The sequence below is a fragment of the Novosphingobium sp. genome (assembly GCF_041905565.1).
In the GTDB taxonomy this organism is placed as follows: Bacteria; Pseudomonadota; Alphaproteobacteria; order Sphingomonadales; family Sphingomonadaceae; genus Novosphingobium.
Genome location: NZ_JAYRKX010000018.1, coordinates 1 through 54,607 on the forward strand (window position 1 = coordinate 1; position 54,607 = coordinate 54,607).

The following is a 54,607-nucleotide window of genomic DNA, read 5'->3' on the forward strand; positions in this document are numbered from 1 at the left end:
CACCCGTTCAAGGTACCCTGTGGGTGGTCGGGCCGGGGGAGCGGGCCGGCCAGGCCAAGCTGATCGCGGAGGCGATCAGCGCACCCGACAAGGACTCCTGCCGCGCTTACAGGATATCCAGCACCTTTTCCTGGGGGCGGCACAGGCGCACGCCCTTGTCGGTTTCGACCAGCGGGCGCTCGATCAGCTTGCCTTCGGCGGCCATGGCGGCCAGCACGGTGGCGTCGTCAGCCTGGGGCAGGCCGCGTTCCTCGGCGTCGGTGCCGCGCAGGCGCAGGCCCTGCTGCGGGGTAAGGCCCGCATCGCGGTAGAGCTGCGCCAGCTTGTCCGCGCTGGGCGGGTTCACCAGGTATTCGACCACGGTCAGTTCCACGCCGGGCGTTTCCTGGAGGATCGCCAGCGTCTTGCGCGAAGTGCCGCAGGCCGGGTTGTGCCAGATGGTCGCTTTCATGGTCGCTCCTTTGCCGTTTTCGTCGGCTGCCTAGAACGAAAAGTGACACCGGGCAAATTTGATCCTTGTCAATGAGAACAATTCGCATTAGCGGCATTCTCGTAAATGAGAATCGTTCTCAACAAGGAATCGCGATGACCCGAACCAGCACCCTCGTCCTCCTCTGCAGTTCTGCCATGGCGCTGGCGGCCCAGGCCGCTCCCGCGCTCGCTGCGGACGCGGCGGCGGACGATGCCCCGGCGATCATCGTCTATGGCCGCCCCGATGGCTATGACCTCGACAAGACCCCGACCGCAACCAAGACCGACACCCCGCTGATTGACGTGCCGCAGGCGGTCACCGTGCTCAGCCGCGAACAGCTCGACGATCAGGGCATCCTCTCGCTGAATGACGCGCTGCGCTATGTTCCTGGGGTGGTGCTGGGCCAGGGGGAAGGGCACCGCGATCAGGTGACGCTACGCGGGCAATCCAGCACGGCGGACTTCTTTGTCGATGGCCTGCGCGACGATGCGCAGTACTACCGACCGCTTTACAACGCCGAACGGGTCGAAGTGCTGAAGGGCGCCAATGCGCTGATCTTCGGCCGGGGCGGCGGCGGCGGGGTGATCAACCGCGTGTCGAAGGCACCGGAATACGACCGCAGCCGGATTGGCCTTGCCGCCGGGGTGGACAGCTTCGGCGCGTGGAACCTGGCTGCCGATATCGGCGCGCCGCTGGCCGAAACGATCGGCGCGCGGCTCAACGCTACGTACGAGGAAATGGGCAATCACCGCCAGGTCTATGGCGGACACTTCGTCGGGATCACCCCCACGCTGGGCTTCCACCTGGGTGAAGCGACCACGCTGACCGCGACCTATGAATATGCCGAGGATCGCCGGGTGACCGATCGCGGCGTGCCATCGCGCGGCGGTGCGCCGCTGTCCGGCTATGACCAGACCTTCTTCGGCCGGGCGGACATCAACCGCAGCGAAGTGACCGCGCACCTTGCCCACGTTCGGCTCGACCACCAGTTCAGCGACAGTGTCTCGGCCAACCTGACCGGGCAATATGCCAGTTACGACAAGTATTATGGCAACATCTACGCCAATGCCGCCGCCACCGCCGCGAACACCGTGGTGCTGACCGGCTATAACAGCGGGACCAAGCGCGAAAACTGGATCGCCCAGGGCAACCTGGTGTGGAAGGGCGAAACCGGCCCGCTGCGCCACACCCTGCTGGTGGGCTGGGAAGCAGCCGATCAGGATACCGCCGCGACCCGCGCCAACGCGCTGTTTGGCACCGCCGGAACCACCACGGTGACGCTGGGCGAAACCATTGCCGTGCCCGCCGCCACTTTCGGCCCGCTGGTCAGCAATAGCGATTCGACGGTCCGCGCGCTGTCGGGTTATGTCCAGGACCAGATCGACCTAGGCGATCATGTGAAGCTGGTCGGCGGGCTGCGCTATGACCACTTCCGCATCCGTTCGGTCAACCGCATCTCCGGCTTTGGCGCGACCCGCAGCGATGGCAAGTGGTCCCCGCGCCTGGGGCTGATCCTCAAGCCGCGCGAGAACGTGTCGGTCTATGCCAGCTATGCGAAAAGCTTCCTGCCGCAGTCGGGCGACCAGTTCGCGGTGCTTGACGCCAGCACCGCCACGCTCGCGCCCGAAGAATTCCGCAATGTCGAAGCCGGGGTGAAGTGGGATGCCAGCGATGCGCTCGCCTTCACGCTCGCCGCCTACCGGCTCGAACGGTTCAACACTCGCGCCAGCGATCCCGTGACCGGCAATGTGGTGCTGACCGGCAAGACCCGCGCCAAGGGGATCGAAGCCTCGCTGGTCGGCCAGCTGGCGCCGCACCTGCAGGTTTCGCTGGGCTATGCGCTGCAGGATGGCGAAGTGCTGTCGGCCACCGCCGCGGCTCCGGCCGGGCGCCGCCTGGCACAGCTGCCGCGCCACCAGCTCTCGGCTTGGGCGCGCTACAACTTGTCGCGCAAGCTGGGCCTGGGGCTGGGCATGCTGCACCAGTCGAGCCAGTTCGCCACGATCAGCAACGCGGTGCGCCTGCCGGCCTTCACCCGGCTCGATGCGGCCCTGTTCTATGACGTGACGCCGCGCTTCACCGTCCAGCTCAACGTCGAGAACCTGACCGACGCCGACTATTTCCCGGCCGCTCACACCGACAACAACATCTCCACCGGCAAGCCGCTCAACGCCAAGCTTTCGGTGCGGATGAAGTTCTGACCCTAGATCGCGTTGACGGGTAGGCGCAGATAGACCTGCCCGTTGGCGTCCGGCGGGGGCATGGCCCCGGCGCGGATGTTGACCTGCAAGGACGGCAAGATCAGCAGCGGGGCGTCCAGCCCGGCGTCGCGGGCCTGGCGCATGGCGACGAAGTCCGCCTCGCTCACCCCTTCGTGGATGTGGATATTGTGGGCGCGCTGTTCGGCCACACTGGTTTCCCAGCGGTATTCGCTGCGCCCTTCCGGCAGGTAATCGTGGCCGACGAACATCCGCGTCCCTTCCGGCAGGGCCAGGATGCGGCGGATCGAGGCGAAGAGCGCCGGGGCGCTGCCGCCCGGAAAGTCGCAGCGGGCCGTGCCATAGTCGGGCATGAACAGTGTATCGCCGACGAACACCGCATCGCCGATCACATAGGACACGCAGCCCGGGGTGTGGCCCGGGGTGTGCATCACGCGGATGTCCAGCTCGCCCAGTGGCAGCACGTCGCCTTCGCCGACCAGCCGGTCGAACTGGCTGCCATCGGGCACGATGTCGTCCGCGCCGAACAGCGGGGCAAAGCGCGCCTGCACCTGGGTGATGGCCGCGCCGATCACCACCGGGGCACCGGTCTTGCCCTTGAGGTAGTGCCCGGCCGACAGGTGATCGGCATGGGCATGGGTTTCAAGCAGCCAGTCCACCGTCAGCCCCTGCCGGGCGACATGGTCCAGCACTGCATCGGCCGAGCGGGTGGCGGTGCGGGCGTTGCGGGGGGCGAAGTCCAGCACCGGATCGATCACTGCCGCGCGGCGTGTGGCGGGATCGTGCACCACGTAAGTCACGGTGAAAGTGGCGGGATCGAAGAACGCGGTCACTTCTGGGCGAGCGGTCATGGCAGGCTCCTTTGCGGACTATATTATGTATTGCTAATTTATATGCAAGGGCTATGTTTGCATTCATGGCTATCGAACCCCTGTTGCTGGCCGCGCTGGGCGGCGCGCTGATCGGACTGCTGCTGACGCTGTTCGGCGGGGGCGGATCGGTACTGGCCACGCCCTGGCTGATCTATGTCGTCGGCGTGACCGATACCCACGCGGCAATCGGCACTTCAGCGGCGGCGGTGGCAGTCAATGCCGCGACCGGGCTGGCTGCCCAGGCCCGCGCCGGGCGGGTCAAATGGCCCTGTGCCAGCATTTTCGCCGCCGCCGGCCTCATCGGCGCCCTGGCCGGGGCGCAGCTGGCCAAGCAGGTCGATGGCGCGGCGCTGCTGCGCTGGTTCGCCGTGATGATGATCGCCATCGCCCTGTCGATGCTGCTGCCCAAACGCAGCGCGGGCGATCCCGATGTCCACTTCACCCCGCCGATGATGGCGAAGCTGGCGCCGCTGGGTCTGCTCGTGGGCCTTGCTGCCGGTTTTTTCGGGATCGGCGGCGGCTTCCTGATCGCGCCGGGGCTGATGGCCTCAACCGGCATGACCCTGGCCAATGCCGGGGCCAGCTCGCTCGTCTCGGTCACCTTGTTCGGCGGGGCGACCAGTGCGAGCTATGCCCTGGCGGGGCAACTGCTGTGGCCCTTGTTTGGCGCGCTGGTAGCGGGCGGGGCGGTTGGCACCGCGCTTGCCCTGCCGCTGGCCCGGCGGCTGGAGAGCCGCGCCGCCCTGGCCCGCGCGCTGTTCGCCATGCTCGTCATTGCGGTGGCGATCTACATCCTGGTGAAGTGAGCCTTGCCCCGGCGCGCGCCGGGCCCTATCTTGGTGTCATCCCCGGGGAGCCTGTGCTGGCTGAGAGGGGCCGGTCACGCGGCCCGACCCGTTGAACCTGAACCCGTTAGCACGGGCGGAGGGAAGGGTCGCCGTGGCGCTCTTTGCTTTCGTCCCCGAAGGAACTGCGCATGGCCGATATCAACAGCAAGCTCGAAATTGGCGTCACCACCGGCCCGATCCGCGGATCGAGCAAGATCCACGTCGGCCCGTTGAAAGTCGCGATGCGCGAGATCAGCCTTGAACCGTCGAGCGGCGAACCGCCGGTGCGCGTCTATGACACCTCCGGCCCCTACACCGATCCCGCCGCGCAGATTGACATTGCCAAGGGCCTGCCCGAGCTGCGCCGCGACTGGATTCGCGGCCGTGGCGACGTCGAGGAAGTGACCCAGCGCGAAGTGCGCCCCGAGGACAACGGCCAGCTTGGGCCGGACCGTTCGGGCGGCGTCCCGCCGTTCCCCAACGTCCGCCGCCAGGTGCTGCGCGCCAAGCCGGGCGCGAACGTCAGCCAGATGCACTATGCCCGGCGCGGCATCATCACGCCCGAAATGGAATATGTCGCCACGCGCGAAAACCTGGGCCGCGAGATGTTGCGCGCGCACATCCGTGACGGGCAGGATTTCGGCGCCGCCATTCCCGATTACGTCACGCCTGAATTCGTCCGTGAGGAAGTGGCCCGCGGCCGGGCGATCATTCCCAGCAACATCAACCACCCGGAAAGCGAGCCGATGGCAATCGGCCGCAACTTCCTGGTCAAGATCAACGCCAACATCGGCAACTCCGCCGTCGCCTCGGACGTGGCCAGTGAAGTCGAAAAGATGGTCTGGTCGATCCGCTGGGGCGCCGACACGGTGATGGACCTGTCGACCGGGCGCAACATCCACGACACCCGCGAATGGATCCTGCGCAACAGCCCGGTGCCGATTGGCACGGTGCCGATCTACCAGGCGCTAGAAAAGGTCGGCGGCATTGCCGAGGACCTGACCTGGGAAGTGTTCCGCGATACCCTGATCGAACAGGCCGAACAGGGAGTGGATTATTTCACCATCCACGCCGGCGTGCGCTTGCCCTACATCCCGATGACCGCCAAGCGCGTTACCGGCATCGTCAGCCGCGGCGGCTCGATCATGGCCAAGTGGTGCCTGGCGCACCACAAGGAATCGTTCCTCTATGAACGGTTTGACGAAATCACCGAGATCATGAAGGCCTATGACATCGCCTACAGCCTTGGCGATGGCCTGCGCCCCGGCAGCATTGCCGATGCGAACGACGAAGCCCAGTTTGCCGAACTCTATACCCTGGGCGAACTGACCAAACGCGCCTGGGAACAGGACGTCCAGGTGATGATCGAAGGCCCCGGCCACGTGCCGATGCACAAGATCAAGGAGAACATGGACAAGCAGCTTGAGGCCTGCGGTGAGGCCCCGTTCTATACCCTCGGGCCGCTCGTCACCGACATTGCCCCCGGCTACGATCACATCACCAGCGGCATCGGCGCGGCGATGATCGGGTGGTACGGCACGGCGATGCTCTGCTACGTCACGCCCAAGGAACACCTGGGCCTGCCGGACCGCGATGACGTGAAGGTTGGCGTGGTCACCTACAAGCTGGCCGCCCATGCGGCGGACCTCGCCAAGGGACACCCTGCGGCCAAGGTGCGCGACGACGCCTTGTCCCGCGCCCGCTTCGAATTCCGCTGGCGCGACCAGTTCAACCTGAGCCTCGATCCCGACACGGCCGAGCAGTACCACGACCAGACGCTCCCCGCCGAAGGCGCCAAGAGCGCGCACTTCTGCTCGATGTGCGGGCCCAAGTTCTGCTCGATGAAGATCACGCAGGAAGTGCGCGATTTCGCCGCCAGGCAGAACCAGCCGGTCGAAACCTTCGTCGCCGCCGACGAGGCGGAGAAGGGGATGCAGGAAATGAGCCGCGTCTACAACGAAGGCGGACGGGAACTGTATATCGGGGCGGGTGACCGCCAGCACGACTGAGCGGGCGGGCCGTGCTCGACCACCAGCGCGGCCAGCCGGGCACGGGGCAGCAACTGACCAAGTTCGCCTGCCTTGATTGCCGCAGCGTATTCAAGCGGGCGGTGACCGACGTGGGCAAGCGCAACGTGCCGCGTCCGATCGAGGTGCGGCGCTGCCCCGCCTGTGGCTGCGACATGTACCTGATGAGCAGCGACTTTCGCGCACCGCGCAAGCAGGACGCCAAGGCCTGGGCCGTGGTTGCCGCGCTGACCCGCGCCGGCCTGCCCTATTTCCGCTTCCACGAAGCGCTGCCGCTGTCCGTGCTGGGCCATCCCGCCCGGCGGCCCAAGGGCGTGCTGGGGATTACCAGCACAGTCGGACGCTGGCCTGAAACCCTTGCCGAAGCCGAGGAATTCATCGCCCGCTATCGCCACCAGGCCATGCCGTTCGTGCGGGTAGAAGAGTAGCGGCGGATCAGGTCGCGATCTGGTCCGAGCGTCTCTGCCTACCCTTTCAATCCTGCTGACAAGCCCGCACTCATCGCTAAAGTCCGGGGCGAGAGGAGTTTGCCGATGTCTGATGGTTCTGAAGCCCCGGTCGCTTCCCCCTGGCGGTGGATGCTGGGCGGTGCGGCCTTGTACAATTGGGTGGTGGCGCCGCCCGTGCTGCTGACCCCCGGCACCGGGCCGACCGACCGGGTGGTGGCGGTGCTGGTGGCGGGGTTCGGGCTGCTTTACGCGCTCGTCGCGCGCCAGCCGGCGCGACTTGCGCCGGCCTTGTGGGCCGGGGTGCTGGGCAAGCTGGGGGTGCTGTGGGTGATGGTGCCCGGCGTGCTGGCGGGCCGGACCGTGGCGGGAACCGGAGCGGTGCTGGCCGGGGACCTGCTGTTCACCCTGGCCTTCCTGGCGTTCCTGCTGTCGCGGCGGCGCGCGGGCTGAACCTGCTCCTGCGGGACGTGCGGGGGCGCCTTTGCCGCTGCTTGACCCGAAGCCGAGCGGAGCGCAGTCTGCCCGCCACACGACAAGGGAGCACGCGATGAGCGAGGGGATGACCGGCGGGTGCCTGTGCGGCAAGGTCCGCTACAAGATCGAGGGCCAGCTGCTGATGCAGGCAGTCTGCCATTGCCGCAATTGCCAGAAACAGGCCGGCAGCGCTTGGTCGATGATCACCGGCGTGCCGGAGACGGCGCTGGAAGTGACCGGGACAGTCAAGACTTACGAGGACCACGGCGACAGCGGCGGCACGGTGCTGCGCCAGTTCTGCCCGGACTGCGGCTCGCCGCTGTTCTCACGGGTGGGATCGGCCCCGGGGCTGGTCTTCGTCAAGGCGGGGACGCTGGACGATACCACATCCTTCAAGCCGCAGGTCCAGGTCTGGACCCGCAGCAAGCAGCACTGGGTCGAGCTGGGCGATCTGCCCGGCTTCGAGACGAACCCGGGATGAGCGTGCGGCGGCTGGGCGTAGCACTTGCGCTGGCGCTGGCGGCAGGACCGGCGCTGGCCGGGACGGCGCAGCCGGGGCCGGTGTTCCATCCGCGCGGCGATGACCGCCCGTTCTCGGAAAGCGTTCAGGCCGGGCCGGTGCTCTACCTGTCGGGCCAGATCGGCGAGGCGGCGGACGGATCGGGCGTGGTGCCCGGCGGGCTTGAGCCGGAAACGCGCCGGATCATGGAACGGATGGGCGCGGCGCTGAAGGCGCGCGGGCTGGGCTATGGCGACCTGTTCAAGTGCACCGTGATGCTGGCCGACATGCGCGAATGGCCGCGCTTCAACGCGATCTATGCCGAATATTTCAAGCCCGGCCGCTATCCCGCCCGCTCGGCCATGGGGGTCAACGGGCTGGCGCTGGGGGCGCGGGTGGAGCTGGAATGCATGGCCTGGGCCGGGGGGCGGCACAAGCGGGGACGACGGTGATGGCGCGCAGGCTGGTGACATTGGGCGCGGTGCTGGTGATGCTGGGGCTGCTGACGGGGTTCGTCTCGGGCAGCCTGGCCAATCCGCGCATGGGGCTGTCGGCCCATCTCGAAGGGCTGATGAACGGCACGCTGCTGATCGCGCTGGGGGCGGCCTGGGGCCATGTGCGCCTGCCTGCTGGGGCGGAGCGGTGGTGCTGGTGGCTGCTGGCCTATGGCACGCTGGCCAACTGGCTCGCGGTGTTGCTGGGCGCGGTCTGGGGTGCGGGGCGCACCACCATGCCGCTGGTCGGCGCGCAGGCCAGCGTGCAGGCGGCGGCATGGCAGGAACAGCTGGTCACCGCGCTGCTGGTCAGCCTGAGCGTGGCGATGGTTGCTGCCTTTGCCCTGGTCCTGCGCGGGCTGCTTGCGCCGCGCGGGCAAGCTCAGGGATAGGCGGCCAGCAGTCGTTCGACATCTTCCGGGTGGCACAGGTCGGTCCCGGGGCTGAGCACGGCAGCGCTGCCGGCGGCCATGCCCCGGGCAAAGGCACGGGGCGCGTCGTCGCCCAGAACGAAGCCATGGACCATGCCGGCAACAAAGCTGTCGCCCGCCCCGGTTGCGCTGCGAACCTCGACCGGGGCGCTGGGGCGATAGGCATGGCCGGTGGCATCGGCCAGCACTGCGCCCCGGTGGCCCATGGTCACCGCGATGTACCGCGCGGCCCCGCGCGCGGCGAGCGCCGTGGCCGCCTCGCCCACTTCGTCCGGAGTGGCGAAGCTGCGGCCGCACAGCGCCTCGAATTCACCCTGGCTGGGCTTGACGAGGAACAGCCCGCCCGCCTCGATCGCGGCGGTCAGGGCCGGGCCGGACGTGTCGAGCACCAGGCGAGTGGCGGCGGGCAGGCGGGCAGCCAGCTCGGCATAGGTCCCCTCAGGCGCGCCGCGGGGAAGGGAGCCGCTGGCCACCAGCCAGTCGGGCGCGGCGGCCAGGCAATGGTCGATCGCGCCGTGCCACTCGCCCTCGCTGACCAGCGGGCCTTCGGGGACAAAGCGGTATTCCTGCCCGGTGGCGCGTTCGAACACGGCCAGGCTCATCCGGGTGTGGTCGTGGATCGGCACGCGGTGGCGGGCCAGGCTGGACTGGTCGAGCAATTCGTCGAGCAGCGCTCCGGTCACTCCGCCGCCGAGGTAAGCGGCCTCGATCGGCACGCCGAAGCGCGCCAGCACCCGCGCGACGTTGATGCCGCCGCCGCCCGGATCATAGCGCTGGCCGTGGGTGCGGACCTTGTGGGTGGGAAACACCCGCTCCGCCTCGCAGGCGCTGTCGATCGTGGGGTTGAGCGTCAGGGTCAGGACGGCGGGCATGGCGCGAGGGTATCCCCCGCCAGCCAGCCGGGCAAGGCCGCTTGCGCGCGGCCGGATCAACGCTTGCGAACGAACTCCGCGCGCAGCACCAGGCCCTTGATGCCGGGGTACCTGCAGTCGATCTCCTGGGCATCGCCGGTCAGGCGGATCGAGGGGATGACCGTGCCGCGCTTGAGCGTCTGACCCGCGCCCTTGACCTCAAGGTCCTTGATCAGGGTCACCGAATCGCCATCGGCCAGCGGGTTGCCCACCGCATCGCGCACTTCGATCGCGCCTTCGGCGGCACGCTTGGCGGCCAGCTCGGAAGCGGGCAGCCATTCGCCGCTGTCCTCGTCGTACACATAGTCTTCATCGTCGGCAGACATGGCGGGTCCTTCCAGGAGAGGGGATCGCCATGGCAGCCGGCAGGGCGCTTGGCGAGAGGGAATTGCGCCCTCGCTCAGCCAAATTGCATGGTGCGCGGTGCAGCAGTGCCCTTGCGCGCCGCCTTGTCGGCATAGAGCCGTTCGTCGGCCCGGCGCAGCAGTTGCTGGGGGTCGGTCCCGTCCGCCACGCTCAGCGCCAGGCCGAGCGACATGCCGATCTGCAAGGCATGGCCCTCGCACTGATAGGGCCGGGCAACCGCCGCGCGGGCCTGCGCGAGCTGCTCCTCGGCCCGGGGCAGGTTGCCGCCGGCGGGCAGCAGCAGGGCAAACTCGTCCCCGCCCAGCCGCGCGATCGACAGCGCGCCGGGCGCCTGGGCGCGCAGGCGGCGTGCCACTTCGGCCAGGATCGCATCGCCGGCATGATGGCCATAGTCGTCATTCGCAGCCTTGAAGCCGTCGAGGTCGGACACGGCGACGAGAACCTCTGCGCCGCGGTCCAGCTCCTTGCGCAGGGCCACATCGAACGCCAGCCGGTTGTCCAGCCCCGTCAGGGGATCAGAGGCTGCAAGGCGGTTGAGCCTCAGCTGGAGCGTGAGCATGGTCACCGTTTCCTCGAACTTGTCCAGAACCACTTTGGCCTGCATCACCGTGATCAGCACGATCATTGCTGCCATCGCCCGTACGCCGAGGTTGTGATAGAGCGACATCTTCACGACGATCGGCAAGGTCGTGGCCATCATGCCGCCGATGGCCGCGCGCGGCACGGCCAGCAGGCAGGTGGAACTGACCAGCGCGGCAATGCCGATGAACACCGGCGCTGTCATGCAGTAGTACTTCTCGGTCTCGCTGAAGGCGTTGACGCACCACAGCCCGGCGACCAGCCCGAGCGGGACGGTGACCAGCGGCGCACAGCGCAGATGCCGCAGCGCGGCGGCGCTGTCGTGCGCCTGCGGGCGCATCCGAAATCGGGCCAGGATGATGAGGCATGAGGTGATGATGATCGTCGGCGGGGCCAGCTGCTGCCAGACCGGCAAGTCTCCCACCACGGCGATGGCCATGGCGACCGCGTTGGCGGCAATCAGCAGGCACAGGAGCGGCAGCGACGCGAGCAGTCGTTCATGCTGGAGGGCGACCAGCGGCCCCCGCACGCCCGGCGGTACGGGCGCGGTAAAAGGTGAGCACCAGCCCGCCACCTTGCGTCGCAACCATGTCCGGCGCTTGCCCATCGCGTGCCGCTATCCCACCAACGTGCGCCGAAAGTTGACGGAACGTACCTAAGATCACGTTAACGGCATGGCGATGCATCGCGCCGGGCCGCGGGACTGCTTCCCCGCCGCACTTGCCTGGGGCGACCATCACTGGCACCACGTTGTCATGGCGCAGGAGATCATCGAACTGGGCGAGGCACACCGCGCGGCTGCGGTTGCCACCCTCGCGGCGGCCTTTGCCGATGATCCGGCCCTGACCTGGATCATCCCCTACCGCGCCGCGCGCGTGCGGCGCCTGCCCTTGATGTTCGACTGGCTGTTCGACGATCACCTGGAACGCGGCCTGATCCTGGGCACTGCCGATTGCGGCGTGGTCACGATGTGGCGCCCGCCGGGCCAGGTGCACTTTCGCAGCCCGCTCTACCCGCGGCATCTGTTGCATCTGGTGCAGATCTTCGGGGCGAACCTGCTGCGTGCGGCCAAGGTTGGCGATGCGATTGATGCGCATGTCCCCGGGGGCGAGCGCCTGCTGTACCTGCGCTATGCCGGTGTGCGGCCGGATCGGCAGGGCAAGGGGCTGGGCGGCACGGCAATCCGCGCCGGGCTGGCGCGGGCGGGCGAACTGGGCGTGCCATCCTGCCTCGAGACGGCGACGGCCAGCAACGTGGGCCTGTACCAGCGGCTGGGGTACGGCATCGTGCGGGAATGGGATGTCGGTGGGCGTGGCAGCCCCCATTTCTGGACCATGGCCACCACCGATTGAACGCTGTCCTTTCCTGGCCTAGGCGATGCCCTCCCAGGTCAGCTTGAGGCCGAGCAGCACCATCAGCGCATAGATGATCGTGTAGAAGCTGTGCGCGTTCATCCGCCGGATCAGGCGGACCGCGATCAGGGTGGCGACGATCGCCAGCGGCAGCAGCAGCGCCCCGGCGTGCAGGGTTTCGCGGGTCATCGTGCCCAGCGCCAGGTAACTGGGCACCTTCATCCAGTTGACCATCGCGAACAGGACCGAACTGGTGCCGACATAGGTCTGGTGTTCCAACCGGCGCGGGGTGACCCACATCTGGAACGGCGGACCGCCCGCGTGGGCGACCTGGCTGGTAAAGCCGGTGGCCACCCCGAACAGCGCGCCGACCCAGCCCGGCGAGGTGGAGGCGGCGACGATCCGTCCGCCGCGCTCGATCCACAGGCGGTACAGTCCGAAGCCCAGCGTGATCAGCCCCAGCACCAGCAGCAAGCGTTCCTCGGGCACCAGTGCGGCCAGAGCTGATGCCAGTACGACCCCGGCCAGCGCCCCGGGCGCCATCCAGGCCACGATCCAGCGATCCCAGCTGTGGCGGAACGACCAGACACTGACCACGTCCTGGACCAGCAGCACCGGCATCAGCAGGGCGGCGGCCTGACTGGGCGGCAGGGCCAGGGCAAGCAGCGGCGTAGCCAGGGCGCCGAACCCGGAAAAGCCGCCCTTGGCCATGCCCAGGATCACCACGGCAAGCACCGCCAGGATCAGGGTCTCGGGATCGGACAGCAATTCCATCCGCCCAGTCAGCATGGCCGCAAGCTGTGCGCAAGTGGCCCGGGCAGGCTTGTCCGCAGCTGCGCGGCGGCTAGTTTCGGCTGCGTAAACCGCTGTGCAATCAAGGGGAGCACTTACCGATGACCGATCCGCGCGCCATGGTTCAGACCATGATTTCGCTTGCTTCCGCCTCGCTGGGCCTGGTGGCGGCGCTGGCCTGGAACGAAGCGATCAAGGCCACCCTGGCCAAGCTGGGCCTGGGCGAGGATCTGGCCGGCCTCTACAGCTATGCGATCCTGGCCACGGTGATCGCGGTGGTTGTGCTGGCGCTGCTCGGCCGCCTGGCTGCCAAGCTGGGCGGACAGGCCGCGTTCGAGCGTGAAGCCGAAGGCTGACCCTATCCGCTTGTTTCGCATGGGGGGAAGCGGCTAGGCTGGCGTTTCACATCAGCCAGGGATCGCTTCCACCATGCGTCACGCCTTCATCGCCGCCTCCACGCTTAGCCTGCTGCTGGCGGGGCCAGTCTGCGCCAAGACGCCAGAGCAGGTCGCGGCGGCCGCGCTGGCCGCATCGCCGGTGTTCGATGGCCACAACGACGTGCCCGAACAGCTGCGCGACCGCCGCAAGAACATGCTGGCCGGGTTCGATTTCAACGACACCACCGGCACCGCCGATCCGGCCAAGGGCGCGGCGGCGATGCACACCGACCTCAAGCGGCTGAAAGCGGGCAAGGTCGGCGCGCAGTTCTGGTCGGTCTATGTCTCGGCCAACCTGCCGGAACCGCAGGCAGTCCAGGCCACGCTGGAACAGATCGACGTGATGAAGCGCCTGATCGCGCGCCATCCGGGGCAGTTGCAGTTCTGCACCGACAGCGCCTGCGTGGAAGGCGCATGGAAGCAGGGGCGGATCGCCTCGCTGCTAGGCATGGAAGGCGGCCATTCGATCGGCGGATCGCTGGCGGTGCTGCGCCAGATGCACGCGCTGGGCGCGCGCTACATGACGCTGACCCACTTCAAGAACCTGGCCTGGGCCGAAAGCGCCACCGATGCGCCGATGGCCCAGGGGCTGACCCCGTTCGGCAAGGACGTGGTGCGCGAGATGCAGCGGCTCGGCATGCTGGTCGACCTTGCCCACGTCAGCGAGAAGACCATGCTGGATGTCGTGGCAGTGGCCAAGGCCCCGGTGATTGTCAGCCATTCGAACGCGCGGGTGGTGAACCATCATCCCCGCAACGTGCCGGACAGCGCGCTTGATGCGATCAAGGCCAATGGCGGGATCGTCATGGTCAACTTCTACCCGGCCTACGTGGTCGAGGACACGCGGCAGTGGGGTTCCCGCCGCGCTGGCGAGGAGGCCCGGCTCAAGTCGCTCAACGCCGGCAATCCCGATGCGGTCAAGGCCGGCATGGCGGCCTGGGACAAGGCCAACCCGCTGCCCATCGGCAGCATTGCCGATGTGGCCGCGCACATCGATCATATCGCCAGGCGGATCGGGGTCGATCACGTCGGCCTGGGCGGCGACATGGACGGGATCGAGAACACCGTGCAGGGGATGGAGGACGTCTCGAAATATCCCGCGCTGTTCGTCGAACTGGCGCGGCGCGGCTACAGCCAGGCCGACCTCGAAAAGATCGCCAGCCGCAACCTGCTGCGGGTGATGAAAGGCGCCGAAGCCTATGCCAAGGCCCACGCGGGCGACGCCCCGATCGAGAACCCGACGACGTTCTGACCCTAGGTGCTCGGCCCGCCTCAGTGCGGGTCGATCCGCCCGATCATGCGGAACAGGAAAGCCGTCGACCAGCCCAGCAGGATCATCCCCAGCAGGCTTTCGAAGGCGCCCAGCAGCCGCCAGTCCGGCAGCACGTGGGTGTCGTTGTAGCCGACCGTCGAATAGCTGATGGTCGAGAAGTAGAGCGAAGCCTCGAGCGTCGGGATCGCGCCGATTGCCAGATAGGTCAGCGCGAACAGCCAGATCTCGATCCCGTGCAGCGCCAGCATGGCCACGACCACGCCCAGCGTGAACAGCACCCCGCGTGGGCTGAGCGCGTTGACCCGCGTCAGCCGCTCGATCGCCGCTTCGGTGCGCAGGGCGCGGTTCAGGCTGAACAGGCCGAAGCCGTGGACGAAGACGCACAGCACGACCAGCGCCGACGACACCAGGAACTGGGCCAGCAAGGCGGTCATCGCGGGCGCTCCGCGCTCAGTCGCGCAGCAGCTCGTTGATCGCGGTCTTCGAGCGGGTCTGCGCATCGACCGTCTTGACGATCACCGCGCAGTAGAGCGACGGTCCCGGCGTGCCATCGGGCAGGGGCTTGCCCGGCATCGATCCGGGCACGACCACGCTGTAGGGCGGCACGCGGCCGATGTGGACCTCGCCGGTGTTGCGATCGACGATCTTGGTCGAAGCGCCGATGAACACGCCCATCGACAGCACCGCGCCTTCGCACACCCGCACGCCTTCAACCACTTCGCTGCGCGCGCCGATGAAGCAGTTGTCCTCGATCACCACCGGGCCGGCCTGCAGCGGTTCAAGCACGCCACCGATCCCGACCCCGCCCGAAAGGTGGACGTTCTTGCCGATCTGCGCACACGAGCCGACCGTGACCCAGGTGTCGACCATGGTGCCATCGCCGACATAGGCGCCGATGTTGACGAAGCTGGGCATGACCACCACGCCCTTGCCGATGTGCGAGCCGCGCCGCACCACCGCGCCGGGGACAATGCGGAAGCCGGCTTCGCGGAAGCGGTTTTCGCCCCAGCCGTCGAACTTGCTGGGCACCTTGTCGAAGGCGGGGGCGCCGGCCGCGCCATTCGGCACCACGGCGTTGTCGTTCAGCCGGAAGCTCAGCAGAACGGCCTTCTTGAGCCACTGGTTCACCTGCCAGCCGCCCTGGCCATCGGGCTGCGCCACGCGGGCCTGGCCATTGTCGAGCAGGGCCAGCGCCGCTTCCACCACTTCGCGCACGTCGGCGCTGGCGGGGGTCACGCTGTCGCGGGCTTCCCAGGCGGCTTCGATGGCGGCGGCGAGATCGGCGGACATAGGAAATTCCTCTGGCTGGACTGGAGCGCGGATTAGCGCCTATCCCCGCATGCCGGGCGGGGCAAGGGCAGTCCTGCTATCGGGAAATAAATTCACGGTTCACACCTCGGCTGGCATTATGGCGGCCGCATTCGCATTTCGGGGTTGGGCAGATGGCTGAACCGTTCTTCCTGCAGGTACGCTGGGGCATGGGCGCGGCGCTGTGTTCGCTGGCGCTGGTCGCCGGCTGCGGTGGGGGCGGGGGCGGCTCGGTGGGGAGCACGCCAGTGCCCCAGCCGATCCCGACCCCGACGCCCAGTCCCACGCCGAGCCCGACGCCGACCCCAACCGCCACGCCAACGCCGATCGCCTCGTTCCAGACCAGCGAATACAACCGTTCGAACGGTCCGGTGCAGCACGGCGCGCTAACGGCCTGGGCCGCTGGCTACAGCGGCAGCGGGATCACGCTGGGGATCGTCGATACCGGGATCGATACCGGTAGCGCCGAATTCGCCGGGCGGATTGCCGCGGCTTCGGCCGATGTCGCGGCTGATCGCGGCCTTAACCCCGAGGATGACCACGGCACCAATGTGGCCCTGGTCGCGGCGGCTGCGCGCGACAATACCGGGGTGGTGGGGACCGCCTTCAACGCGACAATTGCCATGTTTCGCGCCGACAAGCCGGGCAGCTGCGCCACCTATGACGCGAGTGTCAAGGACAGTGGCTGCAAGTTCAACGACAGCGACATCGCGATCGGGCTGGATCGCGCCGTCGCCGCCGGGGCGCGGGTGATCAACCTGTCGCTGGGCGGATCGAGCCCGACCGCCGGGCTGCGCGCCGCCGTATCGCGCGCGGTGGCGGCCGGGGCGGTGATCGTGGTCTCGGCCGGGAATGATGGGGAATCGACCGATCCCGCCGACGATCCGGCCAATCCCGATCCGTTTGCAACCGGGCTGCAGGCGGCGGGCAGCGGCGCGGTGATCATCGCCGGGTCGGTCGATGGAAACGAGGCGTTCTCGGCCTTCAGCAACCGGGCGGGTACGTGGCAGGACTGGTTCCTGTCGGCGAGGGGCGAGCGGGTGTGCTGCGTTTACGAAAACGGCGTGATGAAGGTGGTGAACAACGCCGATGGCACGCGCTCGGTCTATGTCTTTTCCGGGACCAGCTTTGCCGCGCCGCAGATCGCCGGAGCAGCCGCGCTGCTGCGCCAGGCCTTTCCCAACCTGACCGCGCAGCAAGTGGTCGAGATCCTGCTCAAGACGGCCAAGGACGCGGGTACGGCGGGCACAGACAGTACTTATGGCCGCGGCATTCTCGATATTGCGGCGGCCTTTTCCGCCCAGGGCGTAACCAGCCTGGCGGGGACCGGCCAGGTGCTGCCGAGCAGCGATACCACGCTGGTCGGTTCGGCGCCGATGGGCGATGCCGGTTCGCAGATCGGTGGGCTTCAGGCGGTGGTGCTCGACGCCTATGGCCGCGCCTATGGTTATGACCTGGCTTTGGGGATGCGCTCGGCCGGGCTGGCGCCCCGGCTGGATAGCGCGCTGCGCGCCGACCGCCGCAACCTGACCATGGGCGCGGGGCGGCTGGCCTTGGCCTTTTCCATCGATGCCAGCGGGCGCACCGCGCGGCTGCCGTGGCAGGGCGCGCTGCATCTGGCGGCCCGCGATGCCCAGCAGGCGCGCGTGCTGGCGGCGCGGGCGGCGCTGCAATTGGCGCCGGACCGGCAACTGGGCTTCGTCTTCCGGCAGGGCGCGGACGGCCTGGTGGCGCAATTGCAGGGGCGCAGCGATCCGGCCTTCCTGATCGCGCAAGGCCCGGCGGATACGCTGGGGCTGGGAAGTGCCGACCAGTTGGGGCTGGCGCTGCGCCAGCGGCTTGGCCCCTGGGGCCTGACGCTGAGCGGTGAGCGCGGGCGCAGCGCGGCCGCAGCTACCGCCCGGCGCGAGGCGAGCAGCACGACGCGGCTGGCCGATGTTCCGGCCATGCGGCTGGGCGCGGCGCTGGACCGGCGCTGGGACGCGGTTGACGGCGCGCTGGGGGTCAGCTGGCTGGGCGAAAGCCGCTCGATCCTGGGGGCGCGGCTGCACGGCGCGCTCGGACCGGGTGGAGCGGACAGCCTGTTCGCCGATGCCGCGCTGGGCTGGCAGGTGGATCCGCGCTGGCGTATCTCAGCGGCCTGGCGCGGCGGGCTGACCTGGGCCCATGCCAACGGCCTGGTCGCCGGCAATTCGCGCCTGCTGACTTCGGCCTGGGCGCTGGATGCCAGCCGCACCGGGCTGTTCCAGCAGGATGACAGCATGGCGCTGCGCCTCGCCCAGCCGCTGCGGGTGGAGCGCGGCGGACTGAACCTGCGCCTGCCGGTGGACTATTCCTATGCCACGCTCAGCCCGGTGACAGGGCTGCGCCGCCTGTCGCTCAGCCCGCATGGGCGCGAGCTGGACGCGGAGCTGATGTGGCGCGGCGCGCTGTGGAACGGGGCGGCCAGCGCCAGCCTGTTCTGGCGCAAGGACCCGGGGCACTATGCCAGTCTGCCCGATGACCGGGGCGTGGCAATCAGTTGGAACCGCCAGTTCTGACCGCCGCCTTCTTCGCATCGGTGAAACAATGGCTGGACGAAAGTTACCCAGGGTACCGGGGGCAACTTTCGCCAGCATTGACCATACGCGGGGGCGCTACTTCGCCCCGGCCTTCACCGCGAATTCCCACGCCCGGTCAACCAGCGGCTGGACCCGGTCCGACATCGCCTTGGCATGGGCGCTGCTGGCGGTGCCGTCGATTACCCGCTTCTTGATCCCCTGCATGATGCCCGCCAGACGGAAGAAGTTGTAGGCGAAGTACCAGTTCATGTCCGGCACAGAGCTGCGCCCGGTCTGCTGGCAATAACGCTCGACCACTTCGTCGAGCTCGGGAATGCCCAGCGCCTTGCGGTCAAGGTCCTGCACCCCGCTGCGCCCGCCGTTGTCGGTGACCCAGGCCATGGCGACATAGGAAAAGTCGCCCAGCGGATCGCCCAGGGTGGACAGTTCCCAGTCCAGCACGGCCAGCACGCGCGGCTCGTCCTTGGCCCAGATCATGTTGTCGATGCGGTAATCGCCGTGGACCACGCCGGTGCTGGTCTGTTCCGGCAGGGTGGCCGGCAGCCATTCGATCAGCTTTTCCATCTCCGGCATCAGCTCGGTCTCGGACAGGCGGTACTGCTTGGTCCAGCGATCGACCTGGCGGCCGAAGTAATTGCCCGGCTTGCCGAAGTCCGACAGGCCGACCGCTTCGACATCCACCTTGTGCAGCGCGGCCAGGGTGTCGATCATCGCCATGTAGGTCGCGCGGCGGTATTCCGGCGTCGCATCGGGCATGGCGCCGTTCCAGATGGTCCGGCCATCGACCATGCCCATCACATAGAACCACGAACCGACCACGCTGTCATCGGTGCACAGGCCGTATTGCGGGGCCACCGTCCACCCGGCCTTGGCGAGGGCCGCCTGGACCTTGTATTCGCGGTCCACCGCGTGGGCGCTGGGCAGCAGCGGCCCGAACGGCTTGCGCCGCAGCACGTAATTGCCGCTCGGCGCCTCGATCTTGTAGGTCGGGTTCGATTGCCCGCCCTTGAACTTGGTCAGCTTGAGCGGGCCCTGGAAGCCGGCGACATTGGCTTCCATCCATTCGGTCAGCTTTACCGTGTCGAGCCGGTCGGCGCCTTCCGGCTCGACCGTGCCGACAAAGGCTTCTTCGGCGTTGAGTGCGTCAGTCATGCGGCCCTCACTGATCGAACACGATGACCGAGCGCGCCGAGGCGCCCGACTTCATCTTTTCGAAGCCTTCGTTGATCTGCGACAGCGGAATCCGCTCGGCAATGATCGTGTCGAGATCGAGCAGCCCGCGCATGTAGAAATCAACCAGGCGCGGCATGTCGACCGGGAAGTGGTTCATCCCCATGATCGCGCCCTGCAGCTTCTTGCCCGAAAGCAGGTCCATGGCGGACAGGCCGACCGAGTGGTTCAGCGGCATCATCCCCAGGATGGTCGCGGTGCCGCCGCGGCGCAGCGACTTGACCGCCAGTTCGCCGGAGGCGGGACGGCCCACGGCTTCGACCGCGTGGTCGACCCCGCCCTTGGTCAGCTCGACGATCTGCGCGGCGGCATCAGCATCCATGGCATCAACCGTGTGGGTCGCGCCCAGCTTCATCGCCAATTCGCGCTTCTCCGCAATCGGATCGGCGGCGATGATCTTGCCTGCGCCGGCAATCTTGGCGGCGTTGATCGCGGCCAGGCCGACCCCGCCGCAGCCGACCACGGCCACGGTTTCACCCGGCGTGACCTTGCAGGCGTTGAAGATCGTGCCCGCGCCAGTGGTCACCGCGCAGCCGATAATCGAGGCGCGATCCAGCGGCATTTCCGGATCGATCCGGGTGCAGGCGTGTTCGTGGATCAGCATCATTTCGGCAAAGGCCGAAAGGTTCAGCATCTGGTTGACCGCGCTGCCGTCCGCGCGGCTGAGGCGGGATTCGCTGCCCGGCGCGCGGCGCGTATCGCCGCCCAGGCACAGCGCCATGCGGCCGGTGACGCAGAATTCGCAGTGGCCGCAGAAGGCCGACAGGCAGGTCACCACCGCATCGCCGACCTTCACCGTGCGCACTTCGCTGCCCACCGCTTCGACGATGCCGGCGGCTTCGTGGCCGGGCACGGCGGGCAGCGCGTGGGGATAGGTGCCTTCGATGAAGTGCAGGTCGGAATGGCACAGGCCGCAGGCGGCGGTGCGGATCAGCACTTCGTGCGGACCCGGCTTGCTGATCTGCAGCTCCTCGATCTCGAGCGGCTTGTGGGGTTCGATCAGGACTGCGGCCTTCATGTCATTCTCTCCATTGCATTCATTGTCCCGGCCGGGCCGGGCAGTGCGGCCCCGGGGTGTCCCGGGGCCGTGTGCGGCTTAGCGCGTGACGCCCAGATCGCCCGAGCTGAAGCCGCGGTCGCCCTGCGGGGCATACTTGCCAAGCTCCAGCCGCGCGATCGAGCGGGCATGGACTTCGTCCGGACCGTCGGCGATGCGCAGGGTGCGCTGGCCGGCGTACATCTTGGCCAGGCCGAAGTCTTCCGACACGCCGCCGCCGCCATGGGCCTGGATGGCATCGTCGATGATTTTCAGCGCCATGTTCGGCGCCTTGACCTTGATCATCGCGATTTCGGCCTGGGCGGCCTTGTTGCCAACCTTGTCCATCATGTCCGCCGCCTTGAGGCAGAGCAGGCGCGAACATTCGATCTCGATCCGGGCTTCGGCGATGCGCTGTTCCCAGATCGAGTGCGTGCTGATCGGCTTGCCGAAGGCGACGCGGCTCGACAGGCGGCGGACCATCCGTTCCAGCGCTTCCTCGGCCACGCCGATGGTGCGCATGCAGTGGTGGATGCGGCCCGGCCCGAGGCGGCCTTGCGCGATCTCGAACCCGCGCCCTTCGCCCAGCAGCATGTTGCTGGCCGGAATGCGGACGTTGTTGAGCTTCACTTCCATGTGACCGTGCGGGGCATCGTCATAGCCGAACACCGGCAGGTGGCGGACAATTTCGACGCCGGGGCTGTCGAGTTCCATCAGCACCATCGACTGCTGGGCGTGCTTCTTCGCCTCGAAGTCGGTCTTGCCCATGACGATCGCGATCTTGCAGCGCGGATCGCCCGCGCCCGACGACCACCACTTGGTGCCGTTGAGCACGTATTCATCGCCTTCGCGGCGGATCGAGCATTCGATGTTGGTCGCGTCCGAGCTGGCGACCTGCGGTTCGGTCATCAGGAAGGCCGAACGGATTTCGCCGTTCATCAGCGGCTTCAGCCAGCGGTCCTTCTGTTCGCGCGTGCCGTAGCGGTGCAGCACTTCCATGTTGCCGGTGTCGGGCGCGGAGCAGTTGAACACTTCGGAAGCAAAGCCGACGCGGCCCATTTCCTCGGCGCAAAGCGCGTATTCAAGGTTGGTCAGCCCCGGGCCTTCGAATTCGAAGGTGTCGTCCACGTGCGAGCGGCCCGACTGCGGGGGCATGAACAGGTTCCAGATGCCCTGCGCCTTGGCGCGGGCCTTTTCCTCTTCCACCACCTGCAGGACCTTCCAGCGTTCGCCCCGGGCGTCTTCCTTCTTGTAGTCGCCTACGCGGGGACGGACGTGGTTTTCGATGAACTGGCGCACGCGGTCGCGCCAATAGCTTTGCCGTTCGGTCAGGTCGAAATCCATGGGTCAGTCCTCCTTATGCTGTCGAGTCTCGGGCACATCAGTGCCACGCGGCGCAATCCGCGCCAAGGGTGTTTAAGCGATCGGTTAAGGGTGTAGTCCCTCGCTGTCGGGGTTGATCCGCGCGGCGGACAGCGCGGCCAGCCGCGCCTCGTGATCGGCGCGGGTGATCGGGAAGCGCCGCAGCACCGCCGCCATCGCGAAAGCGAACAGGATCACCGCCGCGCAGTAAGCGAGGCTCAGGCGGTTGATTACGTCCGGGGTGACGTCCGCCGGCTTCACCTTGTCCGACAGCCCGGCAAAGGCGAGCAGGAAGCTGGTGACGAAAATGCCAAGGCCGGTGGAGCATTTCTGCATGAAGAAATTGCCCGAAAAGAACACGCCCTCGTTGCGCCGCCCGGTCTGCTCCTCGCTCGCCTCGACCACGTCGGCCATCATCGAACTGGCGGAAACCATCGCCGAGACCGAGAACACGTTGCACACGAAGAACGCGGCGTAGAGCGGCAGGGTCGAAGCCCAGGTGCCGCGCTGCGGCCACAGCCCGGCGCTGTTCAGCAGGAACGGGGCAACCCAGAACACCATGCCGAGCAGCGCCGTCACCACCGCCGTGTCACGCTTGCCCCAGCGCGCGTGCCATTTCGGCAGGACCACGAAGCAGGTTACCACGCTGGCCAGCAGCACTCCGGTATAGATCTGGAACTGCAGCGGGTTGAACAGCCAGACATAGGCATAGAGGTAGTTGGCGATCGAAAAGGTGATCCCCTGGCTGGTATAGGCCAGCGCCCCGCCCAGCAGCAGCACCAGGAAGGCGCGGTGGGAAAAGCATTCGATCAGCTCGGCAAAGGCCTGGCGCAGGCTGAACGGCGTGGCGGGCGGGGGCGGGCGCACTGCCGCCCAGCGCCGCTGCCCGAGCGCTGAAAACAGCACCGATCCGGTGATCAGGGCCGCGCCGAACAGCCCGTAGGCGCGGTATCCTTCCGCCGCCAGCGGTCCGTCCTTGAGGAACAGGCCATAGGCAAGGAACGAGATCAGCATGCTCGCGCTCCACGAAAACAGGAAGCGGTAGCGCAGCAGGGTGGTGCGCTGGTCATAGTCGCGGGTCAGTTCGGGGACCAGCGCGATCGAGGGCACTTCGCAGCACGAAACCAGCAGCCGCACCGCCACGGCGATGCCGACCAGTTCCCAGAACCCCGGCGCGCTTTCCAGCGACCACAATTGCGCCCAGACCAGCCCGAGCGGGATCGGGGCGAGGATCAGCCACGGCAGGCGGCGGCCCCAGTTGGTCACCGTGCGGTCCGACAGGTAGCCGATCAGCGGATCGGCCACCCCGTCGATCAGCAGCGCGATCAGCAACGCCAGGCCGACCAGCGGCGGGTCCATCCCCAGCACCTGGTTGCAGTACAGCAGCAGGAAGGTGGAAAACCCGTTTTCCTTGATGCCATAGGCCGCCGCGCCCAGCCCGTGGGTCAGCGCCAGGCGGCGCGGCAACGGGCCATGAACAGCGGGGGCGGCGGCTGCGCTCACTGCGCGGCGGCCGCCGCTCCATCGGCCATGGCCTGAAGTGCGTCGAACAGGCCGGGCGCTTCGGGATCCCAGCTGTGGCGCGGCCCCACCGTGATCCCGCCGTCGACGATCAGCGAAGTGCCGGTGACGAAGCCCGCCGCGTCACTGGCCAGGAAGGCCACCGCATTGGCGATGTCATCAGGCATGCCCGGGCGGCCGACCGGCTGGGCCTGGCTCGACATCTGGAGGATCACCTGCTTGGCCTGGGTGACCAGCTGCTCCGGCATGTCCATGCTGGCGGTGAAGATGTTGGTGTTGATGAAGCCCGGCTGCACCGCGTTCACGCGGATGCCGTATTGCGCCAGGTCCGTCGCGGCGCACTTGGTCAGGTGCAGCACGCCGGCCTTGGCCACGGCATAGGCCGTGGGGCTATAGCCCGGCCCGACCGCCGCAACGCTGGAGGTGTTGACGATCGCCGCGCCCTTGCGCTGCTTCATGTGCGGCGCGGCATAGCGGATGCCCATGGCGACCGAACGCATCAGCAGGTTGAACGTGAAGTCCCAGCCCTCGGGCTCGATCTCGTCGATCGGGGCGCGGTCACCGCCGGCGCCGGCATTGTTGAACACCACGTCGATCCCGCCGCACTGGGCAGCGGCCTGGTCCATCAGCGCCTTGATCTGGGCCGGATCGCACACGTCGCAGGCCACCGGCACGATGTTCTCGCCCTCTGCCGCAACGGCCTTGGCGCCTTCCAGGTTGAGGTCGGCGGCGAACACCGTGGCCCCTTCGCGCGCGAACAGCAGGGTTGCCGCCCGGCCGATACCTGATGCTGCCCCGGTGATGACAACGCACTTGCCCGAGAATCGCATGACCATTCCTCTCCGTTTTGATTTGCCACCAGCCTAGCCTTGAAAGTGGTTCGGTCAACGCCTCTGCGCTTGACGCTACGGCAAGCGTGGCAGGCTGAAATGGCGCGAATTCGGCGCTTGCACCGGGGCGCGGAGTCACTTTAACCTGTCGGTTAAGAGAGGAGTCCCGACCATGTCAGACCTTGACGCCTTCCGCGCGGAAATCCGCGCCTGGCTCGAAGAAAACTGCCCGCCTGAAATGCGCGAACCCGCCCGCGACGAGGACGACGTCTGCTGGGGCGGCCGCAATTTCAAGTTCAAGAACGAGGCGCAGAAGCTGTGGCTCGAACGCTGCGTCGCCAAGGGCTACACCGTGCCCGACTGGCCCAAGGCCTATGGCGGCGCGGGGATGACCCCGGCCGAAGCCAAGATCTGGCGCGAGGAAATGAACCGCATCAACGCGCGCCCGCCGCTATCCAGCTTCGGCATCTGGATGCTTGGCCCCGCGCTGCTCAAGTTCGGGACCGAGGAACAGAAGGTCCACTACCTGGGCCAGGTCGCGCGCGGCGAAATCCGCTGGTGCCAGGGCTATTCGGAACCCGGCTCGGGTTCGGACCTGGTCAGCTTGCAGACCTACGGCGAGGACAAGGGCGATCACTGGGTCGTCAACGGCCAGAAGATCTGGACCAGCTACGCCAACAAGGCCGACTGGATCTTCTGCCTGGTCCGCACCGACAAGGGCAACAAGTACCAGGGCATCAGCTTCCTGCTGTTCGACATGACCAGCCCTGGCGTGTCGACCAAGCCGATCCTGCTGATTTCCGGCAGCTCGCCGTTCTGCGAAACCTTCTTCGACAACGTCAAGGTGCCCAAGCACCAGATCGTCGGCGAACTGAACCGCGGCTGGGACGTGGCCAAGTATCTGCTGGGGCATGAGCGCGAAATGATTTCGGGCGCGGGCGGCAACGACCGGCTCAACACCATCGGTGCGGTGCTGAACCGGGCTGGCCTCGAAGATCCGGTGCTGCGCGCCGAGATCGCCCAGTTCGATGTCGATGCCCTGGCGTTCAGCGCGATGGGCGAAAAGTTCCTCGACGAGATCAAGGTCGGCAAGGCGCACCCCGCCCAGCCGAACATGATGAAGTACGCCGGGACCGAGCTGAACAAGCGGCGCTACGAGCTGCTGATGGCCGGCGGCGGCAGCGCCAGCCTGGAATGGGAAAGCGAAGCCAGCGATGGCGGCGCCCGCGCCCGCTCGTGGCTGCGTACCAAGGCCAACTCGATCGAGGGCGGCACCAGCGAGGTGATGCTCAACGTCATTTCCAAACGCATTCTCGACCTGCCGGGAGCCTGATCGATGCCGCTCTATCACACCGAAGACCAGGCGATGCTCGCCGATACCGCGCGCCAGTTCATGGCCGACGAAGGCAACATCGCCAAGCAGCTGCGCCACTGGCGCGACATCAATTGCCAGGACGGGTTCGGCCACGGCCTGTGGAAGCAGTTCGCCGAACTCGGCTTCACCGGGATCCTCGTCAGCGAAGCCGATGGCGGCCTGGGCATGGGCCATGTCGAAGCGGGGATCGTGCTCGAAGAAATCGGCCGCAACCTCACCCCTTCGCCGTTCCTGACCAGCTCGGTCATGGCCGCGACCGCGCTGGGCGCGGCCAGCGCCGACCTCAAGGGCCGCTGGCTGCCAGGGCTGCTTTCGGGCGACAGCGTGTTTGCCGTGGCGGTGGACGAAGGGGCCAAGCATCGCCCCGAACGGATCAAGACGCGCGCCGAACGCGCCGGTAACGGCTTCAAGCTGAACGGCAGCAAGGCCTTCGTGGTCCACGGCGGCAGCGCCGACATGCTGGTGGTCGCCGCGCGCACGGCAGGTGGCGACGACGACGACGCCGGGATCACCTTGTTCGCGGTGCCCAAGGATGCGGCAGGCCTCAGCCAGGACAAGGTCCGGCTGGTCGACAGTTCGATGGCGACCCATGTCAAGCTCGACAACGTCATGCTCGATGCCGACGCCGTGATCGGCGAGGTTGATGGCGGGCGCGAAGTGCTGAACCGCATGCTGCAGGCCGGCCGCGTCGGCGCGGCGGCGGAAAGCGTTGGCGTGGCCGTCGGCGCCTTCGACATGACCGCCACCTACCTCAAGCAGCGCAAGCAGTTTGGGCGTCTGATCGGGGAATTCCAGGCGCTGCAGCACCGCGCCGCGCACCTCTATTCCGAAGTCGAAATCGCCCGCGCCGCGACGATCAAGGCGCAGCAGCTGCTCGACGCGGGTAGCGACAAGGCCGACCTGATGGTCTCGGTCGCCAAGGCCAAGGCCGGCAAGACGGCCAGCCTGGCGGTCAAGGAAGGCGTGCAGATGCACGGCGGGATCGGCATGACCGACGAATACGATATCGGCCTCTACATGAAGCGCGACCGGGCCCTGTCGGAATTCATGGGCGACCAGTACTACCACGCCGACCGCGTGGCGCGGCTGTCGGGCTACTGACGGGCAGCGGGTGAACAACAAGCGGGCCCCCGGATCAGATCCGGGGTGACGAAGAAGGGACCGGGAGATGGATTTTTCGAAGCTGTTCAGCCTTGAAGGCAAGATCGCGCTGATCACCGGCGGTAGCCGCGGGATCGGCAAGATGCTGCTCGAAGGCTACCTCGCCGCCGGATGCGAGAAGGTCTACATCACCGCCCGCAAGCGCGAGCAGTTGGCCGAGACCGAAGCCGAGTTCAATGCCAAGTATCCCGGCAAGGTGATCGGCCTGCCCGGTGACCTGACGCAGATGGACGAGATCAAGCGCCTGGCCGAAGAACTCGCCAGCCGCGAAAGTCGGCTCGACATCCTGGTCAACAACGCCGGGGCGGCCTGGGGTGCGGATTTTGACCAGTTTCCCGAAGCGGGCTGGGACAAGGTGATGGACCTCAACGTCAAGAGCCTGTTCTTCCTGACCCAGAAGCTGCACGGCCTGCTGAACGCGGCGGCCAGCTTTGACCGTCCGGCCAAGGTGATCAACATCGCCTCGATCGACGGGCTGCGTCCGAACCCTTGGGAAACCTACAGCTACCAGGCGTCGAAGGCGGCGGTGATCCACCTGACCAAGCGCATGGCCGCGCGGCTGATCAAGGACAACATCGTTGTCACCTGCATTGCGCCGGGCGCCTATCCCAGCGAGATGAACAAGGCGGCGGCGAAGAACCCCGAAGCTTCCGCGCGCGGCATTCCCTATGCCCGCGTCGGCGTGGCCGAGGATATCGCGGGCGGCGCAATCTACCTTGCCAGCCGCGCCGGGGACTATGTGGTCGGGACCACGATCCCGATCGACGGCGGGATCGTCAACGGCTGGGTGCCGACCGACGCGGTCGATCCTTCGGGGCACTAGGCCGGGCATTCGCTGCGCTGCCGCGGCGTGCCGGGCTTGTCCGGCGCGCCGGGGTCGGGCATGCGGCGTCTATCGATTGGGCGAAGGCGCAGCATGACCGACACTCCTGATGCCCGGATGACGCAATGATCGGCGCATTCGTCTGCGGTGGCCTGGGCAACCAGATGTTCCAGTATGCCGCTGCGCGGGCACTGGCCTTGCGGCGGGGCACCGGCCTGAAGCTTGATCTGGCCGCCTTTGGCAAGCCGGGGGCGTTCGAGGTTGACCGGCCCTACGAGCTGGACAAGCTGGCCATCGCGGTCGAACCGGCCCGCCGGACCGACGCGCTCTCGTTCCTGCTGGCCCGGCGCGAGCAAGCCGCGCTGCGCAGGTTCAGCGGCTGGGCCACCGTGCGCGAGCAGGCGGTGGGGTTCGATCCCGCCGTGAAGCAATGCGGCGATGGCACCTATCTGTTCGGCTACTGGCAGAGCTGGCGCTATTTCGATGATTGCGCGGCCCAGCTGCGCGCCGAACTGCAACCGCGCGTACCGCTATCGGACCAGAGCGGCCGCCTGCGTGATGCGATGCAGTCGGCCAATTCGCTGGCGCTGCACGTTCGCCGGGGCGATTATGTGACTTCGGCCGAAACCGCCTCGTTTCATGGCGCGCTATCGACCGATTTCTATGCCGCAGCCGTGCAATTCATCCGCGAACGTGCGCCCGGCCTGCATTGCTACGTGTTTTCCGATGACCTTGATTGGTGCCGTGAGGCGCTGCAGCACCTGGGCCTGCCGCTGACCTTTGTCGATGTGAACAGAGGGGCGGATTCGTGGCAGGACCTCTACCTGATGGCCGCCTGCCGCCACAGCATCATCGCCAACAGTTCGTTCAGCTGGTGGGCGGCCTGGCTGGGCGACGGGCAGCAGCACGCCGAGCGCATGGTGGTAGCGCCGCAGCGCTGGTTCGCCGGGGCCGATACCGTAGTGGCGGATCGCTGCCCGCCCGGCTGGACGGTGCTGTGAGCCGTCCGCGCGCTCAGCCCCAATAACGCTCCTTGATCAGCCGCTTGTAAAGCTTGCCGTTGTCGAGCCGGGGCAGCGCCGGATCGAAATCGACCGAGCGCGGACACTTGATGTGGCTGAGGTGGGCCTTGCAGAATTCGATCAGTTCGGCGGCGAACGCGTCCGTCGCGTCAGCCGGGTCAAGCGGCTGGACCACCGCCTTCACTTCCTCGCCGAAGTCGGGATTGGGCACGCCGATCACCGCCGCATCGGCCACGCGCGGGTGGGTGATCAGCAGGTTTTCGACCTCCTGCGGGTAGATGTTCACCCCGCCCGAAATGATCATGTAGCTCTTGCGGTCGGTCAGGAACAGGTAGCCGTCCGCGTCGACATAGCCGACATCGCCCAGCGTCGACCAGGCGGGGTGCAGCGGGTTGCGGCTGTCGCGGGTCTTGTCGTCATCGCCCAGGTACTGGAAGTCCCAGCCGCCTTCGAAATAGACCCCGCCCTGCTCGCCGGGGGGCAGTTCGTGGCCCTGATCGTCGCAGATGTGCAGCGTGCCCCAGGTTGCCTTGCCGACCGAGCCGGGCTTGTTCAGCCATTCTTCCGACGTGATCCCGGTCGACCCGTTGCCCTCGCTGCCGCCGTAGTATTCGTAGATGATCGGGCCCAGCCATTCGATCATCGCGTGCTTGATCGGCACCGGGCAGGGCGCGGCGGCGTGGATCACCTGGCGCAGGCTGGACAGGTCATACCGCGCCCGCACGTCCTCCGGCAGCTTGAGCAGGCGGACAAACATGGTCGGCACCATTTGCGTCAGGCTGACCCGGTAGCGCTCGATCGCCGCCAGCGCGGCCTCGGGCTCGAATTTCGGCATGACCACCACGCTGGCCCCCAGGCGGTGGCAGGCGGTGGTATAGGCGAGCGGCGCGGTGTGATAGAGCGGGGCGGGCGAAAGATAGGTGTCCGCCGGGCCAATCGCATAGCGTCCCTCCAGCATTGCGGCGAGCTGGTGCAGCGCGGTCACCTCGCCTTCGGGCAGGGGCAGGCGCACGCCCTTGGGCCGGCCGGTGGTGCCGCTCGAATAGACCATGTGGAAGCCGGGGCTTTCATCCGCAATCGGCCCTGCAGGTTGGGCGGCGAGCGCTCTGGCCCATTCCTCCAGCGTCAGCACGGTCACGCCCGGGCGGCGGGGCAGTTCGGCCAGCCCTTCGATCTCGGGCGAGACGACCAGCAGCTTCGCGCCGGAATTCTCGACGATGTAGTCCGCCTCGCCCCCGGTCAGCGCGGTGGCGATGGGGGTGATGTAGCAGCCGCTGCGCTGCCCGGCCCAATAGACTTCGAACACCTGCGGGCAGTTGTGCAGCCAGTAGGCGACGGTATCCCCGCGCCTGATCCCCAGCGAGCGGATCAGCTGCGCGCCCCGATTGGCCTGGCTTTCCAGCTGGCCATAGGTCAGCCCGGGCGAGCCATCGGTCATGATCACCGCCGGCCGGTCGGGCGCGGCGGCGGCGTGCAGGCGCGGGTGGGTCATCAGTGCCCCCTGATCACCGCAGCGTGTATTTCTTGGCCTTGTCCGCCATCAGCGCGGCGCGGTCCACTTGCGGCACGCCGACCGGATTGCCGATCTGCGGGTATTTCAGGCCATTGGCCAGCGCGACCGAGCGCGGCATGTCGAGGCTGGTCCAGATCGCCTTGATGCTGCCCTGGATCGCCGCCGGGGGTTTGGCCGCGATCTGCAAGGCCAATTCGTGCGCGCGGGCCCAGAGGTTGTCGAGCGGGACGACTTCGCTGACCAGGCCGATCGACTTGGCGTATTCGGCGCTCATCCGCTCGTCATTGCCCAGCAGCACCATGCGCAGCACGTCCTGCAGCGGCATCTTGTAGGTCATGCCGATCGGCTCCAGCGCGCTGGTCATGCCATAGGTGACGTGCGGGTCGAAGAAGGTCGCGTCTTCCGAGGCGATGATGATGTCCGCCTCGTTCAGCCAGTAGAACGCGCCGCCCGCAGCCATGCCGTGAACCGCCGCGATCATCGGCTTCCAGCATTTCTGCGATTTCGGCCCCAGCTCGTCGCCCGGATCGTAGCAGTGCCACACGTTGTCGAGGTCCACTGCCGGACGGTCCCCGCCGACCGCGCCCTTCACGTCCACCCCGGTGCAGAATGCCCGGCCCGGCGCGGCGCGCAGCACGGACACGTGGATGTTGTCGTTCCACGACACTTCGTGCCAGACGGCCTTGAACTCCTCCATCATCGTGCGGTTGAAGCTGTTCATCGCTTCGGGCCGGTTGATCGTGATGGTGGCGACATGGTCGGCCACTTCGTAGAGGATGGTTTCGTAGCTCACGTCTTGACTCTCCCGCCTGTGGCGTGTGAATGCTGTTTCACCTAGTTATATAACTGAGAGGACCCTTGGCAAGCGCTATCCCCTCTGACCTGCGCCAACAGGTAGAACAGCAGACCGGCTGTGTCATCGCCGCCGAACAGGCACGCGGGGGCGGCGGTGCATCGCGCCAGGGCGCGGAAGTGACGCTGCGCGCGGCTGACGGCGCCGAGCGGCACTGCTACCTCGCCTGGGATGGCCGCGCCGGCGATCCTTCGCGGCTGCCCTATTTCCAGCGCGAGACGGCGATCCTTGGCGCGTTGAGTGGAACGTGCCGCGATGCCGGGGTGCGCATCGCCCCGCTGGTCGCGTCGTTCCCCTCGCACCTCGCGCTGCTGAGCGAGTTCGTGTCGGGCAACGACCGATTCCCCCAGGCCGAGGACAAGGCCGCGCTGGCCAGCGACTTCATGGGGCAGCTGGCCGCGCTGCACCGGATCGACGCCAGCCTGCCGGAACTGGCCCCGCTGGGCGATGCGGCCGAGCCGCCGGCCCGCCGCATCCGCGCCAACGTGGCGCAGTGGCGGCGCGACAATCTGGCCGCCGGGGCTGACCCGGTGCTGCAACTGGCGCTGGCCTGGCTGGCCGACAACGTGCCCGAAGATCGCGGCCCGGCCGTGGTGCTGCACGGCGATGCCGGGCCGGGCAACTTCCTTTACCAGGGCAACGAGGTTGCCGCCCTGGTCGATTGGGAGCTGACCCACCTGGGCGATCCGATGGAGGATCTGGCCCAGATCTGGGTGCGCAGCCTGATCCAGCCCTTCGTGCCGATGCACGAGGCGTTCGCCGCCTATGAAGCGGCCAGCGGCACGGCAGTGGACCTGGCGCGGGTGAAGTATCACCGGCTCTATTTCCAACTGAGCTTCTCGGTCCCCAGCACCGCCATCGCCGCCGCGCCGGGGGCGCAGCTGGGGGCGAGCGGCACGGCGCTGATGTTCGGCACCATGCACAAGCGGGTGATGGTCCGCTCGGTCGCGGAGCTGGCCGGGATCGCGGTCAGCGATCCGGAGCTGCCCGATTGCCCGCCGGACTGGACCGACCGCACATTTGCCACGGCGCTGGCCGACCTGAAGGACGATATCGTCCCCCACGCGGGCAACCAGCGCGCTGCCGCCAAGGCCAAGGAACTCGCCCGGCTGGTCAAGTTCTGGCGCCGCCGCGCCAGCCATGGCGCCGCGTTCGACGCGGCTGAACTGGCCGAAATCCGCGCGCTGATGCCATCAGCCCCGGACAGCCTGGCTGGCGCCCGCGCCGCGCTGGCCGAAGCGATTGCCGCCGATGCGGTGCCCTTCGCCGCCGCCGTGCAACTGTGCCACAACCGCGTGACGCGTGAGACCTTCATCATGGCCGAAGCCATGGGGGCGCTTGCCACGACCTGGTACGAGGACATCGACTGAGATGGATTTCGATCTTTCCGACGAACAGAAAATGCTGGCCGAACAGGCGCGCGGCCTGCTGGCCGAGCGCACCCCCTATGACCACTTGCGCCGCCTGATCGATGGCCAGGCCGAATGGGACGAGCCGCTGTGGCGGGAACTGGGTGAAATGGGCTTCCTGGGCGCCAATATCCCCGAACGCTTCGGCGGGCTGGGGCTGGGCGAGCTGGACCTGGGGGTGATTGCCCAGGAACTGGGCCGGGTCAACGCGGCGGTGCCGTTCTCCTCGTCGATCGTGCTGGCCGCCGATGCGATTGCCCGCGCCGGGAGCGAGGCGCAGCAGGCTGCGTGGCTGCCGCGCCTGGCCAGCGGTGAAGTGGTGGCCTGCTTTGCCAGCGCCGAAGGGCCGGGGCCGCTGCTGGGGCAGGGGCTGTCGTTCGCCGATGGCAAGCTGACCGGATCGAAGCACCCGGTGGCCGATGCCGGGGTGGCGAGCGTTGCGGTGGTGCAGGTTGGCGGCTCGCTGGCGCTGGTCGCGCTGGACCAGCCCGGGGTGACGCGCACCCGGCTCGACAGTTTCGACCAGCTGCGCCCGCATTACCGGATCGACTTTGCCGGGGCTGAAGCGGAACTGCTGCCCGGGCGCGGGCTGATCCCCACCCTGCTGGACCGCGCCGCCGTGCAGGGCGCGTTCGAAGCGGTCGGCGCGGCAGAAGCGTGCCTGGCCATGGCGCTCGGCTATGTGAAGGACCGGCAGATGTTCGGCCGTTCGCTCAGCAGCTATCAGGCGATCAAGCACAAGCTGGCCGACATGGCCGTGGGGATCGAACTGGCCAAGTCCAACGCCTATTACGCCGGCTGGGCGGCGGGCCATGCGCCCGACGAATTGCCCGCCGCTGCCGCTGCCGCGCGGCTTTCGGCGATCAAGGCGCTGGAATTCGCCGCGCGCGAGAACCTGCAGGTCCACGGCGGGATCGGCTATACCTTCGAAGCGAACTGTCACTTCTATTACCGGCGCGAGCGCCTGCTCGCGGTCAACCTGGGGCCGCGCGGCTACTGGGCGGACCGCCTGCTCGATGCGCAGCCCGGCACCCAGGCAAAGGTGGCCTAAGATGGATTTCAACGACACTCCGCAAGAAGCCGCGTTCCGCGCCGAGGCGCGCGCCTGGCTGGCGGCCCATGCCCCGGCGCACGAAATGCCGCGCGGGCAGCGGCTCGACGATGCCGACGAGGCCGCGCGCGGCCGTGCCTGGATGCGCGAGCTCTATGACGGCGGCTGGGCCGGGCTGACCTTTCCCAAAGCGCTGGGCGGGCGCGGCCTGTCAGGCATCGAGGCGGTGATCTTCGCCGAGGAGGAAGGCCGCTATCACCTGCCCAAGGGGCCGTTCACCGCAATCGGCACGGGCATGGCCCTGCCGGTGATTGCCCGGCACGGCACCGACGAACAGCGCGCCCGCTTCATCGAGCCGACGCTGAAGGGCGACGTGACCTGGTGCCAGCTGTTTTCCGAACCCAGCGCCGGGTCGGACCTGGCGGCGCTGCGCACCAAGGCGGTGCGCGCCGACGATGGCAGCGGTGATTGGATCGTCAACGGGCAGAAGGTCTGGTCAAGCTGGGCCCACCTGACCGACTGGGGCATCCTGGTGGTGCGCACCGATCCGACGGTGCCCAAGCACAAGGGGCTGACCTTCTTCGTGGTCGACATGAAGACGCCGGGGATCGAAACCCGCCCGATCCGCCAGATTTCGGGGATGAGCGAATTCAACGAGACCTTCCTGACCGACGTGCGCATTCCCGATGCCAACCGCATCGGCGCCGAAGGCGAAGGTTGGGCCTGCTGCATGACCGTGCTGATGGGCGAACGGTTGGGTTCGGGCGCGCATCGCAGTGGGGTGGAACCGCTGATCGAGGCGGCGTCGCACACCCCCGATGGCCAGGGCGGCACCATGCTGGACGACCGCGCGGTGCGCCAGGCGCTGGCCGAAACACTGGCTGACGAGCGCGGGCAGAACCATTTTCAGGCGCGGCTGCGGACCATGGTGTCCAAGGGCGAAAACCCCGGCGCGATGGCCGGCATGATCAAGCTGGCCTATGCCGGCCGCCAGCAGAAGATCCTGGGGCAGGGCATGGAACTGCGCGGGCTGGATGCCATCGCCCCGCTGCCGGGCGACAGCTTCACTCCCGACCTGCAGTATGACTACATCTATTCGGTGGTGATGCGGATTGCCGGCGGTGCCGATGAAGTGCTGCGCAACCAGATTGCCGAACGCGTGCTGGGCATGCCTGGCGACGTGCGGATGGACAAGGACGTGCCCTTCGACCAGCTGAAATAGGCCAGTGTCGAGGGGCCGTCCGGTCCCTTGCGCAAATTACCCGGTCAGGCCGGCTGGCGGTTCGCCCGTTTGGCGTCGGCGGCGGCCTGCAGCACCGGCTTCAGGTCCTTTTTCAGGATCTTGCCGTTGGGGTTCAGCGGCATGTGGTCCAGCACCAGCAGGGTGCGCGGCACCTTGTTGTCGGCCAGATGTTCGCGGCAGAACGCGGTGATCTCGTCCGCGCTGGCGCTTTGGCCCGGGCGCAGGGTCACGGCAGCGGCAATGTCCTCGCCCAGCACTTCATGATCGACGCCGACCACGGCGGCCTGCTGCACCGCCGGGTGCAGATGCAGCGCGGTTTCGATTTCCAGCGGGGTGATGTTGTAGCCGCCGCGGATGATCAGTTCCTTGGCCCGGCCGGCCATGATCAGGTCGCCGTCCTCGTCGACGTAGCCAAGATCGCCGGTGCGGGTCCAGCCGCCCTTGAAGCTCGCTGCGGTCGCTTCGGGATCGTTCCAGTAGCGGCGCGGGTGCTGCTGGTAGCCATAGATCTCGCCGACCACGTTCGGCGCGGTGATGACCTCGCCGTCCTCAGCACGGAGCTGCATGTGCGGCGGCAGCTTGCCAACGCAGCCGGGCTTCAGCACCTGTTCGTTGCTGCTCGTGCCGATGCCGATCCCGCCTTCGGACATGCCATAGGAATTGCGCATCCGCACATGCGGCCACAGCGCCAGCGCGCGCAGAACCGAATCGTGCGGCAGCGGCGCGGTGCCGGTCATCAGGTATTTCACCCCGGCAAAGTCGTACTGACCGACATCGGGATGATCGAGGATCAGCCGCAGCATCGAGGGCACGAGATAGACCAGGTTCGGGCGCTTTTCCCTGACCAGTTCAAGGAACCCCTTGGGATCGAACTTGGGCTGGGTGATCGCGGTCGCCCCGCCGCGCGCGGGCAGCATCACGATCCCCAGGTTGCCGCCCGAGCCGGTCAGCGGCAGGGCGTTGAGCGTGGAGCGCGAGCGGTCCATGTTGGTCCCGGTAACGCCCTTCATCAGGTCGGGGTGGCTTACCACCACGCCCTTGATCTTGCCGGTGGTGCCGCTGGTCCCCAGGATTTCGGCATCGGCATCGGGATCAAGGCTGGCCTGATCCGGCAGCGCGGCCAGATTGCGGGGCATGGCATCGACCGTCCAGCAGCCGTCGAGCGCCAGGTCCTTCACCACGTCGGGCACATCGGTGATGCACCAGCGCGGCGTGGTCAACGCGGCATAGTCGGCAATCTCGCGCGGGTTGAGGCGGGTATTGATCGGGCAGGCGATGCCGCCGGCGCGGAACACGGCGAAAACCGCGATGGCCATTTCCACCGCGCGGGCGTTGCTGATCGGCAGGAACACCCGGTCGCCGGGTTGCAGTCCCGCCGCTGCCAGCCCGCCGCCCACTTCGTCCGCCTCGCGGTCCCACTGGGCGAACGTGATCTGCCGGCGGATATCGTCATGGGCGATCTCGTCGCGCTGGTGCACGGCGCGCACCTTCAACGCGTCACTGATCCGCCTCACCTCGGTCATCCGATAATCCCTTGCCTCACTGTCTGGCTTCTATTACCTAGTTATACAACTGGGATCAAGGAGCGATTGCCGTGGCCGATGCAAAGACCGATATCAAACAGAGTGACGAGTGGCAGAAAGCCGTCGCTTACGAAATTTCCGAGGATGACATCGAGCGTCAGCGCAAGCTGATCGGGGTGTGGGAGCCGATGCGGTCGGCCGAATATGTCCAGACCGCCAGCCACGATTCGATTCGCAATTGGGCCTATGGCTGCGGCGACGACAATCCGCTGTTCACCGACCCGAACTATGCCAGGAAGACCCGCTGGGGCGGCGTGATTGCGCCGGGCATGTTCGTCGGCCAGATCAACAAGCCGATGCTGGGCGACCCCACCCCGCCCGAGGTCAAGGCACTGAAGAAGAGCCTGTTCAAGGGCATTCACGTGTTCGTTTCGGGTTCAGCCTGGAACTTCTACCGCCCGGTCCGCCCCGGCGACACGATCTATTCCTATGGCGGCGACCTGACCTGCGAGGTCAAGCAGAGCGAGTTTGCCGGCCAGTCGGTGATCATCACCAGCCGCCGCGTGAAAGTGAACCAGCGCGCCGAAGTGGTCGCCACCTATGACATCCTGCGCGTGCTGACCGAACGCAAGACGGCGGTGAAGAAGGGCAAGAACCTGTCGATCCAGCCAGCCAGCTACAGCGACGAGGAATGGTCCGAGATCGAGGCCGCCTATGCCGCCGAACAGGTCCAGGGCAGCGCCAAGCGCTATTTCGAGGATGTCGAGAAGGGCGATTCGCTGGGTCTGCAGATCAAGGGGCCGCTGACCGTGACCGACGTGATCTGCTTCCACGCCGCGGGCTATGGCTTCACCCCCTATGCGCCCACGGCCAACCGCCGCGCGCACAAGAACCGCCAGCGCATTCCCGCCTTCTACGTCAAGAACGAGCATGGCATTCCCGACGTGGCGCAGCGGCTGCACTGGGACCCGGTCTGGGCCCAGGCGATCGGCAACCCGATGGCCTATGACTATGGGGTGATGCGCGAAAACTACCTGTGGCAGTATCTCAACGACTGGGCCGGGGATGACGGGATCATTACCCACGTCCATGATGAAATCCGCAAGTTCAACTTCATGGGCGATGTCCAGCGCGTAACCGGCGAAGTGCTGGGCAAGCGCACCGAAAACGGGCAGAACCTGGTCGACGTGGCGGTGCGGTTCATGAATCAGCGCGGCGAGGAAACGGTCCGCTCGACCGCGACCATCGCCCTGCCGAGCAAGGCCCGGCCGCTGCCGATGTATCCCGAAGTGCCCGCCGACATGGCCGAAACCGCGGCCCGGATGATGGCCCGGCACTGGGAACTGGGCGGGGATTGATGAGCGAGGAAGTCCAGATCGAGAACCAGGGCGGGGTCAGGATCATCACCCTGAACCGCCCGGACCGCCTGAACGCCCTGACCGGGTCGATCATGGCGCCGCTGGCCGATGCCTGCGCCGATGCGGCGCGTGATGGCTCGGTCGGCTGCGTGGTGGTGACGGGCGCGGGCCGGGGCTTCTGCGCCGGGGGCGACATCAAGGCGGGCGGCGGCGACAAGGCGATGGTTCCGCCCAACGCCGAAGTTGGCGGCAGGGTGGAACAGAGCTTCACCCGCCTGCGCGGTTACATGGAAACATCGCGGCTGCTGCACGAAATGCCCAAGCCTGCGATTGCCATGGTCAACGGCCCGGTGGCCGGCGCGGGGATCGGCATTGCCGGGGCCTGCGACCTGCGCTTTGCGGCGCGGTCGGCCACCTTCCTGACTGCGTTTGCCAATATCGGCGCGGGCGGCGATTTCGGCAGCACCTGGTTCTGGACCAAGATCCTGGGCACGGGCGCGGCGCGCGAGCTGTTCCTGCTCGGCGAAAAACTCAGCGCCGAGGATGCCTTCGCCAAGGGCATCTACACCCGCCTGTTTGACGACGAAGCGCTGCGCGAGGAAACGCTGAAGGCCGCCCACCGCCTGGCCGACGGGCCACGCATGGGCTATCGCTACATGAAGCAGAACCTCAACAACGCCGAGGACTGGGCGTTCGAGGCCGCGCTTGACCAGGAAGCGCTCAACATGGGCCTGTCGACCAGCGCCACCGCCGCGATCTGGCGCGAGGCGAACAAGCCGCGCGGGGAATGACCCGCGCTCAGCGCGGGCCTTGCGGTACGGTCTTCGAGAGGTGCCCCGGCGCCACGAAGATTGTCTGGAAGCCCCGCGCATAGACGCCCTGCTGATCGGCGAACACGTTGCGCGCGGTGCCGTGGCCGTTGCCGGCCATGTGCGTTTCGGCATCGAGCAGGAACCAGTCGCCCACCGGCATCCGCAGGAACTGGATGGTGATGTCGAGATTGGCATAGGACCATTCGCCGGCATCGGTGGCATTGCCAAAGCCGTTGCCGAAATCGGCGAACAGGCAGGCCTTGACGAAGTTCGACGCCGGACGCCCGCTGATCACTTCGCCGTCCATCGCCAGCCACGATACACCGCGTCCGGGAATGCCGGGACCGCCGATCACCCGGCGCAGCGTGATCGCCCCGCCCATCCGCATGCCGCGCGGACTGTCGGTAACCTTGATCGCGTCCGGTGCTGGGTAATCGTGCGGCACTTCGAACACCGGAGTTTCCATGCGCCGCACCCGCAACACGTGGGCCTGGGCGACCGGCTTGCTATCGGCCAGCATGGTCAGCCGGTGCAGCTTGGTCTGGCGGCCATCGCGCAGCACCTGATTGTCCAGGGTGAGCGGCTGGTGCGGCACCTTGCCGAAAATGTCGACCTGGAACCGGGCAATCTCGAACTCTGCATCCAGCGCCGCATCCTCGGCCCCGCTGGCCAGCAGCGCGCTGACCGGCCCGCCGGCGATCGCGCGCGGATCCCACGGGCTGCAAGCCAGCCGCGTGGGGGTGAACAGGGCGCCGTCCTGCTCGTAATAGCGGGGCGGCCAGGGGTGTTCTGCGCTATCGGTCACGCCGGGTCCTTGTTGTTCGAGATGTTTGACCTAGTAATACAAGTAGGGCATAGGAGCCTCGTGGTGCAAGCAGCCCAGCAGGAGCGAATTGTCAATGGACCTGAGCTATGGCGCAGCGGCGGAAAGCTTCCGGGAGGAAGTACGCGCGTTCCTGGCGCAGGCCTGGCAGCCGGGTGAGCGGCGCGGTGCGGAGCTGAAGGAATTCATCCGCCAGTTCCGCCGCGCCGGGGTGGAGCGCGGCTATCTCTATCGCTCGGTGCCCAAACGCTATGGCGGGTCGGAGCAGCCGGTCGACGTGATCCGCGCGCAAGTGATCCGCGAGGAATTTGCCCGCGCCCGCGCGCCGATGGAAGTGGGCGGCAACGGCGTCAACATGACCGTGCCGACCCTGCTCGAACGCGGCACCGATGAACAGAAGGAGCTGTTCATCCGCCCGACGATCGAGGGCGATTACATCTGGGGCCAGGGCTATTCCGAACCCGGTTCGGGCAGCGACCTTGCCTCGGTCCGGACCCGGGGTGCACTGTCGGCCGATGGCACGAAATGGATCATCAACGGGCAGAAGATCTGGACCAGCCAGGGCATGCAGGCGACCCACATGTTCATGCTGGTGCGCACCGAACCCGATGCGCCCAAGCATGACGGGATCACCTATCTGCTGATCGACCTGAACCAGCCCGGCATCACCCGCCGCCCGATCAGGCAGATGACCGGACAGGAAGGCGATCACACCTTCTGCGAATTCTTTTTCGACAATGCCGAAGCCCCGGTCAGCTGGCAGGTGGGCGAACGCGGGCAGGGCTGGTACGTTTCGCGCACCACACTGAAGCACGAACGCGCCAGCATCGGCAGTGCCGATGGCCTGGGGGGCCAGTTCCGCAAGCTGGTCGAGCTGGCGAAAGAGATGGGGCGGCTGGGCGATCCGCTGATGCGCGACCGGTTGGCCGAGATCGAGGGCCGGGTGCTGTCGCACCGCTATTCCAGCTTCCGCCTGTTTTCCTGCGCCGCCGCCGGGGACGATCCCGGCCCGGTCCAGCTGATGATGAAGCTGCTGCTGACCGAGATCGGCCACGACATTGCCCTGCTCGCCCAGGACCTGATTGGCGAAGCGGCCCTGACCGAGCCCGAAGGCGCGGGCGGGCGCGGGCACCGGGGCCAGCGCGGGCCGAACAAGTGGCTCGACCAGATCATGGGCAGCCTGGGCAATTCGATTGCCGGCGGGGCCAGCAACATTCAGCGCAACATCATTGCCGAACGCGGCCTGGGTCTGCCGCGCGACCTGGCGATGGAACGCGACGCGGGCGGGAAGGCTTAGGGCGATGCGCTTTCACCTCACCTCCGAACAGGTCGCGATTCAGGACGCGGTGCGGGGCACCCTGGCGGAATGCTGGGGCATGGAACGCCTGCACCGGTTTGCCGATGGCGCGGACGATTTCGACGCGGACAGCTGGCAGGCGCTGATGGCGCTGGGGATCGGCGGGCTGGCCCTGCCCGAAGCGCAGGGCGGCGCGGGTTTGGGGCTGCTCGATGCGGCGCTGGTCTGCGAAATGCTGGGCGCGGCCTGCGCGCCGGGGCCGGTGATCGGCCAGATCCTGGGCGCGATTGCCGTGGCGAACTGCGCCAATCCCGCGACACGCGAATTGCTGGGCGCGATTGCCGCCGGGGACAAGGTGGTCACGCTCGCCCTCGGCAGCGACCTCGTGCAGAGCGCGCGAGCAGCCGACCTGTTCGTTGCCGATGACGGTGCGGGCGGGCTGCACCTGGTCGAAGCCGGTGACGGGGTGGAAATCGAGACCCTCTCTGCGACCGACCGCAGCCGCCCGGTCAGCCGGGTCCGCTTCGGCACGGTGACCGCTCATCCGCTCTATCCGGCAGGCGATCCGATGGTCCAGCGGCTGACCGATGCCGCGCTGGTGCTGATCGCGGCGGACAGCCTGGGCGGGGCGCAGCATTGCACCGATCTGTCGGTCGACTATGCGAAAACGCGTGAACAGTTCGGCCAGCCGATCGGGCGGTTCCAGGGGCTGAAGCACCAGCTGGCGCACATGGCGCTGGATGTCGAACCCGCCCGCGCGCTGGTGTGGTATGCCGCTTATGCCTGGGATGCCGGGCTGTCCGATGCCGCCCGCGCGGCGGCGCAGGCCAAGGCGCACCTGGGCGAAGTCTATACTCGCACCACCCGCGCCGCCATCGCCGCGCATGGTGGGATCGGCTATACGTGGGAATATGGATTGAACTACTGGTTCCGCCGCTCGGTATTCAACCGGGCCTGGCTGGGCAGCCCGGCGCAGCACCGCGCCCGCGCGGCCGAGCTGGCGGGCTGGTAGGCGATTGGGAAGGAGTGTAACGAATGAAGCCGGGATCGCGCCTGAAAAGCGCCGCGTGCAGCAGCGAAGTGGTGGTCATCAAGTATAGCGCCGGCACAATCGAGTGCGGCGGCCTGCCGATGGCCGAGGACGCGGCCGGCGATGGCACCCCCGCCGCCGGCTTTGCCGAAGGCACGATGGTGGGCAAGCGCTACATCGACGCCGCCGGCACGGTGGAATTGCTCTGCGTCAAGCCGGGCAAGGGCAGCCTGTCGCTCAGCGGCGCGGCCCTGACCACCAAGGACGCCAAGCCGCTCCCCGCTTCGGACTGACGCAAGCAAGATGAATATCGCCCTTCTGCTCGAAATGGCCGCCGGGGCCGCGCCGGACCGGATCGCGCTGGTCTGCGATGGCAAGCGCTGGTCCTATGCCGAACTGTGGCAGGCAGCCCAGGGCGCGGCCGAACTGATCCGCGCCAGCGGGGCCAGCCATGTCGCACTGCTCGACGAATCGAGCGAGGCGGCGGTGATCGCGCTGTTTGGCGCCGGCCTGGCGGGTGTGCCCTATTGCCCGCTCAACTATCGGCTGGCCGATGCCAACCTGGGCGCGCTGCTTGGCCGGATCGCGCCCGCCGTGGTGGTGGGCGACGTGGCGCGGGTGCAGCGGCTGGGCGACGGGCAGGGCCATATCGCCTATCCCCGCAGCGAGTTCACGCTCGCCGCGTTGGAAGCTGTGGCGAGCCCCGATGCCGTGCATGATACGGGCGAGGGGATCGCGATCCAGCTGTTCACCAGCGGCACCACCGCCGCGCCCAAGGCGGCGATCCTGGCCCATTCAAACCTGGTTTCCTACATCCTCGGCACGGTCGAATTCGCCGCCGCTGATGAGCACGAGGCGACGCTGGTTTCCGTCCCGCCCTATCACATCGCGGGGATCGCGGCGCTGGCCTCGTCGATCTATGCGCAGCGGCGGATCGTGCTGCTGCCCGCCTTCGCGCCGGAAGACTGGCTCAAGCTGGTCGAGGCCGAACGGGTGACCAACGCCTTCGTCGTGCCGACCATGCTGGGGCGGATCATCCACGCGCTGGAAAAGGGCGTGCGGGCCGACATCGGCTCGCTCCAGGCGGTCGCCTATGGCGGGGGCAAGATGCCGCTCGAACTGATCGGCCAGGCGCTCGACCGGTTCCCGGACTGCGCCTTCACCAATGCCTATGGGCTGACCGAAACCAGCTCCACCGTGGCGCTGCTTGGCCCGGACGAGCACCGCGCCGCCCACACTGCCAGCGATCCCGCCGTGCGGGCGCGGCTGGCCTCGGTCGGCAAGCCGCTGCCGACGATCGAACTCGAAATCCGGGGCGAGGACGGCGAAGTGCTGCCCGCCGGGCAGGTCGGCGAAATCTACGTCCGGGGCGATCAGGTCTCGGGCCAGTACCGCGAGCGCAGCGCGCTTGACGCGGACGGCTGGTTCCCGACCCGCGATGCCGGCTACCTTGATAAGGACGGCTACCTGTTCCTGGCCGGCCGCGCTGACGACGTGATCGTGCGCGGGGGCGAGAACATCTCGCCCGGTGAGATCGAGGACCTGCTGCTGACCCACCCGTCGATTGCCGATTGCGCGGCGGTCGCCGTGCCCAGCCTTGAATGGGGCGAGGCGGTGGGGCTGGCCGTGGTGGTGCGCGGCGGCTGCCAGCAGCCCGCCGAACAGGAGCTGAAGGACATGGTCCGCGCCCGCCTGCGCTCCAGCCGGGTGCCCGAAGTGGTGCGCTTCTTCCCCAGCCTGCCTTACAACGAGATGGGCAAGCTGCTGCGCCGCGAGGTCAAGGGCCTGCTCGCGGGATGACCGATCCGCTGCAGCTCGCCCCCGGCGTGCGGCGCGTGCGGGTCGACGATCACTTCATGGTCCTGACCGAAACCGATGCCTCGCCGATGCACGTCGGCGCGCTGATCCTGCTCGACGTGCCGACCGATGATCGCGCCAGTCTGGCGGTCAAGCTGCGCCGCCATGTCGCTCAGCGCCTGCCCGCAACACCGCTGCTGGCCCGGCTGGTCCAGGCCCCCGACGGCTATGACAGCGATGTCTGGGCCGATCTGGCCGCGGCCGACATGGACTGGCACGTGGTCGAGGAACAGGGCGACGACCTGCTCGGCGCGGTCGCCGCGCGCAACATGGAGCGGCTCGACCTGTCCCGCCCGCCGTTTCGCCTGCACGTCTGGCCCCAGCACGGCGCGTTCCTGCTCAAGGTTCATCACAGCGTGGTCGACGGGATCGGCTTTCAGGAAGTCATGCGGCTGCTGAGCGACGAGGCACACCCCGCCGCGCCCCGCACCGGCGATGCCGCGCTGCCCGATGCGGTGACCTGGCGCGCGCTGTCGGAAGCGCGCTTCGCGGCGGAGGAACCAGCCCGGCAGGCCCAGTCTGCCGCGCGCAAGGCGGCGCTCGCCGCGCTGGAAGCGTTCAAGGGCGAGCGCGCCGAAACCCCGGTGCTGAAGCTGTCCGGGCCAACCTCGCCCCGGCGCAGCTTTGTGCCGCTGGCGCTGCCGCTGGCGCCGTTCAAACAGGCGGCGAAGGCGTTGGACGCAACGGTCAACGACCTGTTCATGGCCTGCGCCAGCTGGGCGCTGCGCGACTACCTGATGGAAATCGGCGACCTGCCCGAGGCGCCGCTGGTGGTCAATTCGGCGCGGTCCTATCGCCGGGCGGAGCATGGGGCATTTGGCAACCGCATCGTCGCGCTGCATCCGCACCTGGCCACGCACTTGCCCGATCCGCTGGACCGGCTGCGCGCGATCCAGGCCAGCATGGCGGCAGAAATGCGCCGCACGCCGCATGACGAGGCGCTGCTCGACGCGCTCGACAAGCCGTTCGGCGCGCGCGACCGGCGCGAGACATTCGCCAATCGCACCAGCGGCGGCGGGCGGGTGCTGCCCGGCAACCTGACCCTGTCAAACGTGCCGGGCCCGGCGGGCAGCCGCAGCTATGCCGGTTACCGGCAGCTGCACAATTACCCGGTGCCGATCATCGGGTCGGCCCGGTTCCTCAACATCACTTCGCGGCGCAGCGGCGACAACCTCGATATGGGGGTGATCGCCGATGCGGAGAAGATCGCCGATGTGGCCCGCATCGCAGACTTGTTCCGCGCCGCCTTCGCCGGTTACGCCGCGCTGGGCTGAGCCATTTCCAGCACCACCCGTCCGGCGCTGTGGCCACCGGCGGCGTCGATCATCGCCGCGCGGAACCGTTCCAGCGGATAGCGCTGGGCAATCGCCGGGCGCAGCACGCCTGCGGCGGCGAGCCGGAACAGGTCTGCGCGGTTGGCTTCGGCGCGCTCGGGCTCCAGCTCTCCGAACTGGCGGATGTCGACTCCGACGAGGCTGGCGCCCTTGAGCAGCGGCAGATTGGTGCGCAGCGCGGCGATTCCGCCGGGAAAGCCGATCACCAGGTGCCGCCCGCCCCAGCCCAGACAGCGGAACGCCGGATCGGTGGCATCGCCGCCAACCGGATCGAACACTACATCCACCGCCTTGCCCCCGGCGGCGGCGCGGACCTGATCGCGCCAGTCCTCAGCCCGGGCGTCGATTGCCGCGTCAGCCCTTCCGTCCAGCGCCAGCTTGCGCTTGTCCGGCGTCGAAGCCGAGGCGATCACCCGCGCGCCGAGGTGCTTGCCGACCTGCACCGCGGCATGGCCGGTCGCCCCACCCGCGCCCAGCACCAGCAGCGTTTCGCCCGCGCGCAGCTGCCCGCGATCGACCAGCGCGTGCCAGGCCGTGGCGAAGCTGACCGGGAACACTGCCGCTTCGGCAAAGGGCAGGCCATCGGGGATCGGCCGGACCATCCGTGCGGCCACCACGGCTTCTTCAGCAAACAGTCCGCCCCAGCCGCTGATCGAAACGCGCGTGCCGGGGGCAAGCCCGGTTACCCCGTCGCCCAGCTCGGTGACCACCCCGGCGGCCTCGCTGCCGGGAATGAACGGCAGCGGCGGCTTGACCTGGTAGCGCCCTTCGGCAGTCAGCACATCGACATAGGATATGCCCGCAGCATGGATTGCCACGCGCACTTCGCCAGACTGCAGCGGCCGGCTGGGCAGATCGCGCAGGTTATAGGCATCCGCGCCGCCGAACTGGTCGGCGATCACCGCACGCGGCATCAGCGCGGTCCGCCGTCGACCTGCACCAGCGCGCCGGTGGTATAGGAACTGGCCGGGCTGGCCAGCATCAGCGCGGCGGTGACGATTTCCTCCGGCCGGCCCGGACGGCCCAGCGCGACAGGCTGATGCTCGCGCTTGTCCTCCTCCCAGGCCTGGGCAATATCGGTCAGGAAGGGGCCGGGGCACACCGTGTTGACGCGCACCTTCGGCGCATATTCGCGCGCCAGCGACACGGTCATCGCGTTGAGCGCCGCCTTGGCCGCGCCGTAGGGCACGACCAGCGGCAGTGCCATCAGCGAGCCTGAGGAACTGACGTTGATGATGCAGCCGCCCGCGCCCTGGCTCATCCGGTGGGCGATCTGGCTGGCCATGCGGAACGGCCCCTTGAAGTTGAGGTTAAGCACCGAATCGAACAGGCTTTCGGGCAATTCGTGGCTGGGGCAGGCGGGCGACATGCCCGCGTTGTTGACCAGAATGTCGACCCGCCCGAACTGCGCATAGGCGGCTTCGATCAGCGCGTCGCAATCGTCCCAGCGCCCGGCGTGGAACGAAAAGGCCATGGCCCGGCGGCCCATGGCGCGGCATTCCTCGGCCACCTGTTCGCAGTTTTCCAGCTTGCGGCTGGCGATGATCACGTCTGCCCCGCGCTCGGCGAAGGCGCGGACCATCTGGTAGCCCAGCCCCCGGCTGCCCCCGGTAACCAGCACCACCTTGCCAGTGAAATCAAACAGCGGATCCATCATGTCAGCCCCTTCCCAATATCGTTTGCACCAGGGCTTAGCGCGTCACCATTGGCCGGAACAAGCTGTCGTTGCACTGCCAGTCGATCCGCACCTGGCGATGGGCGAAGCGCCAGCCCTGCGCGGTGCGCACCAGCCGGTCGTTATAAGTGCCGGCATGGTCCGGCCCGTTGTTACTGTAGACCGTGAAATAGCTGCGCGCGGCGGCCTGGTTGCAGTCCAACTCGATCAGCGGATTGGTCACGTGATGGCGCACGAAGCTGCGCTGCGGATTGGCCGGGCCAGCGGTAAGCGCGGCGGCGATCTGGTCCGGTCCGCATGCCGTGACGCCGGGAAATTCCAGCGTGCCATCGCTGGCAAAGCAGGCGGCGAGGTCCGCAATCCGGCCCCGGTCCCCGCTGTAGGTATAGCAGGCGAGGAGGTGGCGGATCGCGTCGCGGTCTGCCGCCAGGTCAGCCATTGAAATGCAGCTTCAGCCCGGGTTCGTCCCAGCGCACTTTGACCAGCGCGCCGCGCTGCGACAGGGTGATATATGCATCCTGCATGTCCGCCCCGCCAAAGGCGATGTTGGTGGTATAGGGATCGTCGAAGGCGCGCTTGGCTGTCTGCCCGGCGGGGGTGATCGTGGTGATCCCGCCATCGAACAGCGTGGCGACGCAGACGTTGCCGGCCGCAGTCACTGCCAGGCTGTCGAACCCGACCGGGCCGGGCGCGGTGGCGACCCAGGTGGGGCGCTGCGGCTGCACCTTGCGCTCGAACTGCCACAGCCGGGCCTGGTGGGTATCGGCGCAATAGACCGCGGCGTCATCGGGCGAGAGGCCGATCCCGTTGTAGCCCATGGCGTGACGGAAAATCGCGTCGATCGACGTGCCATCGGGCAGGCAGGTGAACAGCCCGCTGGCCGTGCGAATGCCGTCGTGGCTCTTGCCCAGATCGGTGAACCACAGCCGTCCATCGGCATCGAACACCAGGTCGTTGGGTGCTTCGATCGGCACGCCCTCGCAGGCGTCATAGACGCGTTCGAACCGGCCGGTGGACAGGTCCACCCGCTCGATCCGGCCTTCGCAGCCGGGGCCGCGCGCGTTCTGGAACTTCGCCAGGTCCAGCCCGCCGTTGTTGCAGACCCACAGCGCGCCGTCCGGGCCGATCGCCGCGCCGTTCGGGCCGCCGCCGATTGCGCAGATCACTTCGCTGCGGCCGTTCCAGCAGCGGGTGATCCGCCCGCCCGCCAGTTCGACCACGATGACCGAGCCATCGGCCATGACCACCGGGCCTTCGGGAAAGGCCAGTCCTTCGGCCACCACTTCCATGCCGCGCTCTCCTGTATAACCTGGTTATCTATGTCTTGACACCTGAGGGGATGGTGCGCAACCCTTGGCGCCATGGCAACACCGCAGCACCACATCGTGGCCACGCCGCCGCCGTTCGATGCGCCGCCCTATCCGGCGGACGTGTTTGCCGGGAAGACCGTGCTGGTCACCGGCGGCGGTTCGGGCATGGGGCTGGCGATGGCCACCGCCTTTGCCCAGGGCGGGGCGCAAGTGGCGGTGATGGGCCGCAGCCTGGAACGGGCCGAGGAGGGCGCGGCCCGGCTGGCGGCGCTGGGCGCCAGGGTCCATGCGCTGAGCTGCGACGTGCGCCAGGCGGACCAGGTGGCTGCCGCTTTCGACGCGGTGGAGGCGGCGTTGGGGCCGGTCACGCTGCTGGCCAACAACGCCGGGGCGAACTTTCCGGTGCTGGCGGAGGACATCTCGGTCAACGCCTGGAACGCGGTGACGCGGATTGCGATTGACGGGACTTTCCTGTGCTCGACCGAATTTGCCCGCCGCCTGATCGCGCGCGGGCAGGGCGGCGCCATCATCAACAATGCAGCGCAGTATATCTGGACCGGCTTTCCCGGCGATGCCCACAGCGCCGCGGCCAAGACCGCGCAGGCGACCATGACCAAGCGCATGGCGCGCGAATGGGCGCCCTATGGCATTCGCGTCAACGCGATTGCCGCCGGGTTCTTTCCGCACGCAACCTCCACCGCTGGCGGGCGCGAGGGCGGGATCGAGCCCTTGCAAGCCATGATCCCCGCCGGGCGGACCGGTTCGACTTACGAATTCGGCTGGCTGGCGGCCATGACCTGCACCCCGCTGCTGGCCGGGCTGACCGGGCAGGTGATCGTGCAGGACGGCGGGGAAAGCCTGCGCCGCTCACTGATGATGCCCGATTTCGTCCCGCCGCGTGAACGCGCCGAAGGGCCGTGGGGGTGGCGCTGATGGGCTGGTTGGCGGGCAAGACCGCGCGGCTCGTGGGCGATAGCCCGGCGATTGCCGCTGCTCTGGCGGTGCAAGGGGCGCGGCTGGTGGATGGCGAGGACTGCGACGTGCTGATCCACGTGGCCGCGCCGCCGCCGGTGCGCCCGGTGCATGAACTCAGCCACGCCGAATGGCGCGCGGTGCTGGATGATGGGCTCGACCTGCGCTTCCGGCTGGCCCAGCAATTCGCCGCGCGGCGGCGCGCCCTGGGCAAGGGCGGGGCGGTGCTGTTCGTCGGCGCGCCGGAACAGGCGCTGGGCAGCGATCACGCCGCTGCCGCCGGGGCGCTCGGCAACCTGACCAAGACGCTGGGCGTCGAATGGGCGCGCGACGGAATCCGGGTCAACGCGGTGCTGACGGTGGAGAAGGCGGAGACACTGGGCAATCTCGCCACCTACCTCGTCAGCGATTACGCCGCCTATGTCACCGGCGCGGTGATGGGGGTGGGGTTGGATGACTGAGCGCTGGCGGCTCGACGGGCAGGTGGTTTTCGTTACCGGCGGCGGCGGCGGGATCGGCCGCGCCATCGCGCTGCGGCTGGCCGAGGCCGGGGCCGATATTGCGGTGTTCGAAGTGTTGCCCGAACGGGCCGAGGAAGTGGCCGTGCGGGTGCGTGAACTGGGCCGGCGGGCACTCGCCCTGCCGGGCGACGCGATGGACGCCGAAGCGATCCGCGCTGCCATCGCCCGGACCGATGCCGAATTCGGCCGGATCGACATCCTGGTCAACAATGCCGGCGGGGTTTCGGCCCGGCCGTTCCTGGAACAGGGGGAGCGCAGCTGGCGGCGGCACATCGACCTTAACCTGGTGTCGATGCTGGCCGCGACCCATGCCGCCGCGCCGGTGATGATCCGGGGCGGGCGCGGCGGGGCGATCCTCAACGTCGCTTCGATCGAGGCGGAGCGCGCCGCGCCGAACTTTGCCGTCTATGCCGCGTGCAAGGCGGGCATGGTCAGCTTCACCCGGTCGATGGCGGTAGAACTTTCGGGCCACGGTATCCGGGTCAACTGCATCGCGCCCGATCACACCGTCACCCCGGGCACGATGAGCAACCGCGCCGGGCCGGTCGATCCCGCCACCTGGCGCGCGCGCGATCCGGCCGAGGTGGATGCGATGAACCGCCTGATCCCGCTGGGCCGCGAAGGGGTGGACGGCGAATGCGGCGATGCGGCGGTTTTCCTTTGCTCTGCCATGGCGAGTTATGTAACGGGCGTGACATTGCCGGTGGACGGCGGCACTTGGGCTGCGGGCGGCTGGGTGCGGGGCCGCGATGGCCGCTGGACCCTGAACGAAGGGCTTTCGTTCGGGGGATAATTGCCCGAAACCCGGCCATTCCCTCTTTAGTTGTAAAACCAAGTTTACTATCTAGACTGTCCGGTTGCCAGTTTGTCCGGCAGGAAGGATAGGGTCATGCTGCTGGGAAATCTTGATGATGCCGCCGCGCCGTCGCGGCTCCACGTGCCCAAGACCAGCGAGATCGTGGCCGACAAGATCCGCGCCCAGATCGTGCGCGGCGAACTGGCCGAAGGCGATACCCTGCCGCCCGAAGGCCAGCTGATGGACAGCCTGGGCATTTCCCGCCCGACCCTGCGCGAAGCGTTCCGCATTCTTGAGGCCGAAGGGCTGATCAGCGTGGTGCGCGGCTCGCGCACCGGGGCGAAGGTGCACAAGCCCTCGGTCGACCTAGTGTCGCGTTATGCGGGCTATGTGCTTGAATCGCAAGGAACTACCATTGCCGACCTGTACCAGGCGCGGCTGGCGATCGAACCGTCGGTGGTGCGCTGGCTGGCGACCGACAAGGGCGGCGACGCCGTGCCCAAGCTGCGCAACCTGCTGGCCGAAATGGAAGCGTTGCTCGATGCGGAGCGGCACGACGACTTCATCGCCCGGGTCGAAGTGTTCCACCAGTCGCTGGTCGCGGCCACGGGCCTCAAGACGCTGACTTTCATGAGCCGGATGCTGATCAACCTGGCGGGCAAGCACCAGATCGATTTCCAGCGCCGCCATGGGCGCGACAAGGAAACCCGCCGCAAGAGCCACCGCGCGGGGCTGCGCTCCTATATCAAGGTCGTCGACCTGATCGAGGCCGGCGCGGTCGAGGAAGCCGTGGCACACTGGCGCCTGCACCTGACCAACGCCAATGCGACCTGGACCAGCGAGGGCGAAGGTGCCCGCGTGGTCGATTCGCTGGGCGACTGAACCCGCGCACCACGCCGCACAACCCGGTCACCACGCCAGCAACCAGCGCTTCGCCGGGCGCTGGCCCCTGCCTGCGTGCACCTATCTAACCAGGTTGACGATTATCCCGTTGCAGCGCCGTGCCCGATACGGTAATTGACACTTCGTCAGTTTCAAGAGTCGCCCGGTGAGGCGACCAGCCCGGGAGAGCGGCGATGCAAATGGACGACATGGTGATCATCAGCGTGGACGATCACGCGATCGAACCGCCCGAGGCGTTCATCCGCCACTATCCCGAAGGCAAGAAGGACCGCGCCCCGCGCATCGTCCACGACGATGGCAAGGACGTGTGGCTGTGGAACGGCCAGCGCTTTCCCACCATCGGGCTCAACGCCGTGGTCGGCCGCCCGCGCAGCGAATACGGGATGGAGCCGACGACTTTCGAACAACTGCGCCCCGGCACTTACGATCCCAAGGCGCGGGTCGATGACATGAACGCCAATGGCGTGCTGGCCAGCCTCAACTTTCCGACCATGCCCAGCTTCGCGGGCGGGGTGTTCGTCGGCATGGCCCAGAAGGACAAGGACGAGGCGCTGCTCGCCCTGCGCGCCTGGAACGACTGGCACGTGCAGGAATGGTGCGCCGCCGCCCCCGGCCGGTTCATCCCGATGTGCCTGGTCCCCGCCTGGGACATGGCCGAAACGCTGAAGGAACTGCGCCGGATGAGCGCGCTGGGCGTCCACGCCGTCTCGTTCAGCGACAACCCGGCCAACATCGGCCTGCCCAGCATCCACAATGAATACTGGGAACCGTTCTGGCAGGCGTGCAGCGAGCTGAAGATCGTGATCAACTGTCACATCGGCACCGGCGCGCGGGCGCTGCATCCCTCCGACGAAAGCCCGATCGACGCGTGGATCACCGCCATGCCGATCAGCATCGCCAATTCGGCGGCGGACTGGACCTTCGCCAGCTTCTGGAAGCGCTATCCGGACCTGCGCATGGCCCTGTCCGAAGGGGGGATCGGCTGGGTGCCCTATTTCCTCGAGCGCGCCGACTTCACCTATGCACACCACCACGAATGGACCTTCACCGACTTTGGCGGCGAGCGTCCGTCCGACGTGTTCAAGCGGCACATCATCAGCTGCTTCATCGACGACCAGTTCGGGGTGAAGAACCTCGATTACATGAACGCCGACATGGTCGCCTACGAATGCGATTATCCGCACAGCGACACCGTCTGGCCCAATGTGCCGGAATACCTCTGGGCCTCGGTCAATGGCCTCGACCGGCAGGTGATCGACAAGATCACCCACCTCAACGTCATGCGCGAATACAGCTTCGATGCCTTCGCGCTGAACGGCGGCAAGGCCAACTGCACGGTCGGCCACCTGCGCGAGCTGGGCAAGGACGTGGACGTCTCGCCCCGCCACAACCTCGGCGGGCTCAAGACCGAGAGCATGGACACGATCGGCAAGGCGCGCCGCCCGGTCACTTCGGGCGATATCCAGCGGATGTTCGCGTCCGCCTGACGGGAGGCAAGACGATGGCCCTGGCAGAATGGCAGGTGGACGAAGCGGCCCCTCCGCATGTCCCGCGCGAACGGGTGGTCGATATTCGCTTTGCGATGGGCCACGCGCCGAACGATCTGCTCGATCCCTATGCGGCAACCGATGCGCTGCGCGCCCCCGGCGTGCCGCGCCTGCTCTACAGCCCCTATCCGTTCGGCGACAAGACCAAGGGCAGCTGGACGGTGGCGCACTATGCCGACATCCAGCGAGTCTACGAAGACAACGCGTATTTTTCGACCAGGGGCGTGGCGCAGTTCCAGCTGCTCGCGGGCGAGACGTTTCCCTCGATCCCGCTGGGGATCGATCCACCCGAACACGGCAGGTATCGCCGCTTCCTCAACGTCCATTTCACCCCCGTCGCGCTGAAACGGCTGGAGCCGCAGGTGCGGCGCATGGCGGTCGAGATGATCGACAGCTTCGCCCACAAGGGCGAGGTCGACATTGCCTGGGACTTTGGCCGGGTTTTCCCGGTGCGGGTGTTCCTCGACCTGATGGGCCTGCCCTTCGCCATGTTCGAACAGTTCCTCGCCTGGGAATGGGAAATCCTGCACTCGCGCGATCATGCCCGCATGGGCGAGGCGGTGCGGCAGGTGATCGCCTACCTGCGGGAATTCATCGCCGAAAAGCAGGCCCGCCCGGATGAGAAGCTGGGCAGCTACATTGCCAATGGCGAAATTGACGGGCGCGCCCTGACCCCGGACGAGGTGATCGGGATGACCTGGTTCCTGTGGCTGGGCGGGCTGGACACGGTCGCCTCGACCATCAGCCAGATGTTCCGCCGCATGGCGCTGGATCAGCCGTTGCAGCAGCAACTGCGCGACCATCCCGAATGGAACCACAGCGCGGTCGAGGAATTCCTGCGGATGCAGCCCTTGGTCAATTCGTTCCGGCTGGTGAAGCAGGACCTGGACTGGGACGGGGTCACGCTGAAGGCGGGGGATTACATCACCTGCCTCAACAGCAGCGGCAATTTCGATCCCGACCAGTTCCCCGATCCGCGCCGGTTCGATCCCGCGCGCAGCGCCAACCGGCACTATACCTTTGTCGGCGGGGTGCACCTGTGCCTGGGGGCGCACCTCGCCCGGCGGGAACTGCGCATCCTGCTTGAGGAATTCCTCGCCCGCGTGCCGACTTTCCGGGTCAAGCCCGGCGCCGATACCACCGTGACCCCGGGGCTGCTCTCGATCCGCAACCTGCCGATCGTCTGGGACGCCCAAGCAAGGACCAAGGCATGACCTTCCTGAAGCATCCGGACTGCATCTACATCGGCGGGGAATGGCAGCCCACTGCCGAGCGCGAGGCGGTGATTAACCCGGCGGATGAAAGCCTGCTGATCGAGGCCCCGGTCGGCAGCGCCGCGCAAGTCGACGCCGCGATTGCCGCCGCCCGCCATGCCTTCGACCATGGCGACTGGCCGCGCCTGCCGGTCGCCCAGCGCCAGGCCGCGCTCACGCGGTTCCTTGATGCGCTTGATGCCCGGCGCGAGCAGATCATCGCGATGATCGTCGCCGAAGCGGGATCGACCCAGATGCTCGCCGGCTTCCTGCAATACGGCATCCCGATGAAGCACGCCCGCCGCACGGTGGAACTGGCGAGCCGTAGTCCGGTCACCCCGCTCAGCCCGGAACTGACCCCCAATGCCAGCGGCGGCCTGACCCTGGGCAGCGCCGTGGTGGTGCGCGAGCCGGTCGGCGTGGTCGCGGCGATCTCACCCTACAACTTCCCGTTCTTCCTCAACATCGGCAAGGTGGTGCCGGCGCTGGCAGCGGGCTGCACCGTGGTCTTGAAGCCCAGCCCCTATACCCCGATGGAAGCCCTGATCCTGGGCGAGGCAGCGGACGAAGCCGGACTGCCCAAGGGCGTGCTGTCGATTGTCACCGGCGATATCGAGGCGGGCAAGCTCTTGACCAGCGATCCCCGCGTCGATCTCGTCCACTTCACCGGCTCGGACAAGGTGGGCGAGGCGATCCAGGCCCAGGGCGCGCCGACGCTGAAGCGGATCGTGATGGAACTGGGCGGTAAGTCTGCGCTGATCGTGCGCTCCGACGCCGACTTGCAGGCCGCCGCGATGGCGGGCCTGGGCGGGTTCACCACGCAC

General features: G+C 67.6%; 54 protein-coding genes and 1 riboswitch (1 of these 55 cut by a window edge). Of the genes, 33 read left to right on the forward strand and 21 right to left on the reverse strand.

Annotated features, from left to right (window positions below):
• Window positions 1-106 precede the first annotated feature (106 nt).
• Window positions 107-451, reverse strand: a complete 345-nt coding sequence (locus ACE3N9_RS13610; protein ID WP_374284462.1) for an arsenate reductase family protein — start codon at window positions 449-451, stop codon at window positions 107-109.
• 134 nt (window positions 452-585) lie between these two features.
• Between ACE3N9_RS13610 and ACE3N9_RS13615 the strand changes: the two genes are divergently transcribed.
• Window positions 586-2,673, forward strand: a complete 2,088-nt coding sequence (locus tag ACE3N9_RS13615) for a TonB-dependent receptor (RefSeq protein ID WP_374284464.1) — start codon at window positions 586-588, stop codon at window positions 2,671-2,673.
• Window positions 2,674-2,675: 2 nt separating this feature from the next.
• Here the strand turns inward: ACE3N9_RS13615 and ACE3N9_RS13620 are convergent, their stop codons facing one another.
• On the reverse strand, window positions 2,676-3,542 hold the full coding sequence (locus ACE3N9_RS13620; RefSeq protein ID WP_374284466.1) for an MBL fold metallo-hydrolase: 867 nt from the start codon (window positions 3,540-3,542) through the stop codon (window positions 2,676-2,678).
• A gap of 65 nt (window positions 3,543-3,607) precedes the next feature.
• Between ACE3N9_RS13620 and ACE3N9_RS13625 the strand changes: the two genes are divergently transcribed.
• From ACE3N9_RS13625 to ACE3N9_RS13655, 7 genes are all read left to right on the forward strand, one after another.
• On the forward strand, window positions 3,608-4,369 hold the full coding sequence (locus ACE3N9_RS13625; RefSeq protein WP_374284468.1) for a sulfite exporter TauE/SafE family protein: 762 nt from the start codon (window positions 3,608-3,610) through the stop codon (window positions 4,367-4,369).
• A 33-nt stretch (window positions 4,370-4,402) separates the two neighbouring features.
• A riboswitch (TPP riboswitch) is annotated at window positions 4,403-4,510 on the forward strand.
• Window positions 4,511-4,539: 29 nt separating this feature from the next.
• Window positions 4,540-6,399 (forward strand): phosphomethylpyrimidine synthase ThiC, encoded by a 1,860-nt coding sequence (thiC, locus tag ACE3N9_RS13630; RefSeq protein ID WP_374284470.1) that lies wholly within the window; start codon window positions 4,540-4,542, stop codon window positions 6,397-6,399.
• A gap of 11 nt (window positions 6,400-6,410) precedes the next feature.
• Window positions 6,411-6,845 carry a hypothetical protein gene (locus tag ACE3N9_RS13635; RefSeq protein ID WP_374284472.1) on the forward strand — a complete coding sequence of 145 codons (435 nt, stop codon included), beginning with the start codon at window positions 6,411-6,413 and terminating at the stop codon, window positions 6,843-6,845.
• Window positions 6,846-6,950: 105 nt separating this feature from the next.
• Window positions 6,951-7,316: a hypothetical protein gene (locus ACE3N9_RS13640; protein ID WP_374284474.1), complete on the forward strand. Its 366-nt coding sequence runs from the start codon at window positions 6,951-6,953 to the stop codon at window positions 7,314-7,316.
• A gap of 97 nt (window positions 7,317-7,413) precedes the next feature.
• On the forward strand, window positions 7,414-7,821 hold the full coding sequence (locus ACE3N9_RS13645; protein ID WP_374284476.1) for a GFA family protein: 408 nt from the start codon (window positions 7,414-7,416) through the stop codon (window positions 7,819-7,821).
• Complete coding sequence (locus ACE3N9_RS13650; RefSeq protein ID WP_374284478.1) at window positions 7,818-8,291, forward strand: RidA family protein; 474 nt, start codon at window positions 7,818-7,820, stop codon at window positions 8,289-8,291. The genes ACE3N9_RS13645 and ACE3N9_RS13650 overlap by 4 nt, the downstream gene beginning before the upstream one ends.
• Entirely contained in the window at window positions 8,291-8,725 is a 435-nt protein-coding gene (locus ACE3N9_RS13655; protein ID WP_374284480.1) for a hypothetical protein, read from the forward strand. The genes ACE3N9_RS13650 and ACE3N9_RS13655 overlap by 1 nt, the downstream gene beginning before the upstream one ends.
• On the opposite strand, the gene ACE3N9_RS13660 is transcribed toward ACE3N9_RS13655, so the two are convergent.
• From ACE3N9_RS13660 to ACE3N9_RS13670, 3 genes are all read right to left on the reverse strand, one after another.
• The gene (locus ACE3N9_RS13660) at window positions 8,716-9,636 is read right to left on the reverse strand and encodes a 1-phosphofructokinase family hexose kinase (protein WP_374284482.1); all 921 of its coding nucleotides are present in this window, start codon (window positions 9,634-9,636) and stop codon (window positions 8,716-8,718) included. The two genes, ACE3N9_RS13655 and ACE3N9_RS13660, sit on opposite strands and share 10 nt — an antisense overlap.
• Before the next feature lie 56 nt (window positions 9,637-9,692).
• Window positions 9,693-10,001, reverse strand: coding sequence for an alkylphosphonate utilization protein (locus tag ACE3N9_RS13665; protein WP_374284483.1), 309 nt, complete (start codon window positions 9,999-10,001; stop codon window positions 9,693-9,695).
• A 74-nt stretch (window positions 10,002-10,075) separates the two neighbouring features.
• A complete protein-coding gene (locus ACE3N9_RS13670; protein ID WP_374284484.1) occupies window positions 10,076-11,149 on the reverse strand; it encodes a diguanylate cyclase domain-containing protein in 1,074 nt (357 codons plus the stop codon).
• A 226-nt stretch (window positions 11,150-11,375) separates the two neighbouring features.
• Between ACE3N9_RS13670 and ACE3N9_RS13675 the strand changes: the two genes are divergently transcribed.
• A complete protein-coding gene (locus ACE3N9_RS13675; protein WP_374284486.1) occupies window positions 11,376-11,972 on the forward strand; it encodes a GNAT family N-acetyltransferase in 597 nt (198 codons plus the stop codon).
• An 18-nt stretch (window positions 11,973-11,990) separates the two neighbouring features.
• Here ACE3N9_RS13675 and ACE3N9_RS13680 read toward each other — a convergent pair whose 3' ends face one another.
• On the reverse strand, window positions 11,991-12,761 hold the full coding sequence (locus ACE3N9_RS13680) for a sulfite exporter TauE/SafE family protein (protein WP_374284488.1): 771 nt from the start codon (window positions 12,759-12,761) through the stop codon (window positions 11,991-11,993).
• Window positions 12,762-12,865: 104 nt separating this feature from the next.
• Between ACE3N9_RS13680 and ACE3N9_RS13685 the strand changes: the two genes are divergently transcribed.
• Both ACE3N9_RS13685 and ACE3N9_RS13690 read left to right on the forward strand, forming a co-directional pair.
• Complete coding sequence (locus ACE3N9_RS13685; protein ID WP_374284490.1) at window positions 12,866-13,120, forward strand: DUF5654 family protein; 255 nt, start codon at window positions 12,866-12,868, stop codon at window positions 13,118-13,120.
• A 73-nt stretch (window positions 13,121-13,193) separates the two neighbouring features.
• A complete protein-coding gene (locus ACE3N9_RS13690) occupies window positions 13,194-14,453 on the forward strand; it encodes a dipeptidase (RefSeq protein ID WP_374284491.1) in 1,260 nt (419 codons plus the stop codon).
• A gap of 20 nt (window positions 14,454-14,473) precedes the next feature.
• Here the strand turns inward: ACE3N9_RS13690 and ACE3N9_RS13695 are convergent, their stop codons facing one another.
• Both ACE3N9_RS13695 and dapD read right to left on the reverse strand, forming a co-directional pair.
• Entirely contained in the window at window positions 14,474-14,908 is a 435-nt protein-coding gene (locus ACE3N9_RS13695) for an ion channel (RefSeq protein WP_374284493.1), read from the reverse strand.
• 16 nt (window positions 14,909-14,924) lie between these two features.
• Window positions 14,925-15,764: a 2,3,4,5-tetrahydropyridine-2,6-dicarboxylate N-succinyltransferase gene (gene dapD, locus ACE3N9_RS13700; protein ID WP_374284495.1), complete on the reverse strand. Its 840-nt coding sequence runs from the start codon at window positions 15,762-15,764 to the stop codon at window positions 14,925-14,927.
• A gap of 152 nt (window positions 15,765-15,916) precedes the next feature.
• Between dapD and ACE3N9_RS13705 the strand changes: the two genes are divergently transcribed.
• Window positions 15,917-18,322 carry a S8 family peptidase gene (locus ACE3N9_RS13705; RefSeq protein WP_374284497.1) on the forward strand — a complete coding sequence of 802 codons (2,406 nt, stop codon included), beginning with the start codon at window positions 15,917-15,919 and terminating at the stop codon, window positions 18,320-18,322.
• A 96-nt stretch (window positions 18,323-18,418) separates the two neighbouring features.
• On the opposite strand, the gene ACE3N9_RS13710 is transcribed toward ACE3N9_RS13705, so the two are convergent.
• The 5 genes from ACE3N9_RS13710 to ACE3N9_RS13730 form a co-directional block, all read right to left on the reverse strand.
• Entirely contained in the window at window positions 18,419-19,495 is a 1,077-nt protein-coding gene (locus ACE3N9_RS13710) for a phosphotransferase family protein (RefSeq protein WP_374284500.1), read from the reverse strand.
• A 7-nt stretch (window positions 19,496-19,502) separates the two neighbouring features.
• Entirely contained in the window at window positions 19,503-20,591 is a 1,089-nt protein-coding gene (locus ACE3N9_RS13715; protein ID WP_374284502.1) for a Zn-dependent alcohol dehydrogenase, read from the reverse strand.
• A gap of 78 nt (window positions 20,592-20,669) precedes the next feature.
• Entirely contained in the window at window positions 20,670-21,953 is a 1,284-nt protein-coding gene (locus ACE3N9_RS13720; protein WP_374284504.1) for an acyl-CoA dehydrogenase family protein, read from the reverse strand.
• A gap of 84 nt (window positions 21,954-22,037) precedes the next feature.
• Window positions 22,038-23,474: an MFS transporter gene (locus ACE3N9_RS13725; RefSeq protein ID WP_374284507.1), complete on the reverse strand. Its 1,437-nt coding sequence runs from the start codon at window positions 23,472-23,474 to the stop codon at window positions 22,038-22,040.
• On the reverse strand, window positions 23,471-24,322 hold the full coding sequence (locus ACE3N9_RS13730) for an SDR family NAD(P)-dependent oxidoreductase (RefSeq protein WP_374284509.1): 852 nt from the start codon (window positions 24,320-24,322) through the stop codon (window positions 23,471-23,473). The genes ACE3N9_RS13725 and ACE3N9_RS13730 overlap by 4 nt, the downstream gene beginning before the upstream one ends.
• A gap of 172 nt (window positions 24,323-24,494) precedes the next feature.
• Between ACE3N9_RS13730 and ACE3N9_RS13735 the strand changes: the two genes are divergently transcribed.
• The 4 genes from ACE3N9_RS13735 (at window position 24,495) to ACE3N9_RS13750 (ending at window position 28,682) form a co-directional block, all read left to right on the forward strand.
• On the forward strand, window positions 24,495-25,655 hold the full coding sequence (locus ACE3N9_RS13735; RefSeq protein ID WP_374284511.1) for an acyl-CoA dehydrogenase family protein: 1,161 nt from the start codon (window positions 24,495-24,497) through the stop codon (window positions 25,653-25,655).
• A gap of 3 nt (window positions 25,656-25,658) precedes the next feature.
• Window positions 25,659-26,798 (forward strand): acyl-CoA dehydrogenase family protein, encoded by a 1,140-nt coding sequence (locus ACE3N9_RS13740; protein WP_374284514.1) that lies wholly within the window; start codon window positions 25,659-25,661, stop codon window positions 26,796-26,798.
• A gap of 67 nt (window positions 26,799-26,865) precedes the next feature.
• Window positions 26,866-27,681 (forward strand): SDR family NAD(P)-dependent oxidoreductase, encoded by an 816-nt coding sequence (locus tag ACE3N9_RS13745; protein ID WP_374284516.1) that lies wholly within the window; start codon window positions 26,866-26,868, stop codon window positions 27,679-27,681.
• A gap of 125 nt (window positions 27,682-27,806) precedes the next feature.
• Window positions 27,807-28,682: an alpha-1,2-fucosyltransferase gene (locus ACE3N9_RS13750; protein ID WP_374284519.1), complete on the forward strand. Its 876-nt coding sequence runs from the start codon at window positions 27,807-27,809 to the stop codon at window positions 28,680-28,682.
• A gap of 13 nt (window positions 28,683-28,695) precedes the next feature.
• Here the strand turns inward: ACE3N9_RS13750 and ACE3N9_RS13755 are convergent, their stop codons facing one another.
• Window positions 28,696-30,195, reverse strand: coding sequence for an acyl-CoA synthetase (locus tag ACE3N9_RS13755; protein ID WP_374284521.1), 1,500 nt, complete (start codon window positions 30,193-30,195; stop codon window positions 28,696-28,698).
• Between the two features lie 13 nt (window positions 30,196-30,208).
• Complete coding sequence (locus tag ACE3N9_RS13760; RefSeq protein ID WP_374284523.1) at window positions 30,209-31,009, reverse strand: enoyl-CoA hydratase/isomerase family protein; 801 nt, start codon at window positions 31,007-31,009, stop codon at window positions 30,209-30,211.
• Between the two features lie 65 nt (window positions 31,010-31,074).
• Between ACE3N9_RS13760 and ACE3N9_RS13765 the strand changes: the two genes are divergently transcribed.
• From ACE3N9_RS13765 to ACE3N9_RS13775, 3 genes are read left to right on the forward strand one after another with little or no spacing between them, the layout of a single operon-like run.
• Window positions 31,075-32,439, forward strand: coding sequence for a phosphotransferase family protein (locus ACE3N9_RS13765; protein ID WP_374284525.1), 1,365 nt, complete (start codon window positions 31,075-31,077; stop codon window positions 32,437-32,439).
• Between the two features lies 1 nt (window position 32,440).
• Window positions 32,441-33,529: an acyl-CoA dehydrogenase family protein gene (locus tag ACE3N9_RS13770; RefSeq protein WP_374284526.1), complete on the forward strand. Its 1,089-nt coding sequence runs from the start codon at window positions 32,441-32,443 to the stop codon at window positions 33,527-33,529.
• Between the two features lies 1 nt (window position 33,530).
• Entirely contained in the window at window positions 33,531-34,751 is a 1,221-nt protein-coding gene (locus ACE3N9_RS13775) for an acyl-CoA dehydrogenase family protein (protein WP_374284528.1), read from the forward strand.
• Window positions 34,752-34,795: 44 nt separating this feature from the next.
• On the opposite strand, the gene ACE3N9_RS13780 is transcribed toward ACE3N9_RS13775, so the two are convergent.
• Window positions 34,796-36,295, reverse strand: coding sequence for a class I adenylate-forming enzyme family protein (locus tag ACE3N9_RS13780; protein ID WP_374284530.1), 1,500 nt, complete (start codon window positions 36,293-36,295; stop codon window positions 34,796-34,798).
• A gap of 71 nt (window positions 36,296-36,366) precedes the next feature.
• On the opposite strand from ACE3N9_RS13780, the gene ACE3N9_RS13785 reads away from it, so the two are divergent.
• Window positions 36,367-37,653 carry a MaoC family dehydratase N-terminal domain-containing protein gene (locus tag ACE3N9_RS13785; protein WP_374284532.1) on the forward strand — a complete coding sequence of 429 codons (1,287 nt, stop codon included), beginning with the start codon at window positions 36,367-36,369 and terminating at the stop codon, window positions 37,651-37,653.
• Window positions 37,653-38,444, forward strand: coding sequence for an enoyl-CoA hydratase-related protein (locus ACE3N9_RS13790; RefSeq protein WP_374284534.1), 792 nt, complete (start codon window positions 37,653-37,655; stop codon window positions 38,442-38,444). The genes ACE3N9_RS13785 and ACE3N9_RS13790 overlap by 1 nt, the downstream gene beginning before the upstream one ends.
• 7 nt (window positions 38,445-38,451) lie before the next feature.
• Here the strand turns inward: ACE3N9_RS13790 and ACE3N9_RS13795 are convergent, their stop codons facing one another.
• On the reverse strand, window positions 38,452-39,270 hold the full coding sequence (locus ACE3N9_RS13795; protein WP_374284536.1) for a thioesterase family protein: 819 nt from the start codon (window positions 39,268-39,270) through the stop codon (window positions 38,452-38,454).
• A gap of 94 nt (window positions 39,271-39,364) precedes the next feature.
• Between ACE3N9_RS13795 and ACE3N9_RS13800 the strand changes: the two genes are divergently transcribed.
• Genes ACE3N9_RS13800 through ACE3N9_RS13820 form a run of 5 tightly spaced genes read left to right on the forward strand, consistent with a single transcriptional unit; the run spans window position 39,365 to window position 44,746 of the window.
• Window positions 39,365-40,585 (forward strand): acyl-CoA dehydrogenase family protein, encoded by a 1,221-nt coding sequence (locus tag ACE3N9_RS13800; protein WP_374284538.1) that lies wholly within the window; start codon window positions 39,365-39,367, stop codon window positions 40,583-40,585.
• Window positions 40,586-40,589: 4 nt separating this feature from the next.
• Window positions 40,590-41,597, forward strand: a complete 1,008-nt coding sequence (locus ACE3N9_RS13805) for an acyl-CoA dehydrogenase family protein (RefSeq protein ID WP_374284540.1) — start codon at window positions 40,590-40,592, stop codon at window positions 41,595-41,597.
• 23 nt (window positions 41,598-41,620) lie between these two features.
• Window positions 41,621-41,908, forward strand: coding sequence for a hypothetical protein (locus ACE3N9_RS13810; RefSeq protein WP_374284542.1), 288 nt, complete (start codon window positions 41,621-41,623; stop codon window positions 41,906-41,908).
• A 10-nt stretch (window positions 41,909-41,918) separates the two neighbouring features.
• A complete protein-coding gene (locus ACE3N9_RS13815) occupies window positions 41,919-43,415 on the forward strand; it encodes a class I adenylate-forming enzyme family protein (RefSeq protein ID WP_374284544.1) in 1,497 nt (498 codons plus the stop codon).
• On the forward strand, window positions 43,412-44,746 hold the full coding sequence (locus tag ACE3N9_RS13820) for a wax ester/triacylglycerol synthase domain-containing protein (RefSeq protein ID WP_374284546.1): 1,335 nt from the start codon (window positions 43,412-43,414) through the stop codon (window positions 44,744-44,746). The genes ACE3N9_RS13815 and ACE3N9_RS13820 overlap by 4 nt, the downstream gene beginning before the upstream one ends.
• Here the strand turns inward: ACE3N9_RS13820 and ACE3N9_RS13825 are convergent.
• Genes ACE3N9_RS13825 through ACE3N9_RS13840 form a run of 4 tightly spaced genes read right to left on the reverse strand, consistent with a single transcriptional unit; the run spans window position 44,728 to window position 47,770 of the window.
• On the reverse strand, window positions 44,728-45,720 hold the full coding sequence (locus tag ACE3N9_RS13825; RefSeq protein ID WP_374284548.1) for an NADPH:quinone oxidoreductase family protein: 993 nt from the start codon (window positions 45,718-45,720) through the stop codon (window positions 44,728-44,730). The genes ACE3N9_RS13820 and ACE3N9_RS13825 overlap by 19 nt on opposite strands.
• Window positions 45,720-46,463 carry an SDR family NAD(P)-dependent oxidoreductase gene (locus ACE3N9_RS13830; RefSeq protein WP_374284550.1) on the reverse strand — a complete coding sequence of 248 codons (744 nt, stop codon included), beginning with the start codon at window positions 46,461-46,463 and terminating at the stop codon, window positions 45,720-45,722. The genes ACE3N9_RS13825 and ACE3N9_RS13830 overlap by 1 nt, the downstream gene beginning before the upstream one ends.
• Before the next feature lie 34 nt (window positions 46,464-46,497).
• Complete coding sequence (locus ACE3N9_RS13835) at window positions 46,498-46,920, reverse strand: nuclear transport factor 2 family protein (protein WP_374284551.1); 423 nt, start codon at window positions 46,918-46,920, stop codon at window positions 46,498-46,500.
• Window positions 46,913-47,770 carry an SMP-30/gluconolactonase/LRE family protein gene (locus tag ACE3N9_RS13840; protein WP_374284553.1) on the reverse strand — a complete coding sequence of 286 codons (858 nt, stop codon included), beginning with the start codon at window positions 47,768-47,770 and terminating at the stop codon, window positions 46,913-46,915. Before ACE3N9_RS13840 ends, ACE3N9_RS13835 begins: the two co-directional genes overlap by 8 nt.
• Before the next feature lie 72 nt (window positions 47,771-47,842).
• Here ACE3N9_RS13840 and ACE3N9_RS13845 point away from each other — a divergent pair, with 72 nt between their 5' ends.
• From ACE3N9_RS13845 to ACE3N9_RS13875, 7 genes are all read left to right on the forward strand, one after another.
• Window positions 47,843-48,724 (forward strand): SDR family oxidoreductase, encoded by an 882-nt coding sequence (locus ACE3N9_RS13845; RefSeq protein WP_374284555.1) that lies wholly within the window; start codon window positions 47,843-47,845, stop codon window positions 48,722-48,724.
• Window positions 48,724-49,224: an SDR family oxidoreductase gene (locus ACE3N9_RS13850; protein ID WP_374284557.1), complete on the forward strand. Its 501-nt coding sequence runs from the start codon at window positions 48,724-48,726 to the stop codon at window positions 49,222-49,224. The genes ACE3N9_RS13845 and ACE3N9_RS13850 overlap by 1 nt, the downstream gene beginning before the upstream one ends.
• On the forward strand, window positions 49,217-50,077 hold the full coding sequence (locus tag ACE3N9_RS13855) for an SDR family NAD(P)-dependent oxidoreductase (RefSeq protein WP_374284559.1): 861 nt from the start codon (window positions 49,217-49,219) through the stop codon (window positions 50,075-50,077). The genes ACE3N9_RS13850 and ACE3N9_RS13855 overlap by 8 nt, the downstream gene beginning before the upstream one ends.
• A gap of 96 nt (window positions 50,078-50,173) precedes the next feature.
• Window positions 50,174-50,962 (forward strand): FadR/GntR family transcriptional regulator, encoded by a 789-nt coding sequence (locus tag ACE3N9_RS13860; RefSeq protein WP_374284561.1) that lies wholly within the window; start codon window positions 50,174-50,176, stop codon window positions 50,960-50,962.
• 194 nt (window positions 50,963-51,156) lie between these two features.
• Window positions 51,157-52,470 (forward strand): amidohydrolase family protein, encoded by a 1,314-nt coding sequence (locus ACE3N9_RS13865; protein WP_374284563.1) that lies wholly within the window; start codon window positions 51,157-51,159, stop codon window positions 52,468-52,470.
• 14 nt (window positions 52,471-52,484) lie between these two features.
• Window positions 52,485-53,744, forward strand: a complete 1,260-nt coding sequence (locus tag ACE3N9_RS13870) for a cytochrome P450 (protein WP_374284565.1) — start codon at window positions 52,485-52,487, stop codon at window positions 53,742-53,744.
• Window positions 53,741-54,607, forward strand: the 5' portion of a protein-coding gene (locus tag ACE3N9_RS13875) for an aldehyde dehydrogenase family protein (RefSeq protein ID WP_374284566.1). It continues 609 nt past the right edge of the window; 867 of the gene's 1,476 nt are visible here — the first part of the coding sequence; its start codon is at window positions 53,741-53,743; its stop codon lies beyond the right edge, outside the window. Before ACE3N9_RS13870 ends, ACE3N9_RS13875 begins: the two co-directional genes overlap by 4 nt.

Excerpts from the sequence above, each read along its gene's own strand:
- ACE3N9_RS13835 (WP_374284551.1), bottom strand. The coding sequence starts at position 46,920 with ATGGCTGACCTGGCGGCAGACCGCGACGCGATCCGCCACCTCCTCGCC.
- ACE3N9_RS13810 (WP_374284542.1), top strand. The coding sequence starts at position 41,621 with ATGAAGCCGGGATCGCGCCTGAAAAGCGCCGCGTGCAGCAGCGAAGTG.
- thiC (WP_374284470.1), top strand. The coding sequence starts at position 4,540 with ATGGCCGATATCAACAGCAAGCTCGAAATTGGCGTCACCACCGGCCCG.
- ACE3N9_RS13820 (WP_374284546.1), top strand. The coding sequence starts at position 43,412 with ATGACCGATCCGCTGCAGCTCGCCCCCGGCGTGCGGCGCGTGCGGGTC.
- ACE3N9_RS13790 (WP_374284534.1), top strand. The coding sequence starts at position 37,653 with ATGAGCGAGGAAGTCCAGATCGAGAACCAGGGCGGGGTCAGGATCATC.
- ACE3N9_RS13740 (WP_374284514.1), top strand. The coding sequence starts at position 25,659 with ATGCCGCTCTATCACACCGAAGACCAGGCGATGCTCGCCGATACCGCG.
- ACE3N9_RS13715 (WP_374284502.1), bottom strand. The coding sequence starts at position 20,591 with ATGAAGGCCGCAGTCCTGATCGAACCCCACAAGCCGCTCGAGATCGAG.
- ACE3N9_RS13845 (WP_374284555.1), top strand. The coding sequence starts at position 47,843 with ATGGCAACACCGCAGCACCACATCGTGGCCACGCCGCCGCCGTTCGAT.
- ACE3N9_RS13770 (WP_374284526.1), top strand. The coding sequence starts at position 32,441 with ATGGATTTCGATCTTTCCGACGAACAGAAAATGCTGGCCGAACAGGCG.
- ACE3N9_RS13775 (WP_374284528.1), top strand. The coding sequence starts at position 33,531 with ATGGATTTCAACGACACTCCGCAAGAAGCCGCGTTCCGCGCCGAGGCG.
- ACE3N9_RS13830 (WP_374284550.1), bottom strand. The coding sequence starts at position 46,463 with ATGATGGATCCGCTGTTTGATTTCACTGGCAAGGTGGTGCTGGTTACC.
- ACE3N9_RS13800 (WP_374284538.1), top strand. The coding sequence starts at position 39,365 with ATGGACCTGAGCTATGGCGCAGCGGCGGAAAGCTTCCGGGAGGAAGTA.
- ACE3N9_RS13690 (WP_374284491.1), top strand. The coding sequence starts at position 13,194 with ATGCGTCACGCCTTCATCGCCGCCTCCACGCTTAGCCTGCTGCTGGCG.
- ACE3N9_RS13680 (WP_374284488.1), bottom strand. The coding sequence starts at position 12,761 with ATGCTGACTGGGCGGATGGAATTGCTGTCCGATCCCGAGACCCTGATC.
- ACE3N9_RS13720 (WP_374284504.1), bottom strand. The coding sequence starts at position 21,953 with ATGGATTTCGACCTGACCGAACGGCAAAGCTATTGGCGCGACCGCGTG.
- ACE3N9_RS13780 (WP_374284530.1), bottom strand. The coding sequence starts at position 36,295 with ATGACCGAGGTGAGGCGGATCAGTGACGCGTTGAAGGTGCGCGCCGTG.
- ACE3N9_RS13665 (WP_374284483.1), bottom strand. The coding sequence starts at position 10,001 with ATGTCTGCCGACGATGAAGACTATGTGTACGACGAGGACAGCGGCGAA.
- ACE3N9_RS13860 (WP_374284561.1), top strand. The coding sequence starts at position 50,174 with ATGCTGCTGGGAAATCTTGATGATGCCGCCGCGCCGTCGCGGCTCCAC.
- ACE3N9_RS13750 (WP_374284519.1), top strand. The coding sequence starts at position 27,807 with ATGATCGGCGCATTCGTCTGCGGTGGCCTGGGCAACCAGATGTTCCAG.
- ACE3N9_RS13865 (WP_374284563.1), top strand. The coding sequence starts at position 51,157 with ATGCAAATGGACGACATGGTGATCATCAGCGTGGACGATCACGCGATC.
- ACE3N9_RS13645 (WP_374284476.1), top strand. The coding sequence starts at position 7,414 with ATGAGCGAGGGGATGACCGGCGGGTGCCTGTGCGGCAAGGTCCGCTAC.
- ACE3N9_RS13695 (WP_374284493.1), bottom strand. The coding sequence starts at position 14,908 with ATGACCGCCTTGCTGGCCCAGTTCCTGGTGTCGTCGGCGCTGGTCGTG.
- ACE3N9_RS13815 (WP_374284544.1), top strand. The coding sequence starts at position 41,919 with ATGAATATCGCCCTTCTGCTCGAAATGGCCGCCGGGGCCGCGCCGGAC.
- ACE3N9_RS13825 (WP_374284548.1), bottom strand. The coding sequence starts at position 45,720 with ATGCCGCGTGCGGTGATCGCCGACCAGTTCGGCGGCGCGGATGCCTAT.
- ACE3N9_RS13735 (WP_374284511.1), top strand. The coding sequence starts at position 24,495 with ATGTCAGACCTTGACGCCTTCCGCGCGGAAATCCGCGCCTGGCTCGAA.
- ACE3N9_RS13840 (WP_374284553.1), bottom strand. The coding sequence starts at position 47,770 with ATGGAAGTGGTGGCCGAAGGACTGGCCTTTCCCGAAGGCCCGGTGGTC.
- ACE3N9_RS13705 (WP_374284497.1), top strand. The coding sequence starts at position 15,917 with ATGGCTGAACCGTTCTTCCTGCAGGTACGCTGGGGCATGGGCGCGGCG.
- ACE3N9_RS13655 (WP_374284480.1), top strand. The coding sequence starts at position 8,291 with ATGGCGCGCAGGCTGGTGACATTGGGCGCGGTGCTGGTGATGCTGGGG.
- ACE3N9_RS13870 (WP_374284565.1), top strand. The coding sequence starts at position 52,485 with ATGGCCCTGGCAGAATGGCAGGTGGACGAAGCGGCCCCTCCGCATGTC.
- ACE3N9_RS13855 (WP_374284559.1), top strand. The coding sequence starts at position 49,217 with ATGACTGAGCGCTGGCGGCTCGACGGGCAGGTGGTTTTCGTTACCGGC.
- ACE3N9_RS13650 (WP_374284478.1), top strand. The coding sequence starts at position 7,818 with ATGAGCGTGCGGCGGCTGGGCGTAGCACTTGCGCTGGCGCTGGCGGCA.
- ACE3N9_RS13730 (WP_374284509.1), bottom strand. The coding sequence starts at position 24,322 with ATGCGATTCTCGGGCAAGTGCGTTGTCATCACCGGGGCAGCATCAGGT.
- ACE3N9_RS13610 (WP_374284462.1), bottom strand. The coding sequence starts at position 451 with ATGAAAGCGACCATCTGGCACAACCCGGCCTGCGGCACTTCGCGCAAG.
- ACE3N9_RS13660 (WP_374284482.1), bottom strand. The coding sequence starts at position 9,636 with ATGCCCGCCGTCCTGACCCTGACGCTCAACCCCACGATCGACAGCGCC.
- ACE3N9_RS13805 (WP_374284540.1), top strand. The coding sequence starts at position 40,590 with ATGCGCTTTCACCTCACCTCCGAACAGGTCGCGATTCAGGACGCGGTG.
- ACE3N9_RS13620 (WP_374284466.1), bottom strand. The coding sequence starts at position 3,542 with ATGACCGCTCGCCCAGAAGTGACCGCGTTCTTCGATCCCGCCACTTTC.
- ACE3N9_RS13745 (WP_374284516.1), top strand. The coding sequence starts at position 26,866 with ATGGATTTTTCGAAGCTGTTCAGCCTTGAAGGCAAGATCGCGCTGATC.
- ACE3N9_RS13710 (WP_374284500.1), bottom strand. The coding sequence starts at position 19,495 with ATGACTGACGCACTCAACGCCGAAGAAGCCTTTGTCGGCACGGTCGAG.
- ACE3N9_RS13625 (WP_374284468.1), top strand. The coding sequence starts at position 3,608 with ATGGCTATCGAACCCCTGTTGCTGGCCGCGCTGGGCGGCGCGCTGATC.
- ACE3N9_RS13850 (WP_374284557.1), top strand. The coding sequence starts at position 48,724 with ATGGGCTGGTTGGCGGGCAAGACCGCGCGGCTCGTGGGCGATAGCCCG.
- ACE3N9_RS13755 (WP_374284521.1), bottom strand. The coding sequence starts at position 30,195 with ATGACCCACCCGCGCCTGCACGCCGCCGCCGCGCCCGACCGGCCGGCG.
- dapD (WP_374284495.1), bottom strand. The coding sequence starts at position 15,764 with ATGTCCGCCGATCTCGCCGCCGCCATCGAAGCCGCCTGGGAAGCCCGC.
- ACE3N9_RS13685 (WP_374284490.1), top strand. The coding sequence starts at position 12,866 with ATGACCGATCCGCGCGCCATGGTTCAGACCATGATTTCGCTTGCTTCC.
- ACE3N9_RS13675 (WP_374284486.1), top strand. The coding sequence starts at position 11,376 with ATGGCGCAGGAGATCATCGAACTGGGCGAGGCACACCGCGCGGCTGCG.
- ACE3N9_RS13615 (WP_374284464.1), top strand. The coding sequence starts at position 586 with ATGACCCGAACCAGCACCCTCGTCCTCCTCTGCAGTTCTGCCATGGCG.
- ACE3N9_RS13640 (WP_374284474.1), top strand. The coding sequence starts at position 6,951 with ATGTCTGATGGTTCTGAAGCCCCGGTCGCTTCCCCCTGGCGGTGGATG.